Source organism: Colwellia sp. MB3u-55 (assembly GCF_014076785.1).
Taxonomy (GTDB): Bacteria; Pseudomonadota; Gammaproteobacteria; order Enterobacterales; family Alteromonadaceae; genus Colwellia_A.
The window spans coordinates 57672-101207 of record NZ_JACGUS010000108.1; the positions used below are offsets into that span (position 1 = coordinate 57672).

Below are 43536 nucleotides of genomic sequence, written 5' to 3' on the forward strand. Positions count from 1 at the left end.
TATGCAAGTGATGACTTAGATATGGCGAATAAAATAAGGGCAGAAGGTTTTTATAATTCTGAAGTAATGCACACATTAGAGCAATTAACCGATGAAATAGGCCCTCGTTTATCTGGCTCTCCTCAGATGAAGAAAGCTAATAATTGGACTTTAGAGAAGTTAAAGGGGTGGGGATTAAAAAATGCTTATTTAGACCCTTTTGAGTTTGGGCGAGGCTGGTCACATGACTCTGCTTCCATTGATCTATTGAGTCCGCGTGAAGTTTCTTTACACGGTATTCCTGTTGCTTGGACACCGGGCACTGAAGGAGAAGTAACAGGAGATGTTGTTATCTTTGATGCGGCTTCAATAACCGACTTAGCACAATATAAAGGTAAGCTAAAAGGTAAGATCATTATGATGGGCGCGGGTAAAAATATTGAAGCGCCTGAGAACAGTGTCTTCCAACGCTATGACTCCGGAGAGCTTTCTACATTGACAGAATTTGACGTAATGCGAGCGCCAAGTCACTCTCCATGGGTAACTGCTGACCGAAGAGATGGCGCAATGCAGCGTTATAATTTTCAAGCCACGCTCAGTAATTTCTTAAAAGAAGAGCAAGTTGCTGGTGTTATATATCGTAGCTGGCGTCAAGGTGGCTTAATTAACGTTTTTGGTAGTGACCATCGTGTCGGTAAAACCTTTCCAGTACCAGCACTTATTATAGAAGCCGAACATTACAACTTATTATCTCGAATGATAGATAATGGCAAGACACCTAAATTATCGCTCAATATCGATGCGCGTTTTCATGATAACGACCGAAATGCTTATAATACCATTGCAGAAATTCCAGGGAGTGATAAAAACCCTGAAATAGTTATGGTCGGTGGCCACTTAGACTCGTGGCATGCCAGTGATGGTGCTGTTGATAACGGTGCGGGTGTGGCGGTTTCAATGGAAGCTGTTCGTATTTTACAAGCATTAAACTTTAAACCTAAACGTACCATACGTATTGGTTTATGGTCGGGTGAAGAACAAGGGTTATTTGGTTCGGCAGCTTATGTAGATGAACACTTTGCGACCCGTCCTAAACCTACTGATAAGAATGAGCAAGCATTACCCAGTTATTTATGGAAAGATCAAGGTTGGCCGATTGAAACGAAAGCTGATCATGATAAGTTTTCGGTATACTTTAATATGGATAATGGTAGTGGACGTTTCAGAGGTATTTATACTGAAGGTAATGTGGCTGCAAAATCAATATTTGGCTACTGGTTCAGCCCTTATTCAGATTTAAGTACCGGTACTATTACCAATAAAAGTACCGGTGGTACTGATCACGAGTCTTTTGATGATGTAGGGTTACCCGGTTTTCAATTTATTCAAGACAAGTTAGATTATGGCTCTCGTTTGCATCATACCCATATTGATTCGATTGACCATGTTGTAGAAGCTGATCTAAAACAAGCTTCTGTTATTCTTGCTGGATTTTTATATAAAGCGTCCATGGCTGATGAACGCATGCCTCGTAAGCCGATGCCAAGAGATATTTCTAATTTGCAAAAGCAGCAGATGAAATTGAAAGCTGACAAAGCACGTAAAAACCGTGATAAAGAAGGTAATAAAAACTTAGAGATAAACTCAGTAAAAAATTAATCTGATTGAAAATAAACGCACTCCATTGTTGAGTGCGTTTTTATTTATTTTAACTAAGCCCCCCTAAATTTTGAATGTGGCAGATATATATTGTAAAGATGTTGCTAAGTTAGCTTGCTCTCTTGCTGTGGTAGCTATTTGAGTAGCACCAGTCGTTGATTCCATTGATTTTTGCTCGACGCTGACCACATTTTTTGCAACGTCTTGAGTAACCATCGCTTGTTCTTCGACTGCAGCAGCAACTTGTTCTGTCATCGAAAAAATATTACTGACTGATTTGGTAATACCTTCTAGTGTTTTTTCAACATTCTTTGAATTTACGACCGCCTCGTTAGCCATGTTTTGGCTGGTTTCTATTACATTGAATGCGGCATTTGCATCGGTTTGTAGAGCAATGATAAAGTCTTCTATCTCGCTGGTTGATTGTTGTGTACGTTGGGCAAGTGTCCGGACTTCATCAGCTACTACGGCAAATCCTCGGCCTTGCTCTCCTGCTCTTGCTGCCTCAATAGCGGCATTTAGCGCGAGTAAGTTTGTTTGTTCGGCCACTGATTTGATTACGTCAACTACCTTAGTAATATTGCTACTACTTTTATGTAAATTGGTGATCCTCGTCGCTAAATCTGCTATTTCAGCGGCCAACGCTTCAATGGAGTGATAAGACTTTTGCACCACATTCAAACCACTTTGTGCTTGTTCATCCGCTTCTTTTGCCGAATCTGCGGCAAGTTGCGTATTACTCGCCACTTCTTTTACCGTAGCTGATAACTCCTCTATAGCTGTCGCTATTAATGCAATTTCGCCTTGTTGATCCAGCATTGACTGAGAGTTATGCTGACAAGTATGTGATGTTTCCTCTGCAGCCGCGGCTAACGTTGTACTTGATTTTGTTATTTCATCTATAGCACCAGAGAACGTCTCTAATGTTAAATTTAGTGAGAGTGCTATTTGCCCCATTTCACTTTCACAAATATGGCTAGCCCTTATGGTTAAATCATTTTCATTTCTTACTTTTCTCATCACATAGGTGAGGTCAGTGACTTGCATGCTTAATTCTTTAATAATATAGAAGCTTAATAGCAAAGATAAAAGTATAAGTGAAAAGCTAACGATGCAATTAAGGATCATTTTATTAAATGCCTGTTCATTTTTATTTTCTACGAGCTTAAGTAATGAATCAGCTAAGTAATTTTCAATTTCTTTAAAGATAACGATACGTTTGGTTGATTGGTCAAACCAATAGGTTGATTTAATGCCAAATTGCCCTTGGGCTGATTTTTCAATAGCAATACGCCTGAGTTTCAACACCTCTTTGATAACAGGGTTTGACATTTTTTGCACAAAAAACGTACCATTTTTGTCGTTAGTAAAAGAAGTAAAACTTCTCATATAGGTATTTTGTTCAGATATCAGTGTCACCAATTTAACTAACATTCCATCACTAAATTGGTTAGTGCTAAAAGTACTACTTAACACGGCCCTTTCTATACCGGCTCGCTCTTTACCTTGCATAAAATTATAATAGGCAAAAACCTCCTTTGAGACCGTTGAGTCGGAACTCATTTCTGAGATGATAGTGGAAAGACTTAATAAGTTTTTATTAAGTTCAGTGTAATAACTGAGCGCTTTTGATATAGATATTATCTGTTGGTCAACACGACTTCTAATATTGTCGATTTCACTATACTGCTGAACAATTTTATTATTTAGCCGTATTATTTTTTTGTTATTAAATGAGTTGTTGGTCAAGTAATCTACTGTTAAAGCGTTTTGATTATTGACCTCTTGGCGCTGCACGATAAGTTTATCGCGAAACGTTGCTCCTTTAGTGCTTAAAAAGCCGGCAGTCATACCACGTTCTTTTTGCAACTCATGTACTAAATTGCTGTAAACTACTGACAGCTTGGTTAACCGCGTGAGTTTCGACATTTCCTGTGTACTATTAATGCTTTGTAAAATAGCAGTGACACTATAAAAAATGAAGCTAAGTAATGGAATGGAAATTAAGATATATATTTTTTTCTTGAACGAAATGTCTTCGAATTTCACTATTTGATTACCCTGTAGTTAATGCTCCTGCAGGATTACAATAGTGTAAATTTATAATTAATACAATTATTGATAGTCTTCTTTTGAGTTAGAACAAGTATCTTGAGAAATTTTATTGTTTACCTTCAGTCTTATTAAATAAAATAATACTTATTATTTTATTTAATACATTATTTTTATTTATGCAGTACTCATTTGGGTGCTTTTTATAAACAACCATTTTAAATCAATGATATAGATCAATAATTGTTAATTTAAAAAGGTAATGTGAGAATCGTTATAAATGTGTTCTGACTTCAAATAACTCAGGGAAAAAGCTAACATCTAGCGCTTTCTTCAAAAAACTTACCCCAGAAGAACCACCGGTTCCTGCCTTATAACCAATTATTCGTTGCACGGTATACATGTGTTTAAAGCGCCATTGTTGAAAAGAGTCTTCGATGTCGACAAGCTTTTCTGCTAGCTCATATAGCTCAAAAAATTTCTCTGGTTGCTGATAAACCATTAGCCATGCTTTTACCACACTTTCATTACTGTGATAGGCTTGGCTAACATCGCGATTAAGCACACAGTCATCAATGTTAAAACCTGCTTTTACTAATGTGGCAATCACTTCGTCGTATAAGCTGGGACTATTGAGTAATAATGCTAACTCTTGATAGGCTTGATTATCATTTTTATGAACTTTAAGCATATCACTGTTCTTATTGCCTAAGAGAAACTCAAGCTTTCGATATCCGAGTGACTGAAAGCCAGAGGACCGTCCTAATTCATCACGAAACTTTAAGTAATCAACAGGGGTAAGCGTCGATAAAATATTCCATGACTGAGTCAACTGAATGAATATTTGTTTTACCCGCGCGATAACTTTAAAGGCGGGGCCAAAATCATCTGCGCGTAAACACTCCATGGCTTTTGTTAATTCATGGCCAGCAAGTTTAAGCCAGAGTTCGCTACTTTGATGAATAACAATAAACAACATCTCATCATGTTCTTTCGATAACGGTTGCTGAGCCGATAATACTTTATCAAGGTGCAAGTAATCACCATAGGACATATCATCGTTAAAGTCGGTATGAATATCTTCCTCTACTTCACGTTTATTTGTGTCACCATTAAAAGGACAGCCAGAATTAGACATCAAGATTATCCTTGTTCTTAGTTTGTTCTTGAACGAGTTGTAGCAGTTTTTCGTAAACAAAATCGTCTTGCCAACAGTTTTCTATGTCTGGTATTTGCATTATTTTCGCCATCAGTATTTTTTGCTGATCTCCTATGGCTAAGGCTTGAGAATAAGGTAAGTAAGGCGAGAAAGTGACCATGGAATAAAGTGGTACCCAAAGCTCTGGATGAAGCTGATTGAATTTTGCTTCAATTTTCTTTTGTAATAAAAAGTCACTGTTACCAGAAAGCTCACTCATTTCAACAAAATTACGTTTGGCTAACTCAGTAATAGCATCGGCATTAATTTTTCGTTGTTGTTGGTAAGCGGGGAAGATATCGTGCCATTGACCTTTATATTGATCAATAATTTCCCCCAGCTCTCGGCAATCTTCAAAACCACAATTCATCCCTTGGCCATAATAAGGCACCATAGCATGGGCAGCATCACCGATGAGAGCAACCTTGTTATTAATGACCCAAGGGTCGACATTGACTAAAAATAGCGGGCTGGCTTTTTTGGCAATAAAGTCATCAATTGGGTCTGCAAGTATCGGCATAGCGTCGGCAAAATTTTCATCGAAAAAATTAATAACATCGCTGCGTTTATTTAAACTGGTGAATGAATATTCACCTTCCTTTGTACTTTCATAGTTGAGAAATAAAGTGCAAGTAAAAGTACCATCGGGGTTCGGTAGGGCGATAAGCATAAAGTCTTTTCTTGGCCAAATATGTAAGGCTTCCTTTGTCATTTTAAAGCGAGCATCACCACTTTCGTTTTCATTGGCTGGAATGGTTAATTCTATATATGATTGGGGCATAAAAGACTGACTATAGCTAAAGCGAGCTGTTTCTTGAGCAAGGCGACGCACTTTGGAAAAAGCGCCGTCAGCACCAAAAATATAATCGGCGTCAATTTCGACATGACTCTTTTTGTGTCCGGCATTAAAGCTAAAAGAAGCACAACCGGTATTAAAATCAACGTGGGTTAGCCTTTTTTCAAAGTGTAATGTTACACTCGCTTCTTTTTCAGCTAAATTGAGAAGTTGTTCATTAATGCCTGAGCGTGATACCGACCAAATAGCTTGATCGTCTTTACCATAAGCTTGCTCGGTTATTGTGCCATCGATGGCATGCATAATACGTTTTTTCATCGCTATAGCGTCTTGGCGAACTTCATCAGCAATGCCAACGGCTTCAAGCGCTAACCAACCTCTATCTGAAAGTGCAATATTAATCGACTTTCCTTGATAGATATCATGCTGGCGAGAATCTGGGCGAGATTCAAATAAGTTAATATTGTAACCTTTTCTGGCTAATATTATCGCAAGTAGGGCGCCAACAGGGCCTGCTCCTGCAACCGTGATGTTAGTTTCATTAGCGGGTTTAGATAGTGAATTTACGCTCATTGTAAACATTCCTTTAGCAGTCGAACAAAGTGATAAATATCTTGAAATTTATTATAAAGTGGTACCGGTGCAACACGAATAACGTTGGGTTCACGCCAATCGGTGGTCACGCCATTTTCTTCTAAGGCAGTAAACATTGCCTTACCATCGAGACCATCAACATTGATCATTAGCGATAACTGACAACCACGCTCAGCTTCATTACTTGGCGTAATAATACGAATTTTATCACCTAACTCACGACTGATCAGCTCAGTCATGTATTGAGTCAGTTTAATTGATTTTTTACGCAGTTCAATAATACCGCCAGCCATCTTTATGGTGTCTAGAGAACCACGAATAGCGGCTAATGATAGAACGGGTGGATTAGATAATTGCCAGCCTTCGGCTGTAGCAATAGGCTTAAAAGTATTTTCCATTTTAAAGCGGCTTGATTTATCGTGTCCCCACCAGCCAGCAAAGCGGTTTACCTGTGTTTTGTTATTGGTATCGCTACTGTGTTTTTGATGAACAAAACAACCAGCAACTGAGCCAGCACCACTGTTTAAATATTTGTAACTACACCAACAAGCGAAGTCGACTTGCCAATGATGCAAGGCCATTTCGATATTTCCCACGGCATGGGCTAAGTCAAAACCTACCATAATACCTTTTGCATGGGCTTTTTCGGTGATGGTTTTCATATCAAGTACCTGGCCAGTGTAATACTGAACACCGGGTAATAATATCAGGGCTATTTCATCACCTTGTTGTTCAATCATTTGATATAAGTCATCAGTGTTTAATAGCTCTTCACCAGCTCTGGGTCTCCACAACAGCAAGTTGTCATCGACATTTTTTTTGTGGTGTCTAAGCTGAGATTCAACGGCATAATGATCAGAGGGAAAAGCATGGTCTTCAATCAATATTTTTGAGCGTTTTCCTTGTGGTTGATAAAAACTGACCATCATTAGATGCAAGTTTGCCGTTAAGGAATTCATCATCACCACTTCTTCATTTTTTGCGCCAACCAATAAGGCCGATTGCTCAGTTAAAAACTCGTGGTAGGGCAGCCACGGGTGCTCCCCTTCAAAATGTCCTTTTACGCCTCTTTGTCCCCAAGAGTCGAGTAGTTCAATAACATATTCGCGGGCAAGTTTTGGCTGTAAACCTAGCGAGTTACCCGTAAAATAATACTCATCTTCTCCATTCGCTTGTTTGGGAATAGCAAACTGCTTACGCATTTTTGCTAATGGATCGTTTTTGTCAAGTTGTTGAGCATAGGCTAAGCTATTGTCTATCATTGTTATTTACTCACTTGTTTAGCACCGATCTTGTTAGTTGTAAATATTACCGGGCGACTCGGCGCCGCATCATTATGAAAAGCAGGTGTTTGAATATTAATAAAATAAAAGCCATCGACAATTTTATTATCAATAAAAGCCATTTCGGTAATTGTTTTGTTAGTTAAACTGGCATTATTTATTTGGTGACAGCCTTCTTCAATTTGCCAAAAAAGATGATGGCAAGTCATTACCCCCTCATCATGCAAACGGTCAATTGAGGGCAAATCTACCACTAAGTGTTCTACACCGCGTTCATTTAAATATAAGATAGCTTCGCGGCTAAAAAATGCGGGTTGGTTTTCACGACTATAAGCTTGTTGGCACTTACTTTTAACATTAGGTAAAGTACGAATTACCAAAGCCTGTAGTTGTTCATTGGTATAATGACTACAGGCTTTTTTGAGTAATGTTCGACTAATAATGGCATCGTGTGGGTAAAAGTCAGGGGTATAATGTTCATCACTTTTTAGGGCAAGTTCAGGTGTGATTGAAATGATGGCGCAGGGTATTAACACCGGTATATTCAATTGCGCTAGGGTTAACGGATAATTTTCTGTCTGCTTAGTTATTATCTCAGTATCACTGACTATATCGGTCTTTATCGCAGAGTGACAAATATGGGCAATTGACTCGGTATGCGTACCGTTACAATGCGGATTAATTGTTAATTCATTTACATTGCAACTGCCACCTTGTCGGGTATCTCCAATAAAGTTTTCTGCTTGCATAGGGGTGGCTGATGCGGCACTGGCAGAGAAATGATTGGGTTGTTGATTTGCCTGATTAAAGTTAACCGCAATAGCTAATGACCATGATTTTTCAAGATTTATTTGATAGTGAGTCCCTTTAAGTTCTATGTTTATCTTTAAACTCATACAAATTGCTCCTTTGATAAGCCTAGCCATTTAAGTGCTGAACCATGCAGTAACTTTTCTTTAATGTTATCGTTAAATTGACTGTTTTCTATCAGTTTACCGGGTGCTAATTCCCCCAGCGGAAACGGATAATCACTACCGAGAGCAATATTGTCTGCCCCCATTAAGTCGACAATATATTTCAAAGATAATTCATCATGAACTAATGAATCAAGATAAATTTGTGGCAGAAAATCTCTTGGGTTTATCGGACAGTCAATGGAACACAAGTCAGGGCGAACATTAAAACCGTGTTCAATACGACCAATAGTTGATGGAAATGAACCACCACCATGAGCAAAGGCTATTTTTAGTTTAGGTAAACGTTGTAGGACGCCGCCAAAGATCATCGAGCATATCGCTAAGCTTGATTCTGCAGGCATACCAACGAGCCATGGTAACCAATATTTAGGCATTTTTTCTTTCGCCATCATGTCCCATGGGTGAACAAAAACTGCTGCACCTAAGTCTTGCGCAGCCTCAAAAATAGGGAATAACTCTTTTTGGTCTAAATTCCATTCATTAATATGAGAACCAATTTGAATGCCCGACAAACCAATTTTCATGCAACGTTCAAGTTCTTTTATTGCAAGGTCTGGCGATTGCATAGGTAAAGTCCCTAACCCTACAAAACGCTTAGGGTAGTCGTTAACAATGCCAGCAATGTGATCATTCAAATACATCGATAAATCTAGAGTATCTTTCGGTTTTGCCCAGTAGTTAAACATCACAGGAACCGTTGAAAGTACTTGTACGTCTACGTGGTGCTTTTTACAGTCGTCAAGTCGAACTTTAGGGTCCCAACAATTATGGTCTATTTCACGAAAAAACTTTTCATCAACCATCATTCGGGCACAGCCACATTTATGATGGTCTAAACTAACAAAACCACCGTAACCGTATTTTTCACGTAAATTAGGCCAGGTCTTCGGTAATATATGCGTGTGAATATCTATCTTTAGCATAACTTATCCCTTCGTCACTGTTATGCCACATTGCTGACAAGTGCAATTGTCAGGTGTGTCATAAAAACGGCTGAATACTTTAGGTAAGTCTGTTTCTATATTGTCGAGATAAAAAGCTTCTGTGTAGAGTTGTTTTTTGCAGTCGGGACAAAACCAATAAAGTGCATCTTTTTGATTATTTGCTCGCTTTTGTTCAACCACTAAACCTACGCTGTTTTCAAAGCGTTGTGGGGAATGCAACATTTTTGGTGGTAGTAAGAATATCTCGCCAGCGTTAATTTTTATATCTTGAAAATTTTTGGGATCATGATGGTCATTCTTTTTAACCGAACCATCAATAACTGAAAGCACCATTTCGCCCTCAATTTGATAAAATAATTCAGGGGTTACGTTATAGTGATAATCGTTACGATTATTAGGGCCACCGACAATCATCACAATAAAATTGTCTTGTTCAAAAATTTGTTTATTACAAACTGGAGGTTTAAGTAAATGGTGATGTTCATCAATCCAAGCATGTAAATTAAAAGGCATAGCGATGCTGTTTTTTAACGTTGACATAACTATTCCCCCGTCGTTTTAGTCTGAGGCTTTTTATGTTGATTCAACGCAGCGATACATTTAAGTTCAATGGCAATGGGCGTTGGTAATTTGTTAATTTCAACTGTGGTTCGACAAGGTTGGTTATCGGCAAAGTATTCTGCGTAAATACGATTGTAGGTGGTGAAGTCGTCATCCATGTTGGTTAAAAATACGGTGACATCAACCAAGTCCATCCAGTTTGCATTTGACGCTTCAAGAATTAAGCGAATATTGGTGAATACACTATGACATTGCGCTTCAATATCGTAACTTTTAATTTTACCTTGCTCGTCAAGTACAACTCCAGGGATATCTTTGCAACCGGCTTTTCTTGGGCCAACACCAGAAAGAAATAATAAATCGCCTACTTGTCGGGCGTGAGGGTATAAACCTACCGGTTTTGGGGCTTGTTCCGCGTTGATTATTTTCGGGTTCAAAGACGTTTTAATTTTAACATCGCTCATAAGGGATCCTGATGTAATTAATATATTTTTAGGGTTATAAGTGTAAACAAAAATCAATCAAAGACCTTTGTTCTTTATTTATTTCAATAGCATGTAGACTTGAGTATGACTGAGTAGGGAATGTCGAAATCACCGTCCTCTCCTAAAGAACTCCACAGGAAAACAGGTTAAATAAGCGTCCATTTGCAGCCTAATACGCTGGCAAATATTGCTCCTGAAGATTTAAATTTATGACAAATTTGGTTCATTGTTTAATTTGAGCCTATGAGTATTTTATGCATACATTTTTGGGTTCAGTAAAAAATCGCATGGCTTCTAAACCACCTTCTCGGCCAACACCTGAATGATTCATACCACAAAAAGACGTTCGTAAATCAAGCAGTAACCAACAATTTATCCACACAATTATGGTATTTATTTATTTAGTTTGAGCCTATGAGTATTTTATGCATACATTTTTGGGTTCAGTAAAAAATCGCATGGCTTCTAAACCACCTTCTCGGCCAACACCTGAATGATTCATACCACAAAAAGACGTTCGTAAATCACGCAGTAACCAACAATTTATCCACACAATTATGGTATTTACTTATTTAGTTTGAACCTATGAGTATTTTATGCATACATTTTTGGGTTCAGTAAAAAATCGCATGGCTTCTAAACCACCTTCTCGGCCAATACCTGAATGATTCATACCACCAAAAGGCGTTCGTAAATCACGTAGTAACCAACAATTTATCCACACAATTCCGGTATTTATTTGTTCAGCGAGTTGATGCGCTCTATTAATATTTTGCGTCCAAATAGTCGCCGCTAAGCCATATTGGCTTTCGTTGGCAAGTGCTAGTACTTGTTCGTCAGTATCAAACATTTGTAAGGTAATAACAGGACCAAAGATCTCTTGCTGGTTGCAACTCGCATTATTACTTAAGCCTTCAATGATAGTCGGTTGTAAAAAATAACCTTGTTCACAGCGACCCGGTAATAGCACTTGTTCACCGCCCGCTAAAATAGTACCCCCTTCTTTTTTAGCTAAATCAATATAGCCAAGTACTTTTTCTAAGTGAGCTTTGGAGACAATCGCGCCCATTTTTGTTTCATTAAGTAAAGGGTCTTGTGGCACAAGGGCTTGTGCTTTTGCTACTAATGCGGCTTTGAATTTCTCATATATGCCCCGCTGAATATATAGGCGTGAAGCACATAAACAGATTTGACCTTGATTGGCAAAGCTGGCGCGGAAAACTTCTTCAACGGTACTTTCAAAATGACAGTCATCAAAGATTAAGGCGGGGTTTTTTCCACCTAGTTCTAATGATAACTTTTTAAATTTTGGTGCAAGCTGAGTTGCTATTGCTGCACCCGTTGCGGAGCCACCAGTGAATGAGATCGCTTTAATTTTAGGGTGGTTACATATTGCAGCGCCAACACGTGCACCTGTTCCGTGTAATATATTTAAAACACCTTTAGGCAAACCGACTTTTAGACAAATAGCGCCGAGCATTGCCGCCGTTTTTGGGGTTATTTCAGAGGGTTTAGCAATTACGCAATTACCTGTAGCCAGAGCTGGTGCTATTTTCCAAGTAAATAAATACAGCGGTAAATTCCAAGGGGAAATACAGCCGACAATACCAACAGGTTGGCGCAAGGTGTAATTGATTGCCGTATGAGCAATCGCATGAGATTCACTAGCAAATTGTGAACAGGCATGAGCAAAGAATTTAAAGTTACTTGCCGCACGTGGAATATCTACCATTCGCGCTAAAGAAACCGGTTTACCATTGTCTGTGGCTTCGGCAAGTGCTAAGGATTCAAGTTGATTTTCAATTTCTTGTGCTATGGCAATTAAATAGTCGGCACGTTGTTCTAAATCCAAGGCCCGCCATGCGGGCAGGGCAAGCTCTGCTGCTGCAACAGCTTGTTCAACATCAGCGATATCACTATTGGGTATTTGGCTGTAAACTAGCCCCGTGGCTGGCTCAATATTATCTAAATAATTATTATTGATGGGCGCTTGATATTCGCCATCAATAAAGTTTTCAATAATATTATTCGCATTGAGCATTATTATTCCTCTAGCTATTGTTTATTAAAGTAAACCTTATAAGCACGAGGTTCTGCCACCATCGACGGGTAAGTTAATACCTGTGATATAGCCCGCAGCAGGGGATGCTAAAAAAGCGGCCGCAGCTGCAAATTCTTCGGGTTTAGCAAAACGGCGCATTGGAATAATTGCTTTTTCGTTAAGCGTAGCCTGTTCAATTGAAATGTTTTGTTTCTTGGCTTTCCCCGAAATAATGGCATCCAAACGAGCGGTTGCTGTAGCCCCGGGTAAGACATTATTGACAGTAATACCAAATTCACCCAATTCATTTGCTAAGGTTTTCGCCCAGCTAGCCACTGCACCACGTATGGTATTAGAAACACCTAGGCCATTGAGCGGTTGCTTAACAGACGTAGAAATAACATTGATAATACGGCCATATTGCTTTTCTTTCATACGAGGGATAAGCGCTTGAACCAAGTGATGGTTAGACACTAAATGTAAATTGAAGGCGTTGATAAATTCATCGACACCAGCCTCATTGGCCGCGCCAGGTGCGGGGCCACCAGTATTATTGATTAAAATATCATAACCACCCGACGCGTTAATATGCGCATTGATCACGGTTTTTACTTGTTCTGTATTCGAAAAGTCAGCGATTAATACTTGGTGCTTTTGGTCTTGTGATATATCAAGCTCAGCTTTGACTAATTCTAGGGCTGCTTGATTACGTGAGAATAGTGTGACGTTAGCGCCTAAGTGAGCAAGTTCAATTGCACAGGCTTTACCGATCCCTTGACTTGAACCACAGACCAATGCGCTTTTACCTTGAAGATTTATATCCATGAATACTCTTTATTATTGTATTTTTTCAGACGATTTTCTCAAAACGGCGTTAAGTTAATTTCGTTGAAAATTTGAGTTAATCAATTTCTATCACATTAAATAATTTAATGTCAGCAAAAGTGTGAATTTTTATTTATTTACTTTGTAAACTTTTATAGCCGTATCTTTTGTAATTGCGCAGCAATAGACTGAGTGTTATTTCACTTTGACATTTGTTCGATTAAGCTGATAATGGTGTTTTTATCGCTAATAAATAGCTGCAATGACCATAAATAATCTACTAAAAGGTGCCTATATTTCAGGGCAGGGAACACCGGTTGTACTTCTTCATAGTTCGCTAAGTTCAGCCAGACAATGGCAACCCTTAGTCAAACTGCTTGAACCTCACTACTTAGTCATCAATATTGATTTGCTCAGTTATGGTAATGCAGAAAAAGTCTCTGATGAGTTAAATTATAATTTTGATGTTGAAATTAACCGTATTAAAAAAATTATTACTCATGTTGCTCAACATCAGTCTTTCCATTTGGTCGGGCATTCTTGTGGCGGCGCGATTGCCTTAAAGCTAGCCATAGAGAATCCAGAAAAAATATTAAGTCTTTCTTTATATGAGCCAGTTGCGTTTCATTTACTTGAACAAAATAGTGACGCTCGAATGTTAGCGGATAACTTTGCTAACAAAGTTAATATCGATGATAAGTATCAGGCTGCAGAGATATTCACTGATTTTTGGAACCAAGCAGGTTTTTTCAAAGCACTACCACAAAAAGTACAGGATATAATGGCAAGAGATATGCCTAAGGTGAGTTTAGACTTTAAAGGTTTAATATCAGAGAAATATACCTTAATTGATTTAAGTGGTCTTACTTGTAAAGTGTTAATGATGACAGGGGAACACAGTCCTGAACTGAGCCAATCATTAGCCAATCAAATTAAAGCCAGCTTACCCAATATTGAACATCAACATTTTCCAACTGGACATATGGGACCGGTAAGCCATAGTGGCTTAATTCATCCAGCGATTGCTCGCTTTATTGCAGATTGATAAAACAAAAAAAGACGCCTTAGCGTCTTTTTTATTTTGATGATGTCAATATTATTGTACAAGTTCTTTATCAGTGAACTCATCACTAAATAATGGACTTGATAAGTAACGTTCAGCGGAACTTGCTAAAATAACAACGATATTTTTATCTTTGTTTTCAGGCTTCTCAGCTAAACGTTTAGCGGCAACAACCGCGGCACCTGAAGAAATACCCGCAAGAATACCTTCTTCTTTCATTAGGCGGTGACACATTGCCATTGCTTCATCGTTGGTCACTTTTTCAACAGCATCAATCATGCTTAAGTCTAAGTTGCCAGGAATAAAACCAGCACCAATACCTTGAATTTTATGTGGGCCAGGTGTTAATGCCTCACCCGCCATTTTTTGGCTAATAACCGGTGAGTCAGTAGGCTCAACAGCTACAGACATAATGTTTTTGCCGGCAATATTTTTGATATAACGACTAACACCGGTAATGGTACCGCCTGTTCCAACGCCAGCAACAAAAATATCAATCTTACCATCGGTATCTGCCCAGATCTCTGGACCGGTCGTTTTTTCATGGATCTCAGGATTGGCAGGGTTGTCGAATTGCCCCAATAAAACATACTTGTCTGGATCTGAATTTTTAATTTCTTGCGCTTTAGCTATAGCCCCGTTCATACCTTTAGCGCCATCGGTCAATTCAAGTTTAGCCCCTAAAGCCGCTAATAATTTTCTGCGTTCTAAACTCATGGTGTGTGGCATAGTTAACGTAATGCCATAACCTCGAGCTGCTGCAACAAAGGCAAGGGCTATGCCAGTATTACCACTTGTTGGTTCAACGATTACTTTACCAGGCGTTAATAAGCCTTTCTTCTCTGCATCCCAGATCATGTTTGCGCCAATACGACACTTAATACTCGCACTTGGATTTCTTGATTCTATCTTTGCAAAAACATTACCGGTTGTTACACGGTTAAGTTTTACTAAAGGTGTTTTACCGATAGTGGTTGAGTTATCTTCAAATATTGTAGTCATGGTAGCTCCTTAATAAAGCTTTATTTACTTTAATAGCACAAGGTTAGCGCTTTATAAAAATAAAAGAAGTGATATTTTGTTAACTTATATACAAAAAAAGAATATAGAAATGCCTTTTAAGTTAAATTAGTGTGTCGTTTGCCTTTAATTATCGTTCTTTTTGATAATAACCTACTTTTATTTTTTATTATTATTGCTAATAAAATACTAATGATACCTCGTTTGAGCTGATGAGTAAAAGGTGTTAAGCGCTTGAATTAATTTGTCTCTTTTTAAATGGTATTATTATAAATTTATTGATCTTTACTGAAAGTGTCCTTGTTTTTACTATCAATAAACTGTTAATAACCTATCAATAAACTATCAAAATTATAAATAATTAGCCATTGACTAATAAATAGTCATTGGACTATTATCATTTTAACTGGTCGAACGTCCGATGAGTTGTAGTACCAATAAAAATAAGACGTAAAAATATAATTATAAAATAAAATTTAAAAATAATTTGGGGAAATAATGAATATAATCAAACGTATAACGGTTGTAGCAGGGATATGCCTGACATTCTGCTCAGCAGCTTCGTATAGTAAAGAATATAAAATAGTACTTATCCATGGCTTTCAGCCACAACAACTTATTATTGACGGTGACGTTACGGCGAGTGGTCAAAATTACTGGCAAGGCTATTGGAATAACCTCAGTGATGCCCGTATTGACTGGCCTTCATATGAACGAATTGAAGGTAAAATAGCCACTGACTATGTTTGGCCAAAGTTAAAATCATTTTCTGAAAGTAACTTTTGTACACCGGGTTGCATCTTTGTAACACATTCAACCGGTGATTTAGTGGCACGGTATATTATTGATAACCAAGAAACTTGGTTGGAAAATGCCGGATTAGCACCACTGAATATTGTTGCGACCTTTGACATTGCTGGCGCAGGTGGTGGCAGTGAACTTGCTGATGTGGCGGTAAGTGTTGCTGAGGGTACAGAAACGTGGTCTTTTGTCATTGAGGCAGCATTAGAGGCTTGGCTTGGCGGCGATCTTGGCGATGAAATGGGTGTACTTAATGATTTAAAAGTCAATAACGCTAGACAACTTGCACCATTACCTGATGCGAGGATCCCACGTCTACGCTTTGTTGGTGATGCAAGTGAGTATTTAGGGGTTACTAGCCCATTTATTCAAGGTAATGACGACGGTGTTGTTGGTACGCACTCCTCTTGCGGGGCTAATCGCCAAGCAAGATACGGCAGCTGCAGTACCGGTATCGCGTTAAATGGTAAAATAGCACAGCAAGGTAATGCCGTTAATGGTTTTATGCCATACCATTATCCAATGCTTATGGGTAAAGCTTATAGTCATGGTTCGTTACTTGAGCCACAACAGCAAGGTAAAGTGACGGCAGCAAGTAATCAGAAAAACCTACTGTCAGGAGAAAGCATTTACTTTGACACTTATACTAAAACGACTGGCTGGTGGCTTTGGAAAAGTAATTATCTTTATGTTGAAAATTCGAATGATGACAGTATGTCAACGCTCATTTATGACGCGATTCCGAATTAAATAATATAGTTAAGGCTGTTGGTTTTCTAGGTTAATCAAGGAAAATCAACAGTGTCTTGGCAAAAGAGTAAAGCCGTTATGAAAAAAAAATCATTGTTAAAACAACTCAGTGTTATATCTATTATCGCCGTTGTTGTCTGGCTATTTTGGCCATCAATACCGCAACAATTTACGATTGTTAATGACCCCTTGAAAAAAACAATTCCAATTAAGACAACTAGCTTGCCAGAACAGCCGCCAAGTAATAATAGTTCGCTCGCGGCTACAGTTAATAAAATCACTTCAAACGATTCTGCAGTACTCGTTGCACAAGCGTATGCGGCAGAGTTAACTTATCCACCCTATTCACAACCTTTAACGGATAAAGATTTTGACCGCTTAACCCCTAATTTTTTTAATCCCCAATCTATGTTAGTTGACGACAATGGCACTCAAGTAAGCGCCGCATTATCAAAATATCGATATACCTATCCCGAAATCGTTTTTGCGACACTAACCGGTGAAAATATTACCGGCGCAGAGCTACAACTTGTTGATATCAAAACAGGTAAAGTTTTATTGACCAGTCAATTTGAACAGGGTGAAGAAAACTGGCATTCACACTTTACCGGTAAAAGAGATTTGCCACGAGAATTGCAAGCATCGATTAAGGCGAAAATTAATGGTAAGAATATTAATATTACCCTAGCACTTAAATATGTTGATTCAGTTGCTACCCTAGAAAGTTTTGAACCGGCCTACAATGAAGATGCTGATATGGTATTAAAAGCTAATTTGACGACTAGAGAGCAAGGCCTATATAGAATGCGGGCAAACTTATTTGATGCCAATTACCAACCCATCGCCCACTTAGTTAGCAAAGCAAAACTCAATAAGGGCAATAGTCATCTTTATTTAAAAGCTCACCAGTCAGTATTACAAGGCAGGCAAGCGCCATTTTACTTATCAACTTTCTCAATCGAATTAATGTCACCCGCTCCCGGTAAACCAACCAAGTACGGTGATAGTTCAATTGATGAACATCCTATAAAAGATTTTGCAGTCAACAGTTTAAGCGGTTTACCTTATCAAGCTTCTCAGCAGGAACAACAACGATTGCTACTGTTACAGAACATGGCAGAAGGCAAATAGAAGTTTTGATTGATTGATAATTGGTAATTGATAGATGAAACGATGTGTTAATGAATCGTTTTAATAGCGCTAATATACCGCAGATAAACAACAGCCAGAGTTTTTGTTAACGTCGCAGTGTGAAACTAAAGTTTAGTTTGATAACCGTTATCAAACTAAACTTATTTATCGATTAATAAGGCGCTAAGGCATCCAAGCGTAGCTAACTTTAGTAAACAAAGTACGTTCGCCACGCCTTAACGTAGTTAAGTCGTCATCTTGATAGCTATTGTCTGAATACCCTAAGAAAAATACCGTCTGTGGATTAAGCTTATAGCTATAAATTAATTGTGTTGATAAATCACTATTGGTCTTCGAATAAGCTGAGATATTATTATCTGGATTTTTATCTACATCGTAGTAAACAACATTTAATTTAAGATAACTGTTCACATCAAATTGGTAAGAAACTCTTAATTCCACTAAGTTCGCATCGTATACATTACCTTGACTGGTATCGAGAGTTTCATAAGTATAAGAAAAATCAATTTCTAAATGACTGGTTGGGTTAAGGCGGGTGTTCGCATAAATTTCTTGATAATCAGCGAGGCGATTATTTTGGTAATCTATTTTTTGACCAAAAGAATAATAAACTTCACCATAAAGGTATCTTGTTGGTTTGATATACGCAAACATAGTCAAAAGCTTTTCAGTAAAGCGGTCGGTATTACCGTCAATAGAGTCATCAAACTCAATTGTTGCAATGCCTCCATTTAATTGATTTAACTCACTTTTACGTAAGCCTATTTTATCTGCATAGGTAAACATAATATCAAATTGTGAAAGTTTAGGGCCATCAATCGTAAAACTTGATGCCAAACTTTTTTCTAGCAACTCACCATTTTCATTGTGTTTAATTTGCCACTGACCTGACAATTTTGCTTCTTGCCAAAAGCTGTCGCCTTCACTGTAAAAGAAACGGTCAACTAACAATCTCTCATCTTGATAATCAGCTTGGGGCATAAAACCTAAATCAGCGCGGAAATCTTTACCTATTTTTTGGTGTTCAGCACTTACCGACCAATACTCCGAGTTGTGCTCATAACTAAGTTTGACCGCTTGGTCGGCAAAATCAGTCGACTCCTCTATTGAATCGTCACTGTTTGAATGAACAACTTGTGCAAGAATAGCATTCGAGTCATCCATTTTATATTTGGTATTGATACCGGCAACAGTATTTTGATAACTATCGGACTTTCTTAAGGTGCTAATTGCACCTAATGAAAATTCTTCAGAAAAGTCGTAGCGATATTTAAATGCGCCAGAGTGGCTTTCTTCATCTAACGATTCTAAACGTGAGCCAGTATTTCCAGGTACAATAAAATTAGTTTCTGTGTCGTGACTAATAAAAGCACCATAGGTATGATTGTCATTAGTTCCGGTTAATTTTGCACCATAATCAGGGTTGGCAATGTTTCTGGTATAAACTAAATTAAAGTTTGAAGAGAAATAATCTGAGTTTTCTACAAAGAAAGGACGAGCTTCGCGATAAAACAAGGAATAGGTTTTATTAACGCTAAGTTGTCCGGCATCAGACTCTACTGTCGAAAAATCTGGGTTTACCGTAACGTTTAATAGCGTGTTGGCATTAATACCCCAGCGTAAGTCAACACCCGCTTCGGTGTCGTTATCGCTTTGCCATTCATCTTGTGGGTCGTAAATGTCACGAGTATCATTTTTACTTGCCACTATTGCTGGCGTGATTGTTAAATTGTTACCGGTTTTTGCATCTTTAAAACCTTTTGCTTCAGGTATTTGGCATAACCAACAATCATTGTCTCGGTCGAGCGGTATATGAGATATACGTAGGCGAGAGTCACGAGGGTAGAGACGAATAAATTCAATTGCCCAGGTTTTTTCTTCATCTGTGTCAGCAAAGTTCAATGCATGGTAGGGCACAGCCATTTCAACTTGATAACCACTCGCGGTTCTTTTGCCAAACGATTGCCACATACCATCCCAAGCTGAATTGACATCACCGGTGAGTTCGTTTTTTATTCTATCGATTTGAGATCCATAAGGATTAACAAAAAGTTCATAACTTAATCGTCGATTGTTGTAAGTGTCGAGTTTTATACCCACCACATCGTCTTCGAGTCGTGTATCTCGGTCACCTAGGTAGGCAATTATTTCTTCTGGGTTGGGATCTTGGGCAATAAAAGAGATATAAATGGTCTCGCCATTTTCAAATATTTTTGCGGTGGTTTTAACCGGGCTAGGCTTATTATTCCAAGGGGAATTAACAATGTTGAGTTCTATGGATAATGCCTGAGACCATTCCTCTTCGTTGATGTTGCCGTCTATAGTGACTTTTGTTTTAGCATAAGGTATCGATAAATGATCGATTTTATTGATTGTTTTTTCTTGGGTATTTTGTTCAGCAAAACTATTCTGTGAAAACAGTAAAAATATACTAGCTACTATGGCTTTGTAGCTACTTCTTAACAACAACATTTTCTCTCCAGGGTTACATATTATTATTTTTATATTGTGACTCTGGATAAATTGTGTCAAAAAAATGCAGTTAAAACAATCATTAATTATTCTAGCTCTTTTATTAGCAGACAATAAAAAAGTCGCCAAATGGAGACTTTACTTAAAAGTTGATAGGATTTTTATTTATTTTTACTTCATCCAAGCATAACTAAACTTCATAAAGAGATTACGTTTATTTTGATTTAAGTCGCTAAAATCTTCTTCGGTGTAGTGTCTATCAGAATAGCCTAAATAGAAAACTGTTTGCGAATTCAACTTGTAGGCGTACAACAATTCAGTTGAGACGTTCTTCCTGCTTTGGGTAATATCTTCGGGATCTGTGTAAATATAATTGTTAATATTTCTGTTGGTATTATTATAAATAAAACTAAAACGTAAAAAACTTAACACATTAAATTGGTACGTTGCTCTAAAATCGGTCAATCTTGCAGTAAAGACATTGTTACTGGTCGCATCGACGTTATGATTAGTGGCATCTAATTGATTAAAGGTATGTTTGATATTTAATTCTAAATGCTTATCAACATTTAAGGTTACCTTTGAACTCCATCGTTTAGTGCGGCCAAGACGGTTGTTTCTATAATCAATGGCATCGCCGTATTTAAAGTTACTGTTAAAGTATAGACCTAGCATTGGATTAACTTCACCGAAGAGTGAAAATTGATTTTCGGTAAACAAGGTGGTGTTACCGTCAATGGCTAAAATACTTTTATCTTTTCTTAAACCGACTAAATCACGGTTTGAATAAGAAAAGCGGAAGTATGAATTCATACTTGAATTTAGTTGAGCGTTGATATCAAATTCTTTTTCAATCAATTCATTATTGTCGTTATGGGTGATATCCCAATCAGAATATATTTTAAATTTCGTCCACCATTCACCTGGTTTCGCATACCACTTTCTATCACCACCAACAGAAAAACGCTTGTAGTCAACATTAGGAATAAAGCCTAAATCACCACGAAAACCAGAATTTTGCTGATCGTATGTTACGCGGTAATACCAGTCTCGGTCATTGTGAGAATAGCTGGTTTTAAATGCGCTACCACTAAACTTATCATCTTTTAAGGTCCGTAAAACCTGCTCATTGTAATCACATTGACTATAGCCACAGTCAATGTTTTCTGGTGGCGCATAGCAATTGTCTGACTCACTTGAGTCGTCGCCATCATCGGCATTACAAAATTGCTCAAATAAGTTATCAGGATATTCTGTAGTTGAATAAAGCGCTTGAAACTTAAAGACATCAGCCGTTGAAAGTCTAATTTGACTGCCGACACTGTGTACTATATTTTGATAATCTTCGGCAGTACGTATGGTACTTACGGTCCCCATAGTGATGTTTTCGTTAAAATTGTAACGATAGCGAAAAGCGCTTGCTTTTGATTCGCCTTCGATGCTCGCTATGGAAGAGCCTCTATTACCGGGGATTAAAATATTGGTACTGTCGTCATCGGTGACAAATAAACCAAAGGAGTGATCATTTTCTCGACCGGTTAATTTAGCACCGTAGTTTGGTGAGTTAATATTTCGGGTATAAATCAGGTTATAATTTGAATCAAAGTAATCAGCATTATCTAGAAAGAAGGGTCTTTTTTCTTGGGTGAAAAGTGTAAAGTTATTATTGATATTTAACTGAGCATTATCTGTTTCAACCGTTGAAAAATCTGGATTAATTGTGGCATTCAACACCCAGTCAGGTGTTATTCCCCAACGAACATCTAAGCTAGCTTCTGTGTTGGTTTCACTCTGCCAATCCTCATTATTTTCTCTTTCTTCATTAACGCCGGTAACGAGTGAAGGCGTAACGGTTAAGTTATCGCCTTGTTTTGCCCCCGTAAAGCCTTCAATCGTGTGAAGTTGGCACAACTCACAGTCGTTATCTCGTTCAAGGCGGACGTTTGAGAAACGAAAAAATTCGTTTCTAGGATAAAAACGCATTAATTCAATGCCCCAATCTTGTAATGATGATTTTTCAGTAAAGTTAAGCATACGAAGGGGTAAAGCCATTTCTACGATATAGCCTTTATCGTTAATTATTCCTGCACTGTCCCAGATGCCATCCCAAGAATCACTTTCACTTTTCGTTATTTCATTTTCGATACCGTCGATTTGAGAGCCTAAAGGGTTGACTAAAAATCGATAAGCCGAACGTTGGTCATTATAAGTGTCAATTTTTATGCCAACGACATCGTCACCCCATGATTGATCTCTATCGCGGTAAAACGCTCTAATTTGGCTTGGGTTGGGATCTTGAGCAATAAAAGCAATATAGAAAGTACCGCCATCTTCCATTAATAGTGCTTCGGTATGAACTTGACTAGGTATATTGTCGTATGGACGAGTAACGTTATTGATTAATATTTTTTTTGCATGGCGCCATTGTTTTTCATCTAATTTAGCATCTATGGTTATTTTACCGGAAATCCTTGGGATTTGGGTTGACTGTTGTGCGCTGGCTTTACAATGAAAAGAAAATAATAAAGTGGAAATAGTCAAAATATGGCTGAATTTGACAGTGAACATTGATGCTCCAAAGGAAAGTGTTTGCACAAAGTTTATCTTCAATACTGACGGTAAACTTAAGTAATAGATTTACCGGCGATGGTGAAGAAAGTTAGAGTTTCTGTCAAAGGAATTACGATAACTTGTATAAGGAATACGATTAATGGTTTTTTCTAACATTTTTTGCCTGACTAATCGTAGAAAATTTAGCTCGAATCTATAAATATTCTCCTGCATAATGGAATGCCTGTTATCTAGTTCTTCATTATTATGCCATTTACTTTACTCGATATTCTTGCCTTTATATGCTTTGTAACTTGTTGGATTGGTTACACCTGGTTTGCTCGTGTTAAGGCAAAAAACACTGATTGTATCGCCAAATGTCTTCATCAACATAGAATTCATTGGATGAATGAGCTAATGACGCGAGATATTCGTGTTGGTGAAGCTGCGCTGTTAGCAAATTTGGAGCGAAATATTGCTTTTTTTGCTTCAACAACTTTACTAGTTTTAGCCGGTGTATTGACTCTATTCGCTCAAGTCGAACGTTTAGAAGCGGTGATAGGTTCAATTCCCTATGCCGATTTTCCAAATCATGTGGCGATACAATTAAAATTAGGTGTACTAGCTTTTATTTTCATTATGTCATTTTTTCAATTTACTTGGTCTATGCGACAGTATGGCTTTTTAAATGTCATGATTGGAGCTGCGCCTTATGATGAATTAGGCGAAAATGAAAACTTGCGTGCCTATGCAAAACAAATGGCAATAGTGCAAGACCAAGCGGCACATTCTTATAATTACGGATTACGTTCTTATTATTTTTCTATTGCGGCAATGTGTTGGTTTTTTCATCCTGCGTTATTTGTTTTTGCCAGTTTACTGGTTGTTTATACTTTATTTTATCGTGAATTTAGATCCCGAGCAGTAAAAGCTATTACTGCCGCACAAGAGCACCTGAGAATAGAGCATACAAAAAAGCGCGGTCATGATATTGATGAGTAAACATAATTACTCTACTTATTCAGTGCAAGATTTTGACAATTTTGATTGTTTGAAAATATCAAAATGGGTCTACCTAGCTTTGATTTTTATTTTACGGGGTTATGTCGTTTGGCTAATGTCAGTAACCAATATGAAAGACCGTGTTGGTATTATTCAATGGATATACCCTGAAACATCATTGTTTTATTTAAGTTTAGGCTCTGGTGCGTTAGGTGTCTTTGTTGTCCTTGTCTTAAGCTTACGCCGGCCAAATGCGAAAGACTGGGTTAAAAAATCATGGCGCCATGGTAAGGGGATTCTCACTTTTGCCTTACTTTTTGATTTGATTATTTGCTTAGTTGGCTTTTTTTATTGGCATTTACTGTCATTAGCATGGTTAACCACCCAAGCTCTTATTGTTGGAGCGCTTATAATCATGTTAAATCTCAGTAAAAAATTTACAATAAATATTACTGAGTTTCCAGAGCCACTTCCTGACCCAAAAAAAAGGTGATGAAATCACAATGAATAACGAACAAGTTGTAAAACAAGATGAACGATTAATTATATTAGATACAGAAACAACGGGTATTAATCCTAGGGAAGGGCACCGAATTGTTGAAGTAGGCTGTGTTGAAATGATCAACCGACAGTTAACTGGCCGTAGTTTTCACGTTTATATCAATCCATTGTTTGAAATGGATCATGAAGTTATCAATATTCACGGATTAACCAATGAGTTCCTTCGTGATAAACCTTTATTTAGTCAAGTTGTCGATGACTTTATCGAATTTATTAAAGGTGCACGCCTTGTTATTCATAACGCTAAATTTGATATCGGTTTTATGGACAATGAATTTGCTTTATTAAAGCGAAATATTCCCAACACTCGTGATATGTGTACGATCATAGATACTTTGCATGTTTCAAAAGATGAATTTGGTTCACCAAAGACTCTTGATTATTTAGCGCGTTTCTATCGTGTCGATAAATTAGTTGATCGCACTTATCATGGTGCGTTAATCGATGCTCAACTTTTAGCGTTTGTTTATGTAGAGATGACGCGTAAGCAATCTGTGTTAAATCTATCAGCAGGTAGCGGATCAGGTGACAGTAATGCTATTCGTCGTTTACCCACTCAACGAACAAAATTAAAGGTTATCCAAGCTTCTGCCGATGAACTTATTAAGCATAGTGAAAGATTAGCGATTGTTGCTGAAAAAGGGAGCGAACCAATATGGCCCAAATAGGTCAGTCAAAACTTTTTATTATCATAGTAGCAGCCACTTTATTGATATCTATACCAAGTTATGGACAACAAACCAAAATTGATTATTACCAATCAGATAATGTTACCAATGCAATTCCTTATTTTGAGAATCGTTTTAAAATAGATGCCTTGCTTGAAGAAATAACTCTGTTATTTTATCGAAGAAGTGGCACGCCACCCATCATACTTGTGCGCCCTGATGGCACAAAAATTAAAATTAATAATTTACCTAAAGATAAAATTACTTGGTTTGATGATCGTACTTTTGATTTAATCACCATTAAAAATCCAATGCCCGGCCCTTGGCAGGCTATTGGTGATATTTTACCGCAAAGCCACATTATGGTTGTCACTGATGTCACTATTAAAGTTGACCCCTTACCTGAGGTTATCCTCTCGGGAGAAACCTTAAAAATTGAAGGTCACCTTTATAACGGAGAACAAGCTATTGATGATCCACTCTTTCGTGACGTTATTAACCTCAATGTAGATTTTTTTAGTACCAACAATTCTGCGTATGATAATTTTGGTGCTGAACCCATTAAAATAGCGCAGTTTCGTGATGATGGCCGTGACTTAGATGAGTATGCCAAGGATGGTGTGTTTACTGGCGAATTTGAACTTGCTTTTGCTCCGGGTGAATGGCTACCTATTTACTCTGTTATTATGCCGATGGCTACTCGAGAGTTACGACAAAAACCCATTATTTTGCAAAAGACACCAATTACCATTTCTGTTGAACCCGTAATGGAAGTCGGGAAGTCTCACAAGGTCATCTTTACTATCGACCCTACTTATGTAGATGTTGATAGTGTTTTGTTTCAAGGGAAAGTTATTTTTCCAGACCGTCAAGAAGTACCATTTTCTATCCTGGAAGAAAAAGGTAATTTACGTACTTATGAACTTGCTTACACCGAGTCAGGTATTCATCGTATAAAAGTGAGTGTTTTTGGCAAAACAATTAACGACCGCGAATTCCGTTTAGTGTTAGAACAATTTACCTTTAATGCAGAAAGTAAAGTGGGCTTAGTGATGCCGACCTTAAATGCTAAGGGTGAAGTGACATCACCCCCTGTAGACAAAGCGGATGTTGTTATTACCGATAAAATTATACTAGCAGAGGAAAAGGCTAAACAATTAGCCATGCAGTTGCAAGAAGCTAAAGTCGAACAAGAAAGGGCAAAAAGTGAAAAAGATCTACAAACTTATATTATTATTGCTGTTGCAAACGTCGGAATAGTCCTTATTGCGTTAGTCTTTTACTTTATATCTCGCCGTAAAAAGAACAAAAAATGATGAGTAGCCAATTAAATAAAGCCATTTTTGAATGTAATTCAGCCGTATTGTACATCAAACGTGCATACAGTTAATTATATTAAAAAAGTGGTTGACTGCTCTGCGTCTTAACCGTATTATCTCCGCCGCATTCAACGACTTGTTGAAGAATGTGTTGATTATAAAGCGGAGTGGTAGTTCAGTTGGTTAGAATACCGGCCTGTCACGCCGGGGGTCGCGGGTTCGAGTCCCGTCCACTCCGCCAATTAATCAAAGGTTAAGCACCTAGTTTTACTAAACGTTTAAAGCAATACAGCGGAGTGGTAGTTCAGTTGGTTAGAATACCGGCCTGTCACGCCGGGGGTCGCGGGTTCGAGTCCCGTCCACTCCGCCAACATTGTTTAAGTAAAAAATAAGGTTTGAATGACCTAACAATAAAAGGCGTGACATCTTTTATTATAACATTCAAAAGCAATACAGCGGAGTGGTAGTTCAGTTGGTTAGAATACCGGCCTGTCACGCCGGGGGTCGCGGGTTCGAGTCCCGTCCACTCCGCCAACATTGTTTTAATTAAGAATAAGGTTTGAATGGCCTAACTATAAAAGGCGTGACATCTTTTATAATAACATTCAAAAGTAAAATTACGGGTTTAAGTACCGTCTACTTATGTAGTAAAACTTGAAGAGAGCAATACAGCGGAGTGGTAGTTCAGTTGGTTAGAATACCGGCCTGTCACGCCGGGGGTCGCGGGTTCGAGTCCCGTCCACTCCGCCAACATTGTTTTTACTGTTTTTATAGCCATATGAAAGACCTCAAGACCTCAAGACCTCAAATTCTATAAAATAAACAACAAAAATTATAACAGTTTAGTTTAATTCGCTTTCTATACGCGAAGCAGACGTTTGCTGCGATTGTTGTTATCACGGCTTCGACTACATTCCACAGAGCTAATATTATTGTTAATATGCTATTTATTCCTTATACAGCAAAGCTAAAATTTTTATTCTTAATTAAAATTTTACACGCTTATTCTCTTTAATAAATACAGTTGTCTTCTACACTTAAGTTCTATTTATAAATATATAAATATTTATTAGTAAAAAACAGTGGTATGACCAGTTGTTTTTCTGCTATATTCGAAAGAAGTTAAATAAATAGTTTAAAAAGCACTGGAGAGATACATGCTCAGTTATAAAGCACCGATCACAGACATGAAATTTTTATTTGAAGATGTCTTTAATTATTATGACCATTATAAGCAGTATCCAGAATTTGAAGAAGCGACACCTGACTTGGTTGATGCGATATTCCAAGAGTGTGCAAAATTCTGTGAAAATGAATTATTACCAATAAACCAAAGTGGCGATAAAGAAGGTTGTACTTTTGATAATGGTAAAGTAACCACGCCTACAGGCTTTAAAGAAGCTTATCAGAAATACGTTGACGGTGGATGGCAGAGTTTGTCCCACCCTGTTGAACATGGTGGCCAAGGGCTTCCTGCTTCGCTAGGCATGGTAAAGTCAGAGATGATGGGTACGGCAAACTGGTCGTGGGCTATGTATCCTGGTCTAAGCCACGGTGCTATGGATACGGTACAGTTACACGGTACTGAAGAACAGAAGCAGCTTTACTTAACTAAGCTTACCGAAGGTACTTGGACCGGCACTATGTGTTTAACTGAACCACAATGTGGTACAGATTTAGGTCAAGTTAAAACAAAAGCTGAGTTAAACGATGATGGCACATTTAGTATTAGTGGTACTAAAATATTTATTTCAGCTGGTGAGCATGACTTAACTGAAAACATAGTTCATATCGTTTTAGCAAGATTACCCAATGCGCCAAAAGGTACGCGTGGTATCTCATTATTTATTGTTCCTAAGATGCAAGTTGATGAACAAGGTAATATTGGCGAAAGTAACAATGTTGTTTGTGGCTCTATTGAAGATAAAATGGGTATCAAAGGTTCAGCTACCGCTGTGTTAAATTTTGATGGTGCAAAAGGCGTACTTATCGGTAAAGAAAATAAAGGTTTAGAATGTATGTTCACCTTTATGAATACCGCACGTGTTGGTACAGCCTTACAAGGTATCTGTGCTTCAGAACTTGCTTATCAAAACTCATTAATTTACGCAAAAGAACGATTGTCGATGCGTTCACTTACCGGTGCTAAAAAACCTGAATTAGTTGCTGACCCAATTATTGTTCACCCTGATGTTCGTAAAATGCTAATGACGCAAAAAGCGATCACTGAAGGTGGCCGTGCTATGATTTATTATACGGCGAAGATAGTTGATGACATCCAAATGTTGAAAGATGATAAGCAACGCCGTAAAGCTGATAACCGTTTAGGTTTTATTACGCCGATTTTAAAAGCATTCCTCACTGAACTAGGTTCAGAAAGTGCAAATCATGGCTTACAGATATTTGGTGGTCATGGCTTCATCAAAGAGTGGGGTATGGAGCAAATTGTTCGTGATACACGTATAGCTACTTTGTATGAAGGAACGACGGGTATCCAAGCACTTGATTTATTAGGACGTAAAATCTTATTAAATCGTGGTAAGTATTTAAAACACTTTACCATGGAAGTCTTAAGCTTTTGTAAAGACAAAAGTATGATTTCAAATAACCCTCATAAACGTCAGATGAATCAATTTATTTGGCCATTGAGCAAAGCTGTTGCCGGCTGGCAGAAAAATACGTTAAGTTTGTCATTAAAAGCAAAGAAAAACCGCGATGTGGTCGGATCTGCTTCGGTTGACTATTTAATGTATTCTGGTTACATCGTTATGGCTTATTTCTGGGCACAAATGGCGCAGGCGGCTTATGAAAAATTAGCAACCGATGTTGAAAACAGAGACTTCTACCGTGCAAAAATTAAAACCGCAGAGTTTTACTTTGAGCGCATGTTGCCAAGAACTAAATCGTTAGCAATCACCATGATGGCAGACCCTAAAACGTTAATGCAGTTAGACGAAGAGTTGTTGTCATTTTTATAAACACTGACTGTTAAGATAACTACCAATAAAAACCTTTTACAGTTTTCTGTAAAAGGTTTTATCATTTTAAAAGACTTCTAAAGACTTCTAAAGACCTTCAAATAGCGATAACCCTTTATCTTCATTACGGCAACTGCATGTCATCGATAAGTATTATAGCTATGGTATTTCTGAAGTTACCGTGGCTGTTGCTATTTTACTTTTTATCATTAGATGGGATACATTAGAACGACTATCTGTTGAGCTTATATTTTGATTGGCACACGAACTTGTTAAACTACGAATAATAGTCGTCGCTCTTTATTTATTTAGCGATTACTAGAAAACGCAATGTGAATAGACATTACAAATGAGGTTATCTCGACAAGTAGGACCATTAGAATCAACACCTTTAGTAGATGATATTTTCGAACCAAATCAATCTTTAGTCAACGGGTTGATGCTCGCTGAGAAGTTGTCGAGACTGAAAAGTATTAACGATCACTTTGTGCGCTAAGCGGAAATAATTACTTGATAGTGTTAGCTTTTTTTACAGTCAGCTAAAGGTCATATTCGAGACCTTTTCTAACCCCCTAAATCAGGACTAAAATGGTCTTCTCTGATACGAAACCGGACGTTAGCCGTGGGTTATCTAGCGACATTTGAACCGATGAAAATTAGCCCTGCGTTAGATAATAGAATTGTTCTAAATTTCATCAGGAATCTATAAAGTCAAAATTATAATTTGATTAGAATACACCAAAGTGGACAATAGATTAATATGATTTTAGGTATTAAATTCTGTGGCGCTTCGGGGCACGAAGCGGCATAGAAATTATGAAAACTTTGTGCGAATAGGATATGTTTATAGATAATTTTCTAACGACAGGTCATTAGAGGGAAAACTAAACCGTTCGCGCGGTAAGCATTAATGATTACCTTATGATTTCTGCTCGCTTGTCTTCATTAAATTTATGAGACATACCTTTAGGTTTTTATAACTGAAATTATGTTGGTGTAACCACTTATTAAATCCTGATATTTGATAAGTGACGGCATATTTTTCTTTAATATAAGTGACTACTTGATGTGCGTGAAGATAAGCAAGGTCACATAAATGCTGAATAATTCCCTGTGTTTGTTCATCGGTTAGATGACTTTGTGAGCAGCCACTTTCTATCGTTAATTTTTCACTGTAGAGGTAATCATCTATAAAGCGCACCAAACTGGTTTCATGCACGCGTAATGCTAGAGCAATCATCAGTGTTGACCAACCTTCATTAGGCAGTTAAGCGGCTTTAATGCGATCACTTTCACGTTTACCTTGGGATTTTTTGTGACGGGGTAGTAACATGGTTTTGCTGTGTTAACACTGTAATATTTTTCATGTAGCTATCAGTATCGATAAAATTAAGTAGTTTCAATGAACACAGTTATAGATATCTTATCGTTAACTAAGCTTGCCTATGTATGGCAAAAAATACCGCTCTAAGATGCACGTAGTGCATGCAGCGGGGATGTTTTTAATGTTAGCAAAACACTCAGTGAATGAACATGTGTGCTTAGGTGCCCTCAAAAGCGGCGCCCTTTTCAGTGCCCTGCTAAACTTGTCTTTTGACGGCTACCAAATCTACAAAAGCTATTGCCATGAGTGTCGCATGACAAATATGCCTGCCACGGGCTTAAATAGCCCCTTTGACCTTATCTGTTGACCTTTATTTATCCTTTCGTTTCTTAACAAGGCCACCAGTCACAAAGTTGTATTAGGACCACTTCAAAGAAACACTCATTTTTCGTTTTATGTACTATAGTTTATCTGTGAAGGCTTCAATTTTATAAAGTTCCACTTAGTATTCTAACAGTGAGGATGACATAACAATGAATGTTGAATTTATTAATCCGTTTATAAATGCACTAATAAAAGTTATTGATGTGATGGGGCACACAGAATTAACCTATGAAAAGCCCAGAATAAAAAAAAATGATGTTGCAATGGGGGATGTTTCGGGGTTAATTGGTATGGTGGGATCGAAAACTAAAGGGTCTTTATCTATTACATTCGAAAAATCACTAGCACTTCGCATCATGCAGCGCATGGTAGGTGATAAACTCGAAGAAATAGATGAAGAAATTACCGATATGGTCGGCGAAATCACCAATATGGTAAGTGGAGGAGCAAAACTAGAATTGAGTAAGAAAGGCTATGAATTTGATATGGCCACTCCTATGGTCGTATCTGGAACAAACCATACCATTGATCATATACATGAAGGGCATGTCATTATTATCCCATTTGGCTCTGACTCAGGAAAAGCTTTTATTGAGATTTGTTTTGACTGATTAATTATCAGGCATTGATATTTATTCAAGACCCATCTAGAAATTCAACTTCGATAGTTGTATGGGCTAAATAAAAAGATTTATCCGGAGTGTTATGGTTCTTAACCATTAACTAATAAACAACTCGGTGGGTATAGTAGTTTATGACCGAGGCTATCCCGCTGTTTGGTTTTATAAATAACAGAGGCTAAAAAATATCGATTTTTGTATGCAAATAGTCAAAAGTTATACTGTAGTTAAAGCTTTTATAGAAAGTGGGAAATATAGCGATGTTGTTCATCCTCCTTTAATAGAAAAGTCTCTTCGTCGTTGTACAAAAGATAATATATCAACCGAATCACTTAATTTAAGACTCGTATACGTTGATCTTCCATCAGGCCAAGTATAGGTTTAGTCTCGTCATTAACAGATCAACAAGCTTATCCTACATCCAACGTTACTGATTTATACCACCAACGTTGGGGTGCTGAAGAAGATTATAATGAACTAAAACCCGATTTAATATTGAGAATTATTCGAGTCTTTCAGTAGAAGGTGTTTTACAATATTTACATGCAAAGTATCTAACGAAAAGTCTAGCTTCTGTCGCTGATTTTGATCCAAAAATGGAACTAACATTATTTAATAAAAAAAAGGCGTTATGAATATAAAATCAATGTTACTTTGCTATTAATCAACATAAAGATAACGTAGTCAGATTTATGTTGAATTAGCGGGTGCTGAGCTTTCTAGATTATTGATAAGTAAGATAGCGAAGAGTTTAAGTGTTATTCGGCCCAATGGTAAGTTTTCAAGGATAGACAAAAGGTTCAAACCCAACAAGTACCCAATTAGAACTATAATCGTATGTGTTAAATCCTTACGTTAATGACCTTGTTTTACGCATTACTGACTTGAGCATTAATTTTTTTGCCAGATATTTTCTAATGAATATTTTATGATATTTTGTAGGCTGACAACCATTGATAGGCCTTATTACAAGTTGATATTAAATTGGCAGGGTCTATATCGTATATATCAATGAAAATGTTAATGGTATCCCAGTCTCCTTCGGTATAAGCAACGACAAATGCGAGACACTCAGCCAAACTACCTGTTTGCTCGATTAAGGCAATATTTATCTCTTCAGCAAGTGGCATCGACGACAAAATCTTCTCCATTGGTCTATCTAGGATCGCATCAAGGGTAGAAAATAATCCTGTTAAAAATGCATACTTAGTGAGTTGCTTTAACCCCATTATTTTAGCAAACTGCTCACAAAGCCTGGCTCTTAGAATAGTATTTTGAATAAGTACTGTCGGTTTTTGTGGGTTGAGTTCTACCATAACTATCAGGCATATAAATTTACGTAGTTGAACTTCTCCTAAATAAGCAATCGCTTGCTTGATAGATTTGATCTCGTGGGTATGACCGAAAAAAACAGAGTTAACAAAGCGTAATAATTTGTAGGTTAAATCCATGTCATGCTCAAAATAACCTTCTAATTTTCTGTAGCTATAACCGTTTTTCATCACCTCATGATAAATTGACATTAAAAAAGGATGCGATGATTCAATTTCAACGCCAATGAGTATTTCTGGTTTATAAAAAAAATACCCTTGAAAATATTCAAAGCCAAGCTCCTTAGCCTGCATAAATTCTTCATGCGTTTCTACTTTTTCTGCGAGTAACTTAATTTTGTATTCTCGAAAGTGAGGTAACAAATGAGCAATGGACGAAAGCGGTGTTTCAACAATGTCAATTTTTATCAGCTTAATAAAGGGTAAAAACCGATCCCATGCCGTACTATAAATAAAATCATCGAGTGCCAACGTATAGCCTTGATGGAAAAGTTTAGCCAATACGTCAAAATTTTCATCACTTGGTTCAACAGTTTCTAGTATTTCAACAATAATATTTTTATATGGAGCCAAATTCACCAAATGGTCGGAAAGCATGGCCATTGGAAAGTTGATTAATGCGGGTTTTCCTTCTGTCATTTCATCAAGGCCGATACTGAGATAACTGTTAATTAATAATTTTGCAGTGGCAATGTCCGGAGTAACATCAGTGGGAAAACAATTTTTTTGGCTATCTCTAAATAATAACTCATAAGCAACGACTTTTTTTTTCCTATTAAGAATGGGTTGTCTAGCTGTATAAATTTCGATGTCATTCTCCTCATAGTCCCTACAACTAATAATCAGTGTAGTTTGATTTATGCGAAAAGTACTAAATAAAACTTTCACTTTATACGAGAGTTATCGATAAAAAACCTAATTGTAATGGTCAATTAAAACTGAAAAGATTTTAAGCCACATTTTTCAATTTATTATATTTCTGGTGGGGTGTCATAAACCCAAGACGATAAAGCCATGAAAGCTACTATTCATTTTCAATGTTTTGAGCTTATCCAGAAGAGTCTAATCATAGCTGATAGTAATGGCTCTAATTACGAACACTGCTCAACTTCTTGGTGTTTTTCTTCATTGAGTGATAACTGATATGCTGATAAGGCGAGTAAATTATCTAATTTCATCTTTTTTAAAAATAAGTTGATCCTTACCATAATTAACAATACAGAGAACACAAATATCTGAATACTTCAGAATATTAAAAGTATTGGCTAATATTTATGAAAAAATAAAGTATGGGCCAAATAATTTAAGCGTTATCGTCAAGAAGCGAAACAACATTAATCAGGGAAATCACATTGAATTTACTGCTAATACAAAAGGTAATAAAGTCATCTATACTATAAAGAACGATAGGATATTGAATTGCCAAATGTTATCCGGATTAAGCTTTTGAATATTTGAACGAGTTAATCCAGATATGTAAGGAACAGGTATGGAACTAGCGTTAGTAAAACGCATTATTGAGAACATGGCGTTTTTATATGGGGTATCTGATGGCGAAGTTGGGGCTACATTCTGTTTCACTTTGCCTTAACAAAAGGAGATATTATGAAAGGTAAAGCGTTAAATATTCTATTGGTTGAAGATAATACACACCATGCGGCTTTAATTACCAGTACCCTTAAAAATAGCGATTTATCTTGGCAGATAACCCATGCTAAAACACTGAGTGACGCAAAATCAATACTGGCACATCAACTACCGGATTTAATGCTGCTTGATAATAGATTGCCAGACGGTGAAGGATTAGATTTACTGCCTGGTTCAGTAGAGAGCCGGACATTTCCCATTATAATGATGACATCGAATGGCAATAAAAAAATGGCCGTAAATGCCATGAAGGCTGGTGCATTGGATTACGTTATTAAAAGTGATTCAATGTTTGCCGAAATGCCGCATATGGCAGAACGGGTCTTGCGTGAATGGGATCATATCTTGGACCGGAAGCAGGCTGAACGGGCACTAAATCAGTTCAAGTATATTGTTTCGACTTCCTCCGATATGTTGGCAATGATGGATAAGGATTATATTTACATTACTGCTAATCCTGCCTATCTGAAAAGATTTAATAAAACGTTAGATGAGCTTATTGGACATACCGTTGCTGAGGTTTTTGGTGAGCAAGTTTTTAATGAAAAAATAAAAGTCAACGCAGAACGTTGTTTAACAGGTGAAAACGTAAATTATCAGGCGTGGTTTGATTCCCCGAATGCTAAGGCACAATACATCGATATACATTATTATCCATATCTTGATGCTGACAACGAAATTGCTGGTTTCATCGTAAATGAAAGGGATCTCACGGTTCAAAAAAAAGCAGAGCAACTGGCACTTCGTCGAGAGCTACAAGCAAAACGTATTATCGAGACCGTATTCGATGCGTTTATCCAAATTGATGTTGATGATCTAATTAGAGAATGGAACCCTCAGGCGGAAATGATATTTGGCTGGAAAAAAGAAGATGTTTTGGGTCATTCCTTAAATGAGATAATAATACCACAGGATAAAAGGCAACAACATAGAGAAGGCTTGAAACGTTTTTTAGCTTCAGGAGAAGAACATATATTAAACAAAACAATCGAATTTCAAGCACTTAAGCGAGGTGGCGACATGTTACCTATAGAGCTGATGATTGTTGTAGAGAAGGATAACGGTGATACTTATTTCAATGCTTTTTTACGTGATATCACTCACAAAAAAATTGCCCTGGAGGCGGGTAGAATAGGCACTTGGTATGCCGAGCTAAATACAGACAACGAGTGGGTATGGAGTTGGGATCGGTTAACCAATGAAATGTTAGGTTTAAAATCTAAAGACATAGGTAAGTTTGACAAATGGCTTGACAAAATACATCCAAAAGACCTAAAAGGCATGAACCACGCTATTGAAGAGTCGTTGTCTACGGGGAAGTTGTTTAACCAGAAATATAGAACGGTAATGCCCGGTGGAGCAATCCGATATCTAATCGGTACTGGACAAATGGGGGAAAAAACATTTGGAAAGTATCATCGTATCGATGGTATCTGCATTGACCAATCAGCTTTTCATCAAACCCAACAAAAGTTGAAACAACTTAATAGTGAATTGGAGGAGCGAGTAGAGCAACGAACCAAAGAGTTGGTTTTGTCTAAAGAGCATGCTGAGCAAGCGAGTAAAATTAAAACAGACTTTTTATCGATGATGAGTCATGAACTAAGAACACCAATGAATGGTGTTATCGGTTCACTTGATTTGCTCACCACAACTAAGCAAACTGAAGAATCGATGGATCTCATTGATACGGCCAAAACATCGGCAGTGAATTTAGTCCACATTCTTAATGACATTCTTGATATCAGCAAGATTGAAGCAGGTAAACTAGAAATAGAAGAACGTGCGTTTACTATCTCAGAGGTTATCGACAATGTGGTTAACGTTTTTATTCCTACAGTTAAAAAGAAAGATATCGTTTTTGAAGTTTATGAAGACCCCAATATTCCAACATTTGTTCTTGGTGACGCAATGCGTGTGCGGCAAATATTGTTTAATTTGGTTGGTAATGCGATAAAATTCACGTCAACGTCGAACGAAAAAAGGGGTTGTATTAAATTACTTGCAGAAGTCAAAGAAAGTAATAAATATATCAGTACTATAACCTTTAATATAGTTGACAACGGCATCGGTATCGAGCGAGCGACTCAGCAGAAGCTTTTTATGCCATTTAGTCAGGCCGAGCGCTCTACCACAAGAAAGTACGGCGGCACGGGGCTAGGTTTAGCCATTTGTGGCCAATTGACCGAAATGATGGGCGGTTGCATTAACTTGACCAGTGAAAAAGGAATAGGCTCGTCTTTTTGTGTCGAATTGCCGTTTTGGTTATCTCAAGAAACCAAAGCCTTAGCTGTTGAGACGTTATCATCAGTTAGCGTTGCTTTTGTAGATGTCAGCGAAGTTGATAGCAATCGAAAAGAAAATTTATCTCACTACCTCGTTGACGAAGGGGCTGAGGTTACTTTTGTTGCCTGTAATCTCAATTTCGATTTTTCTACAGATTTTGATGTGGTCTTAATCTTTGTTGGTGACCTTGCTGTAGGAAGAAAAAATACTGAGTTATTGCTTACTTTGCTTTCTAAAATGAACAAAATTATACTTGCAATAGATGATATTCATTTAACCGAATCTAGAAAAGCCTTTCCCAAGATGCGTGTTATAAGCACCCAACCCATTACACGAGTTCAGTTTATAGGGGCAATTAACCACAGTTGGCAAAAGAGTCATGAACTCATCTTAGACGAAATAAACCTCGAAGAGTTAGAAGGATGTATTGAAAAGGAGCAAGTAAAATCACTTAATGCTGACATTCTCATTGTTGAAGATAACGAACTAAATCAAAAAATCATACTAAGACAGATGGGTAATTTGGGGTATGAATGTGACCTAGCAGAAGATGGAGAACAAGGAATAGAGAAATGGAATAACAACCGAGGTAAGTATAAGCTGATTCTAACCGATTGTCATATGCCAAAAATGGATGGATATCAAATGACACAAGAAATTCGCAAGTTAGAAGATTCGAATAATTTGGCCCACATTCCTATTATTGCCGTAACAGGCGCGGCAATGACTGGCGACGCTGAACAATGTTATAAAGCAGGTATGAACAGTTTTGTTAGTAAACCCGTTCAACTTAAAGATTTAAGGGAAGTTTTAAAGGAGTGGTATCACAATGATTGATTCACAACGGCAAATATTAAATCGAAATGTTATGCGCGATCTCATCGGGGATGATGTGGCACTGGCAAGAAAATTTGAGATAGAATTCTTGAAACAAGCGAAAGGATCAATAAATAAAATCGCCTTATCGTATAACAGTCATAATTTCACTGCAATTAAAGAGGAAGCTCATTATTTAAAAACATCTGCGAAAGCCGTTGGTGCCGAACAAACAGCGGCACTACTGGAAGCATTGGAAAGCATGGCATTAGATAAAAATATCGCAGAATGCAAACAGAAAATTGTTTCAATAAATGCCGCATTGAAACAAGTGTATGGAGCCATTGTCAATGAAAGCTAAACCCGCAACATTAGGTAGTCGTCATCCTAAAGTGGTTATGATCTTTGAAAATGAAGAGGACGTGCTTGGCGCGGGAAGAATTCTTTCTGCTCAAATATCAGAATATCGTACCATTGCACTAAATAGAGACACCGCAAGGTTTCTCATCAAAACTAAACCTTCGGTAATTTTGTTTGCGCTGTCTAACGTTGAACAATCCATCGAATCCTATTCAGTTTTAGTTGAAAAAGGAACACTCGATTACCCGCACTATAGTATTCTGCTTTGCAATAATAAAGAGTCATATATTGCCTTTCGTTGCTGTATGAAAAAATTATTTGATGATTATTTTGTCTATCAACCTTTATATGAAAAATTTCGTTTATTGATGATTGTTCACAATGGCTTGGAAGCTTCCCAATCTAATAGTGATATTACTGAATTCAATGAAGAAGTTTTTGAACAAATAGACGAAGAATTAGCGTTGCAAATTGATGAAGCTAGCCGTTGTAAACAAAATTTATTAGAAAAAATTAATCGCAGCAAAGCAGATATCATTAAAGTGACCGAAGAGCTGCAACAAATACCCGTATTGCCTGAATTATTGGCACAGCAGATAATGTCTAAAATAGATCAAGAACATATTAAACCCTTGCTGACAACGTTAGAAAATGAAATTATACTAAGTTTAGACCAAATATTAAGTCAATTGGTTACGCAACAAATTACGCTGAAAACTAAGTCACTTCAATCTGACGGCTTGATAAAAAATTCTCCGCCAAACCGAAAACAAAGTGAAAGCTTTGAAAATATAGACATTTCAGTTGTTGAACAAGAAGATGAAATATCCTCCTCTGAAAAAAGAGAGCAAGACGAAACGATTAATCCAATTATTACTGCGCCGGAAATTAAAGACGTTAAGCGCAGTAAAATTTTGGTTGTGGAAGACAACGCTTTGTATCGAGATATGCTGGTAAGCGTATTGTTGAAGGAAAACTTAGACGTTGATACAGCGCAAGATGGCCTTGAAGCCCTGCAAAAAATCAAAGAGCACCACTTTGATTTGATCATTATGGACTTATTTATGCCCAATATGGATGGGTTAAAAGCCACAAAAAAAATTCATCAAATATCTGGAGGTAGAGATATACCAGTTGTTGCGCTCACTGGTAATAAAAATAAAGAACTAATACTAAAATGGGCAAGTTTCGGCTTAAAAGGTTACCTCATAAAACCTTCAACCAAAGAAGAAATATTGTTGGTCGTGTATAAGGTTCTTGGTTCAACGCAAAAAACATAATGAACGTTGTACTGACGATAGTTCATTTAGAGAACTGAAAACCGTTGGCAAATAAATCAGAAAGTAAAATAGAATGGAATATTTCGTCTCTAGGCAGCCTATTTTTAAAATTGATTCCAGTATTATCGGTTATCGTTTACGTTTTCAAGATGATATTGAAAATACCTTATTAAAAATGAGTTTTTCTATTGAAGAAAATGATCAATCAAACGAAATAGCGATGAGCTTTTTCGAGCTTACAGCAGGTAAGCTTGCTTTTGTTGACTTTGGGCCGAATGCAATCAAGTCATTAATCCCAAAAAATTTGGATCCTGATCACCTTGTTATTAATGTTGATGTGAGTCAATCACCTGATCAAAATCAATTGTCGGCATTATTAGCACTCTACGATTTAGGTTACCGTATATGTTTGGACAATTTAAATGATGAATTAGCATGGAAATCATTTTATCCATCAGTGGCTTACATGGCACTACATGTTGATATAAGTAGCAGTAACGATTTTTTCCGAATTGTCGATTGTGTAGGCATGTATCCCGATATTAAGTTAATAGCAACAAGTGTTGAAGACAAAGCTTATCATGCGGTGGCGGTACAAGTTGGCTTTAGTTATTTTGAAGGCTCTTTTTTTCTAAACCAGCAATATTAATGTCTCGCGCTATGTCTCCAGCAGAAACGACACTTGCAGAATTATTATATTTAACGTCCTCTAGTAATTTTGAGCTATTGAAAATTGTAGAGATAGTACAACGTGATGTTTATCTGACCTACAAAATATTGAGCTACGCAAATACAGTATTTTTTAGACGTAGAGAAGAAGTATCGACTATAAAACAGGCGGTGATAACGTTAGGTCTAGTAGAATTAAAACGCTTTATTTCAATTCTATTTACAACTCAACTAAGTCATGGTTGATCAAAGGAATTAGTCAGGCTTTCTCTTTTTAGAGGAAGGTTTTGTGAGTCGCTCATTGCATTAGATTTGCATAAATCTGCAACAGAGCAAGCATGTGCAGAAGCTTTTTTAGTAGGGTTACTTTCCTTACTCGAAGCAATGTTTAATGGACCCATCGAACTCGCACTCAAAAAATTGTCGCTATCGAAGAGCATTATATCAGCAATATTAAAGAAAGAAGGAAGCGTTGGGGCGTACTTGCAATTAGCCATAGTGAGTGAAAATGGAGATTGGCAAGAAGCATTAACAATGGCGACAACCTTAAAAATTAGCAAAGATGATTTAATTAAAGTGAATTCTACCTCTTTATTATGGGCTAATAAGCAAATGGCGATACTTCATATAGATTGAAAATCAATCGAATGCAAAAGTTAAAAAAGAGAATAGTTTAAAAGCCCACATGTTGGGTAAATTCACATAAATGCTCTGCTGTGCCAACTGCACCAGTAGCGAGTTATACTTTGTATCTGACCTTTTCTATATTTGCTAAATCTATATTTCAAGAAGCCCGCATTGCACATTACGAAGATGACAAAAACGGCAACACCCGTTGTCTGACAGCTTTCTTCTGACGCTTTTTATACTCGTCATGAGAAGCGATACCTTCACGTGATTTTATATAACTGTCTAGATCCATTAGTTGCAATTCAAACGGGAAAAAAAAGCGTAACATCGTTCCATCTGGTTGCTTAATTTTGATCCGTTGACGGCAAGTGATTTGTACCGAATGATAGCTAAGCTCGCTAAATGGATTGTTTGCAACACGCTTTTCAACGGATGGATAATCCATTGTTTGCATTTGGGCACGTATTTCTTTAATGGGTATACCTTTGTTCATAGACTTAATGATCCAATCAAGATCAAAGAGGGTGTTTCGAGATTTTGACGGTTTGATGTTTGCGTAAGTCACAATGTGATTTTCTCGTAAAAACGCTAATACATCTAATACGTCCGATCTGTATTTAGTCACAAAACGAATTCCAATCCAGTCGAAAATATCAGTAGAGACATTTTCCGTTTTGTGCATCATTTTCATTGCCACTGAACGCCTAGATTTTGCTGCACGAAATTCAAATTTCTCAAGTTTTAATTCTCCCAACGCACACAAGTCACCGTTCCTATGGATATGTGCGTTAAAGCTGTCAAATATCTGTTCTCTAATGGTATCGTGATAAAGATCATTAAAATATGAATGACTGTGGGTAAACGTATGAATCACCCGTAAAATTGAACCACTCCAAGCCGCCAACGCTCTAGGTCCGTGCCCTGATGCATAGAGTAAATATTGGCTTATGCTTTTTTCTTCTTGCAATGGCAAAGGTATCAACTCCCCGTTGATTAGCAGTTCTTCCTGTATAAATTCAATGCTCTCCAACCTAAGGCCTTCAAGTTCGGCAACATCAGCAGGATCATTAAGATCAAACCCATAACAGGCGAGAAAATTATGGGCCTCTTGTAAACTGTGGATGTGTATACGTTTAGCATCGATAAAAGAAAGGCCCTTCAATGCTGTTCTCACGGAAGTGCTTCGCCAAGGATTTATATTCATTAAATAGCCCAAAATTTAGTTACGTTAAGTTATTGATATAATTTATCTACTCTAAATGTAATAGCCCAGTTTGTAGTCTATAGCGATATCTAACCTTTGATATTTGTAGAACGGTGTATATGTCGTATAAATAATAAAAACAATGTAACGCGTGACGAATATTTGTACTCAATTACTCAGGTAATCTATCGGAAATTTAATTGCTTGTGTCCTCAACTCGCAGGAATCCAATTTTCGCTTATTCTATAATATCAGCAAGTTAATTGTTGTTTTTTATAAAATTAGCAGTGGGTATTTTCAATAAAAATTGAATCTATAGCGAATAAAATCTAATATGCATCGTTTTTAATCTTAAAGATATTCCACCCCTGTGAATTACGCTAATTTCTCCCTAATACCTGTTTTACTCGTGTTACTTATTCTGATTATTTTAATAACGGTATGCTTTTTTCGAAGTATCGATCTTTCCATAACACATAGGCTTATTATAGAGACTTCTCAGTAATGACCATTCCATATGTTTAATTAATTATAGATCAACATCCTCGATTTCAACAAATCAGATCGGTTAAACTAACCAAAAACTGTTGTGTTTAACTATTACTAAGAAGTCTAAGTAATATCCTACTGAGACAAAAAATTAAAAAATGATTATATTTAGCAAGATAAATGTAAGTTTTGGGATAAATTACGTTGCAGGTCATGTTACTGAAACTTCTCAGTAACATAACAGAGATTATGCATTATAAAATAGGAAAAAAATGTCTGTATTGGTGGCCAAGCAGATTATTGGTTGTGGTGAATTCAAGGAAAAATCAGGGCGAATTTGTGGCAAAAATGACGGTTCGCTCTAACACTCTTTGGGCGTTAGCGCCTTAGAATTAATACTCTATTTTATGTGGGCCTTAGTTGATTTTAATGTCCGCTTTTGAGATTGGGTAGATAATTGTACGCAAAGTATTGAATAAGGTTTTAGGTGTAAATTAATAGACATATTTAAATTATATGTGACAGTTTTAGGCTCACAAGTTGCCAGAACCGGTATAAACCTAATGTCAGCTTCATGCCCTGAGGCATTCAACAAGTATTTTATGCAGCCAATAAAGGAGAGTTTCTTTCCTTTAATGCTATTAAATATTTGGATTCATCATAAGGTACTTTCGTTTTCCAACACCTAAATACAATACGCACCCACTTGAAAGCCAAAGCTCTTACCGCTGATTGATGAGACTTACCCTTAGCTCGTTGTTGGTTG

35 protein-coding genes, 4 tRNA genes and 1 pseudogene (1 of these 40 cut by a window edge) are annotated in these 43536 nt (G+C 37.2%); 21 read left to right on the forward strand and 19 right to left on the reverse strand.

Features of this window, described 5'->3' with window-relative positions:
* Nucleotides 1-1638: the 3' portion of a M20/M25/M40 family metallo-hydrolase gene (locus H4J66_RS08110; protein WP_182172947.1), read on the forward strand. The gene continues 48 nt to the left of window position 1, outside the view; only the last 1638 of its 1686 coding nucleotides appear in the window; its start codon lies beyond the left edge, outside the window; the stop codon is at nucleotides 1636-1638.
* Between the two features lie 63 nt (nucleotides 1639-1701).
* Here H4J66_RS08110 and H4J66_RS08115 read toward each other — a convergent pair whose 3' ends face one another.
* From H4J66_RS08115 to H4J66_RS08170, 12 genes are all read right to left on the reverse strand, one after another.
* Nucleotides 1702-3567, reverse strand: a complete 1866-nt coding sequence (locus H4J66_RS08115; protein ID WP_259369092.1) for a methyl-accepting chemotaxis protein — start codon at nucleotides 3565-3567, stop codon at nucleotides 1702-1704.
* Nucleotides 3568-3964: 397 nt separating this feature from the next.
* Complete coding sequence (kynA, locus tag H4J66_RS08120) at nucleotides 3965-4828, reverse strand: tryptophan 2,3-dioxygenase (protein WP_182172953.1); 864 nt, start codon at nucleotides 4826-4828, stop codon at nucleotides 3965-3967.
* A complete protein-coding gene (locus H4J66_RS08125) occupies nucleotides 4821-6257 on the reverse strand; it encodes an NAD(P)/FAD-dependent oxidoreductase (RefSeq protein WP_182172956.1) in 1437 nt (478 codons plus the stop codon). Before H4J66_RS08125 ends, kynA begins: the two co-directional genes overlap by 8 nt.
* On the reverse strand, nucleotides 6254-7540 hold the full coding sequence (gene kynU, locus H4J66_RS08130; protein WP_182172958.1) for a kynureninase: 1287 nt from the start codon (nucleotides 7538-7540) through the stop codon (nucleotides 6254-6256). The genes H4J66_RS08125 and kynU overlap by 4 nt, the downstream gene beginning before the upstream one ends.
* A gap of 2 nt (nucleotides 7541-7542) precedes the next feature.
* Nucleotides 7543-8457 (reverse strand): cyclase family protein, encoded by a 915-nt coding sequence (locus H4J66_RS08135; RefSeq protein ID WP_182172961.1) that lies wholly within the window; start codon nucleotides 8455-8457, stop codon nucleotides 7543-7545.
* The gene (locus tag H4J66_RS08140) at nucleotides 8454-9461 is read right to left on the reverse strand and encodes an amidohydrolase family protein (protein ID WP_182172964.1); all 1008 of its coding nucleotides are present in this window, start codon (nucleotides 9459-9461) and stop codon (nucleotides 8454-8456) included. Before H4J66_RS08140 ends, H4J66_RS08135 begins: the two co-directional genes overlap by 4 nt.
* A 3-nt stretch (nucleotides 9462-9464) precedes the next feature.
* On the reverse strand, nucleotides 9465-10022 hold the full coding sequence (locus H4J66_RS08145; RefSeq protein WP_220463243.1) for a 3-hydroxyanthranilate 3,4-dioxygenase: 558 nt from the start codon (nucleotides 10020-10022) through the stop codon (nucleotides 9465-9467).
* Between the two features lie 2 nt (nucleotides 10023-10024).
* A complete protein-coding gene (locus H4J66_RS08150; RefSeq protein WP_182172967.1) occupies nucleotides 10025-10507 on the reverse strand; it encodes a RidA family protein in 483 nt (160 codons plus the stop codon).
* A 262-nt stretch (nucleotides 10508-10769) separates the two neighbouring features.
* The gene (locus H4J66_RS20765) at nucleotides 10770-10910 is read right to left on the reverse strand and encodes an aldehyde dehydrogenase family protein (protein ID WP_220463244.1); all 141 of its coding nucleotides are present in this window, start codon (nucleotides 10908-10910) and stop codon (nucleotides 10770-10772) included.
* 30 nt (nucleotides 10911-10940) lie between these two features.
* Nucleotides 10941-11081: an aldehyde dehydrogenase family protein gene (locus tag H4J66_RS20770; RefSeq protein WP_220463245.1), complete on the reverse strand. Its 141-nt coding sequence runs from the start codon at nucleotides 11079-11081 to the stop codon at nucleotides 10941-10943.
* A gap of 30 nt (nucleotides 11082-11111) precedes the next feature.
* Nucleotides 11112-12569, reverse strand: a complete 1458-nt coding sequence (locus H4J66_RS08165) for an aldehyde dehydrogenase (RefSeq protein WP_182172970.1) — start codon at nucleotides 12567-12569, stop codon at nucleotides 11112-11114.
* A gap of 36 nt (nucleotides 12570-12605) precedes the next feature.
* A complete protein-coding gene (locus tag H4J66_RS08170) occupies nucleotides 12606-13394 on the reverse strand; it encodes an SDR family oxidoreductase (RefSeq protein ID WP_182172973.1) in 789 nt (262 codons plus the stop codon).
* 262 nt (nucleotides 13395-13656) lie between these two features.
* On the opposite strand from H4J66_RS08170, the gene H4J66_RS08175 reads away from it, so the two are divergent.
* Nucleotides 13657-14439: an alpha/beta fold hydrolase gene (locus H4J66_RS08175; RefSeq protein WP_182172976.1), complete on the forward strand. Its 783-nt coding sequence runs from the start codon at nucleotides 13657-13659 to the stop codon at nucleotides 14437-14439.
* A 51-nt stretch (nucleotides 14440-14490) separates the two neighbouring features.
* Here H4J66_RS08175 and cysK read toward each other — a convergent pair whose 3' ends face one another.
* Nucleotides 14491-15459, reverse strand: coding sequence for a cysteine synthase A (gene cysK / locus H4J66_RS08180; protein WP_182172979.1), 969 nt, complete (start codon nucleotides 15457-15459; stop codon nucleotides 14491-14493).
* A 516-nt stretch (nucleotides 15460-15975) separates the two neighbouring features.
* On the opposite strand from cysK, the gene H4J66_RS08185 reads away from it, so the two are divergent.
* A complete protein-coding gene (locus H4J66_RS08185; protein ID WP_182172982.1) occupies nucleotides 15976-17028 on the forward strand; it encodes a hypothetical protein in 1053 nt (350 codons plus the stop codon).
* Nucleotides 17029-17106: 78 nt separating this feature from the next.
* Nucleotides 17107-18159, forward strand: coding sequence for a hypothetical protein (locus H4J66_RS08190; protein ID WP_182172984.1), 1053 nt, complete (start codon nucleotides 17107-17109; stop codon nucleotides 18157-18159).
* Between the two features lie 183 nt (nucleotides 18160-18342).
* Here H4J66_RS08190 and H4J66_RS08195 read toward each other — a convergent pair whose 3' ends face one another.
* Nucleotides 18343-20652 (reverse strand): carbohydrate binding family 9 domain-containing protein, encoded by a 2310-nt coding sequence (locus H4J66_RS08195; RefSeq protein ID WP_182172987.1) that lies wholly within the window; start codon nucleotides 20650-20652, stop codon nucleotides 18343-18345.
* Nucleotides 20653-20823: 171 nt separating this feature from the next.
* The gene (locus tag H4J66_RS08200; RefSeq protein WP_182172990.1) at nucleotides 20824-23220 is read right to left on the reverse strand and encodes a carbohydrate binding family 9 domain-containing protein; all 2397 of its coding nucleotides are present in this window, start codon (nucleotides 23218-23220) and stop codon (nucleotides 20824-20826) included.
* A 249-nt stretch (nucleotides 23221-23469) separates the two neighbouring features.
* On the opposite strand from H4J66_RS08200, the gene H4J66_RS08205 reads away from it, so the two are divergent.
* From H4J66_RS08205 to H4J66_RS08245, 9 genes are all read left to right on the forward strand, one after another.
* Nucleotides 23470-24204, forward strand: a complete 735-nt coding sequence (locus H4J66_RS08205; protein ID WP_182172993.1) for a DUF599 domain-containing protein — start codon at nucleotides 23470-23472, stop codon at nucleotides 24202-24204.
* The gene (locus H4J66_RS08210; protein WP_182172996.1) at nucleotides 24197-24697 is read left to right on the forward strand and encodes a DUF2919 family protein; all 501 of its coding nucleotides are present in this window, start codon (nucleotides 24197-24199) and stop codon (nucleotides 24695-24697) included. Before H4J66_RS08205 ends, H4J66_RS08210 begins: the two co-directional genes overlap by 8 nt.
* Nucleotides 24698-24707: 10 nt before the next feature.
* Nucleotides 24708-25433, forward strand: coding sequence for a DNA polymerase III subunit epsilon (dnaQ, locus tag H4J66_RS08215; protein ID WP_182172999.1), 726 nt, complete (start codon nucleotides 24708-24710; stop codon nucleotides 25431-25433).
* Nucleotides 25421-26749: a TIGR03503 family protein gene (locus H4J66_RS08220; protein ID WP_182173002.1), complete on the forward strand. Its 1329-nt coding sequence runs from the start codon at nucleotides 25421-25423 to the stop codon at nucleotides 26747-26749. The genes dnaQ and H4J66_RS08220 overlap by 13 nt, the downstream gene beginning before the upstream one ends.
* Before the next feature lie 167 nt (nucleotides 26750-26916).
* Nucleotides 26917-26993 (forward strand) — tRNA-Asp (locus tag H4J66_RS08225).
* Nucleotides 26994-27045: 52 nt separating this feature from the next.
* A tRNA-Asp gene (locus H4J66_RS08230) sits at nucleotides 27046-27122 on the forward strand.
* Between the two features lie 87 nt (nucleotides 27123-27209).
* Nucleotides 27210-27286, forward strand: a tRNA-Asp gene (locus tag H4J66_RS08235).
* A gap of 139 nt (nucleotides 27287-27425) precedes the next feature.
* Nucleotides 27426-27502: transfer RNA gene (locus tag H4J66_RS08240), tRNA-Asp, on the forward strand.
* A gap of 407 nt (nucleotides 27503-27909) precedes the next feature.
* A complete protein-coding gene (locus H4J66_RS08245; RefSeq protein ID WP_182173005.1) occupies nucleotides 27910-29730 on the forward strand; it encodes an acyl-CoA dehydrogenase C-terminal domain-containing protein in 1821 nt (606 codons plus the stop codon).
* 919 nt (nucleotides 29731-30649) lie between these two features.
* On the opposite strand, the gene H4J66_RS08250 is transcribed toward H4J66_RS08245, so the two are convergent.
* On the reverse strand, nucleotides 30650-30970 hold the full coding sequence (locus tag H4J66_RS08250) for a winged helix-turn-helix domain-containing protein (protein WP_182173008.1): 321 nt from the start codon (nucleotides 30968-30970) through the stop codon (nucleotides 30650-30652).
* 617 nt (nucleotides 30971-31587) lie between these two features.
* Between H4J66_RS08250 and H4J66_RS08255 the strand changes: the two genes are divergently transcribed.
* On the forward strand, nucleotides 31588-32049 hold the full coding sequence (locus H4J66_RS08255) for a chemotaxis protein CheX (RefSeq protein ID WP_182173011.1): 462 nt from the start codon (nucleotides 31588-31590) through the stop codon (nucleotides 32047-32049).
* A 935-nt stretch (nucleotides 32050-32984) separates the two neighbouring features.
* Here H4J66_RS08255 and H4J66_RS08260 read toward each other — a convergent pair.
* Nucleotides 32985-34277 (reverse strand): HDOD domain-containing protein, encoded by a 1293-nt coding sequence (locus H4J66_RS08260; RefSeq protein WP_310650639.1) that lies wholly within the window; start codon nucleotides 34275-34277, stop codon nucleotides 32985-32987.
* 601 nt (nucleotides 34278-34878) lie between these two features.
* Between H4J66_RS08260 and H4J66_RS20310 the strand changes: the two genes are divergently transcribed.
* From H4J66_RS20310 to H4J66_RS08295, 7 genes are all read left to right on the forward strand, one after another.
* Nucleotides 34879-34980: a HAMP domain-containing histidine kinase gene (locus tag H4J66_RS20310; RefSeq protein ID WP_182173014.1), complete on the forward strand. Its 102-nt coding sequence runs from the start codon at nucleotides 34879-34881 to the stop codon at nucleotides 34978-34980.
* A gap of 14 nt (nucleotides 34981-34994) precedes the next feature.
* Nucleotides 34995-38159, forward strand: coding sequence for a response regulator (locus H4J66_RS08270; protein ID WP_182173017.1), 3165 nt, complete (start codon nucleotides 34995-34997; stop codon nucleotides 38157-38159).
* The gene (locus H4J66_RS08275; protein ID WP_182173020.1) at nucleotides 38152-38499 is read left to right on the forward strand and encodes an Hpt domain-containing protein; all 348 of its coding nucleotides are present in this window, start codon (nucleotides 38152-38154) and stop codon (nucleotides 38497-38499) included. The genes H4J66_RS08270 and H4J66_RS08275 overlap by 8 nt, the downstream gene beginning before the upstream one ends.
* Complete coding sequence (locus tag H4J66_RS08280; protein WP_259369093.1) at nucleotides 38489-39778, forward strand: response regulator; 1290 nt, start codon at nucleotides 38489-38491, stop codon at nucleotides 39776-39778. The genes H4J66_RS08275 and H4J66_RS08280 overlap by 11 nt, the downstream gene beginning before the upstream one ends.
* A gap of 73 nt (nucleotides 39779-39851) precedes the next feature.
* Nucleotides 39852-40427: a hypothetical protein gene (locus tag H4J66_RS08285; protein ID WP_182173023.1), complete on the forward strand. Its 576-nt coding sequence runs from the start codon at nucleotides 39852-39854 to the stop codon at nucleotides 40425-40427.
* Nucleotides 40427-40693, forward strand: a complete 267-nt coding sequence (locus H4J66_RS08290) for an HDOD domain-containing protein (RefSeq protein ID WP_182173026.1) — start codon at nucleotides 40427-40429, stop codon at nucleotides 40691-40693. Before H4J66_RS08285 ends, H4J66_RS08290 begins: the two co-directional genes overlap by 1 nt.
* 66 nt (nucleotides 40694-40759) lie before the next feature.
* Nucleotides 40760-41083, forward strand: coding sequence for a hypothetical protein (locus H4J66_RS08295; protein WP_182173029.1), 324 nt, complete (start codon nucleotides 40760-40762; stop codon nucleotides 41081-41083).
* A 169-nt stretch (nucleotides 41084-41252) separates the two neighbouring features.
* Here the strand turns inward: H4J66_RS08295 and H4J66_RS08300 are convergent, their stop codons facing one another.
* Both H4J66_RS08300 and H4J66_RS08305 read right to left on the reverse strand, forming a co-directional pair.
* Entirely contained in the window at nucleotides 41253-42281 is a 1029-nt protein-coding gene (locus H4J66_RS08300) for a TIGR04552 family protein (RefSeq protein ID WP_182173032.1), read from the reverse strand.
* Nucleotides 42282-43370: 1089 nt separating this feature from the next.
* A pseudogene (locus H4J66_RS08305) lies at nucleotides 43371-43536 on the reverse strand (IS110 family transposase); the annotation flags it as partial.

Bases quoted from the DNA above. Each gene is read 5' to 3' on its own strand.
- kynA (WP_182172953.1), bottom strand. From the start codon at position 4,828: ATGTCTAATTCTGGCTGTCCTTTTAATGGTGACACAAATAAACGTGAA.
- H4J66_RS08145 (WP_220463243.1), bottom strand. From the start codon at position 10,022: ATGTCAACGTTAAAAAACAGCATCGCTATGCCTTTTAATTTACATGCT.
- H4J66_RS20310 (WP_182173014.1), top strand. From the start codon at position 34,879: ATGGAACTAGCGTTAGTAAAACGCATTATTGAGAACATGGCGTTTTTA.
- dnaQ (WP_182172999.1), top strand. From the start codon at position 24,708: ATGAATAACGAACAAGTTGTAAAACAAGATGAACGATTAATTATATTA.
- H4J66_RS08200 (WP_182172990.1), bottom strand. From the start codon at position 23,220: ATGTTCACTGTCAAATTCAGCCATATTTTGACTATTTCCACTTTATTA.
- kynU (WP_182172958.1), bottom strand. From the start codon at position 7,540: ATGATAGACAATAGCTTAGCCTATGCTCAACAACTTGACAAAAACGAT.
- H4J66_RS08300 (WP_182173032.1), bottom strand. From the start codon at position 42,281: ATGAATATAAATCCTTGGCGAAGCACTTCCGTGAGAACAGCATTGAAG.
- H4J66_RS08250 (WP_182173008.1), bottom strand. From the start codon at position 30,970: ATGATTGCTCTAGCATTACGCGTGCATGAAACCAGTTTGGTGCGCTTT.
- H4J66_RS08190 (WP_182172984.1), top strand. From the start codon at position 17,107: ATGAAAAAAAAATCATTGTTAAAACAACTCAGTGTTATATCTATTATC.
- H4J66_RS08125 (WP_182172956.1), bottom strand. From the start codon at position 6,257: ATGAGCGTAAATTCACTATCTAAACCCGCTAATGAAACTAACATCACG.
- H4J66_RS08170 (WP_182172973.1), bottom strand. From the start codon at position 13,394: ATGGATATAAATCTTCAAGGTAAAAGCGCATTGGTCTGTGGTTCAAGT.
- H4J66_RS08175 (WP_182172976.1), top strand. From the start codon at position 13,657: ATGACCATAAATAATCTACTAAAAGGTGCCTATATTTCAGGGCAGGGA.
- H4J66_RS08285 (WP_182173023.1), top strand. From the start codon at position 39,852: ATGGAATATTTCGTCTCTAGGCAGCCTATTTTTAAAATTGATTCCAGT.
- H4J66_RS08290 (WP_182173026.1), top strand. From the start codon at position 40,427: ATGTCTCGCGCTATGTCTCCAGCAGAAACGACACTTGCAGAATTATTA.
- H4J66_RS08280 (WP_259369093.1), top strand. From the start codon at position 38,489: ATGAAAGCTAAACCCGCAACATTAGGTAGTCGTCATCCTAAAGTGGTT.
- H4J66_RS08140 (WP_182172964.1), bottom strand. From the start codon at position 9,461: ATGCTAAAGATAGATATTCACACGCATATATTACCGAAGACCTGGCCT.
- H4J66_RS08195 (WP_182172987.1), bottom strand. From the start codon at position 20,652: ATGTTGTTGTTAAGAAGTAGCTACAAAGCCATAGTAGCTAGTATATTT.
- H4J66_RS08255 (WP_182173011.1), top strand. From the start codon at position 31,588: ATGAATGTTGAATTTATTAATCCGTTTATAAATGCACTAATAAAAGTT.
- H4J66_RS08220 (WP_182173002.1), top strand. From the start codon at position 25,421: ATGGCCCAAATAGGTCAGTCAAAACTTTTTATTATCATAGTAGCAGCC.
- H4J66_RS08135 (WP_182172961.1), bottom strand. From the start codon at position 8,457: ATGAGTTTAAAGATAAACATAGAACTTAAAGGGACTCACTATCAAATA.
- H4J66_RS08270 (WP_182173017.1), top strand. From the start codon at position 34,995: ATGAAAGGTAAAGCGTTAAATATTCTATTGGTTGAAGATAATACACAC.
- cysK (WP_182172979.1), bottom strand. From the start codon at position 15,459: ATGACTACAATATTTGAAGATAACTCAACCACTATCGGTAAAACACCT.
- H4J66_RS08185 (WP_182172982.1), top strand. From the start codon at position 15,976: ATGAATATAATCAAACGTATAACGGTTGTAGCAGGGATATGCCTGACA.
- H4J66_RS08115 (WP_259369092.1), bottom strand. From the start codon at position 3,567: ATGTCGAAACTCACGCGGTTAACCAAGCTGTCAGTAGTTTACAGCAAT.
- H4J66_RS08275 (WP_182173020.1), top strand. From the start codon at position 38,152: ATGATTGATTCACAACGGCAAATATTAAATCGAAATGTTATGCGCGAT.
- H4J66_RS08210 (WP_182172996.1), top strand. From the start codon at position 24,197: ATGAGTAAACATAATTACTCTACTTATTCAGTGCAAGATTTTGACAAT.
- H4J66_RS08165 (WP_182172970.1), bottom strand. From the start codon at position 12,569: ATGCTCAATGCGAATAATATTATTGAAAACTTTATTGATGGCGAATAT.
- H4J66_RS08245 (WP_182173005.1), top strand. From the start codon at position 27,910: ATGCTCAGTTATAAAGCACCGATCACAGACATGAAATTTTTATTTGAA.
- H4J66_RS08205 (WP_182172993.1), top strand. From the start codon at position 23,470: ATGCCATTTACTTTACTCGATATTCTTGCCTTTATATGCTTTGTAACT.
- H4J66_RS08150 (WP_182172967.1), bottom strand. From the start codon at position 10,507: ATGAGCGATGTTAAAATTAAAACGTCTTTGAACCCGAAAATAATCAAC.